The following is a 43372-nucleotide window of genomic DNA, read 5'->3' as shown; positions in this document are numbered from 1 at the left end:
CGGGGGGGGGGGGGGGGGGGGGGGGGTCGGGGGGGGGGGGGGGGGGGGGGCCCCCCCCCCCCCCCCCCCCCCCCCCCCCCCCCCCCCCCACCACTGCGACCGAACCGATACCGGCGCTTACCCACAGCAAGGTGTGAAGGTCGAGTTTCCTCGGCTGAGCGGAGGGAAGGGGTCCTTCACTACCTTCAGGGTAGGCAAGGAGGCCTTCACCGGCGACTCAGCGAACCTAGGGCGAGGGGGACTTTCCTTGCTCCTTTGGCAGCTTGGGATGGGCCGGGCGACGCTGTACCGGAAGATGGGCCAGTAGGGCATCAAGGCGCGGCAGTTCCGGTCCTAGAGCGCGGCGAGCCTGCCGAAGCCGTCCGCTCCGTGTCCGGCGTCGAGGGCTCGCTGTACTTCGGCGCGGGCGGCGGACAGTACGCCGTTGTCGAGGTTCTGCGCGCGGATCGCGTCGAGGATGTGGTCCATGGTCGCCGCGGTGGAGTCGAGGGTGCCGTGTTCGCCGGGGTAGTGGCCCGTGCCGACTTGTTCGGCGAGCAGGTCGATCATGTCCGGGAAGAAGCCGAGCAGTGCTTTCGCGTGTCCGGCGAGGTCGGCGGCGGCGATGTTTTCGGCTTTGGCGAGGGCGAACATGTGCACCACGCCGCTCATGGAGGTCCAGAGCATGTCCTGCAGGGAGGCGTCGAAAGCGGCGGCCTGGCCGGGGGAGTCGCCGACGTATCGCGCGTTCTCGCCGAGTGCGGCCAGGGTGGGCCGGTGTGTTTCGTAGAGGTCGGCGGGGCCGCTGAAGAACAGGGCCGCGTCCGGGCCGCCGATCGCGTCGGTGGTCGCCATGATGACGCCGTCGAGGTAGTCGATACCGTGTTCGGTGGCCCATTCCGTCATCGCCCGGGCCTGTTGTGGTGATCCGCCGGTGAGGTTCACCAGGGTGCGGCCTTTGAGCGCGTCGGTGTCGAGGATCGACTGTGCCACGGCGTAGTCCCGCACGCAGACGATCACGAGCGGGCTGGCCGTGATCGCGTCGGTGGCAGTGGCCGCGGTGGTGGCGGTGAGGCCGTTTTCCTTGCCAGGAGTGCGATTCCAGACGGTGGTCGAGTGGTCGGCGGCGGTGAACGCGGCGGCGAGGGCGTGTCCCATGGGGCCGAGTCCGAGGACGGTCACGGTGGTCATGGCGGCTAAGGTAAACCTTGACATTGACGTGAGAGTCAAGTCGGGAGATGCGGATGCGGATCGGGGAACTCGCGCGGCGGACGGGCGTCAGCGAGCGCGCGTTGCGGTATTACGAGGAACAGGGTCTGCTGATCCCACAGCGGCGGCCGAGCGGCTATCGCGTGTATGGCGAGGCCGACGTCGCGGCGGTGCGGAGGATCAGGATCCTGCTCGCCGCCGGGCTGAACACCGCGCAGATCCAGGAGATTTTGCCCTGCATCGTCGACGAGGACGGCTGGCTGACGCCTGACTGCCCGGAGCTAGTCGAGGCGTTGCGGCAGCAGCGGAACCGGATCGACGACGCGATCGGCGAGCTGGAGACCACTCGCGCGAACCTCGACACGATCATCGGTGCGGATCGGCGGGCGAGCTGACATGAGCATGGTCACGCGGGAATCGGTGCCGGGCGCGGTCCGGCTGTCCCGGGCGTTGCTGATCGCGGTGGCGGTGAGCCATCTGGTGGTTCCGCTGGTGCTGTGGGCGAACGAGAGCGCGCTGCGTGCGCAGATCGCGGAGCAGTACCCGGGTTTCGGCGAGGCCGAAGTCGCTCGCTCCGCTTCGGTGGCGATCGAGTCCGGCGCCGTGTTCCACGGGATCCTGCTGGTGCTGTGCGTGGTGCCGGCGTGGAAGCTCGCGACGGGGCGGACGTGGACACGGCGGCTGATCACGGCCACGCAGGTGCTTTCGCTGATGTTCAGCGTGTTTTCGTGGACGTCCTCGCCGATGTTCCACGTCGTCATCCCGGTCGTGGGTCTCGTCCAGGTCGTGCTGGTCGCGTTGCTCTGGGTGCCCCGGCCTGCCCGGGCCTTCTTCGCCTGACAACGTGAAAGGCGGCCGTGCCCCTCGGGACACGGCCGCCTTTCACGGGTGGTTCAGGCTCAGATGAGGCCGAGCTTCTTCACCGCGTCGCGCTCTTCGGCCAGCTCGTTGACCGAAGCGTCGATGCGGGCACGCGAGAAGTCGTCGATCTCCAGGCCCTGGACGATCTTGTACTCGCCGTTCGCGGCGGTGACCGGGAACGAGGAGATCAGGCCTTCCGGGACACCGTAGGAGCCGTCGGACACGACCGCCGCCGAGGTCCAGTCACCCTCGGGGGTGCCGTTGACCCAGGTGTGGACGTGGTCGATCGCCGCGGAGGCGGCCGACGCGGCGGAGGACAGGCCGCGGGCTTCGATGATCGCCGCGCCGCGCTTGGCGACGGTCGGGATGAAGTCGTCGGCGAGCCACTGCTGGTCGGTGAGGACCTCGGTCGCGGGCTTGCCGGACACCTCGGCGTGCGCGATCGACGGGTACTGGGTCGCGGAGTGGTTGCCCCAGATCGCGACCTTCTTCAGCTCGGTCACCGGTACGCCGAGCTTCTTCGACAGCTGCGCGAGGGCGCGGTTGTGGTCGAGGCGGGTCATCGCGGTGAAGCGGTCGGCCGGGACGTCGGGCGCGTGCGCCTGCGCGATGAGGGCGTTGGTGTTGGCCGGGTTGCCGACCACGAGGACCTTGATGTCGCTCGCCGCGCCGGCGTTGATGGCCTCACCCTGCGGCTTGAAGATGCCACCGTTGGCCTCGAGCAGGTCGCCGCGCTCCATGCCCTTGGCGCGGGGACGGGCGCCGACCAGCAGGGCGACGTTCGCGCCCTCGAAAGCCTGCTTCGGGTCGTCGAAGATGTCGATGCCCGCCAGCAGCGAGAACGCGCCGTCTTCGAGTTCCATCGCGGTGCCCTCAGCCGCCTTGACCGCCTGCGGGATCTCCAGGAGCCGCAGTTTCACCGGGGTGTCCGGGCCGAGCAGCTGACCGGACGCGATGCGGAAGAGCAGCGCGTAGCCGATCTGGCCGGCCGCACCGGTGACGGTGACGTTGACAGGGGCTTGGGTCATTGCGGTTCTCCAGCTTGAGGCGACATCGACTTTGTACCGCGATGCTAGTCCTGTCCCGAGTCGCCGTTCGGGTGCGTCCAGTCACTGTTTTCTTGATCGATGCCGCCACCGGCGACGTTCGCGGCGAGTCGCGACAGCAGCCCGGCCAGTGTGGTGATCTCTTCGTCGCTGAATCCGGCGCGGATCCGTTTGTCGTGTGCGATCGCCGCTTTCGCGAGGCGGTGGAAGACCGTTTCACCCTCTTCGGTGAGTTCGACGACATGGACCCGCCGGTTGTCCGGGTCACGCCGCCGGGTGATCAGGCCCGTGCTCTCCATGGCGTTCAGGTGGTGGGTGAGCGTGGCGCCCTGGATGCCGACCGCGGCCGCGAGTTCCCGCTGGTTCGCCACGCGCCGGGTCTTCAGCGTGATCAGGATCTGCCAGACGGGTTGTGAGCCGCCGTCGGCGGCCAGGGCCTGGTCGAAGGCGCGCCCGGCGGTCTTCGCGGTCTTGGCGAGGACGACGCCGATGGGGGCCGTGGTCGGTTTCTGCACGTCTCCCAGCATAGCGCATCAATCGAAGGGTTTGACATCGAATCGTTCGATATCTAACGTTGAGGACATCGAACGAGAGCGAGGAAACGTCATGGGCGGTACGGAGAACGAAATCCGCGACCTCGGGGCCCGCTGGGCCGACGCCGAGGTCCGCGGCGACACCGAAGCACTCGACGGGATGACCGCGGCCGACTTCACGCTGGTCGGGCCGCTGGGCTTCGTCCTCGGGAAGCCGCAGTGGCTGCAGCGCTACCGCGGCGGCGACCTGGTCACCGAGAAACTCGACTGGGCCGAGGTCGAAGTCCGCGACTACGGCGCGGCCGCCGTGTCCGTCGGCGTGCACGCGCAGGAGGGCACGCACCAGGGGAACCGGGTCGACGGCCGGTTCCGCGTCACCCACGTGTTCGTCCGCGACGACGACCGCTGGCTCATCGCCGGCATCCACCTGAGCCCGATCGGCGGGCCGCCGCCCTTCGCGCGCCCCGAAACCTCTCAGAAGGTGAACCCGTGAGAATCAGTGTCAGTGTCACCGACTTCTCCTGGCCTGGCGGGCAAGCCGGCCTGGTCGACAACCTCGTCGAGGTCGCCAAGGTGGCCGACTCGGGCGGCCTCGACACCCTCTGGGTGGCCGACCACCTCCTGCAGACGGCGCCGGGCAGCGACCCGGACTCGGAAATGCTGGAGGCGTACACGACCTTGGGCTTCCTGGCCTCCGCGACGTCGAGGATCAAACTCGGCACCATGGTCAGCGCCGCCACGTTCCGCGCGCCCGCCCTGCTCGTGAAAGCCGTCACCACACTGGACGTCCTCTCCCGGGGCCGCGCCTGGCTGGGGATCGGCGCGGGCTACCAGGAGGACGAGGCGCGCGCGATGGGACTCTCGCTGCCGCCGGTCGCCGAACGGTTCGAGCGGCTGGAGGAGACCCTCCTGATCGCCCGCCGGATGTGGGACGGCGACTCCTCCGCGTTCACCGGACGCCACTACCGGCTGGAGCGGCCGGTGAACAACCCCCTGCCGGTGCGGCGGCCGCGGGTGCTCATCGGGGGCACGGGGCCGAAACGGACCCTGCGGCTGGTCGCCGAGTACGCCGACGCGTGCAATCTCTTCGACGTCCCCGACGGTGGCAAGACCGTCCGCGGGCACCTGGACGTCCTCGCCCGGCACTGCGCCGACGTCGGGCGGCCCGTCGAGGAGATCGAGAAGACCATCGCCACCCGGCTGGCTCCGGGGGAGTCCTCGGAGGACTTCGCCCGCCGGTGCGCCGAGTTCGCGTCATGGGGGCTGGACCATGTGGTGGTGATCACCGCGGGCCCGTGGCGGCCGGACGCGGTGGCGGTGCTCGGCGAGGCCGCGAGCCTGGTCGCGGCCTGAACGGGTTCTGTCTCCCCGGAATCGTCAACAGCGAACCGCGAACACCATTTCCATATCGTGCGAACCGGGTGGTGTTTTCCGGGGATGGCGTCGTTCTCGCCGTCCCCGGAAAACGGTTACAGACCATAATATCAATTCATGAACCGATTGCCGGGACGGTTTCGTCCGATCGGCGGGCGGCATCGTGGAGATCGTTTCGCTAACATGAGTCCGCCCAGTTCCCCGCCCCCCGTGTGGAAGTTTTGGGAAGGACCCCATGCTCAATGCAGTGGTTGCCGCCGTATCACTATTATCATCGATAATAACACCGAATAGCTTGGCGTCGCCGCCGGGGCCGCCGCCCGACCGCGTTGTCATCGACGTGGTCACGGTCAACGGCTCCGGTTGCCCGCCGGGTTCCTCCGCGGTCGCCGTCGCCAGGGACAACACTTCCTTCACCGTGACCTACAGCGAATACACCGCGCAGGTCGGCGTCGGCTCGAGGCCGACCGACTTCCGGAAGAACTGCCAGCTGAACCTCAACATCCACGTGCCGCAGGGATTCACCTACGGTATCGCCAGCGCCGACTACCGAGGATTCGCCTCGCTCGAATCGGGTGCCAAGGCGCTGCAGCGGGCGAATTACTACTTCCAGGGAAATTCGCCGACGGCGCAGGTGAGCCACCCCATCAACGGGCCGCTTTCGGACAACTGGCAATTCCGTGACGAGGCCGAAGGCGGCGTCATCATCTACAAGCCGTGCGGCGAGGACCGGAATCTCAACGTGAACACGGAACTGAGGGTCGCCGCGGGTTCGTCGGATCCGAAGAAGACTACCAGTTTCATCACGATGGATTCCACCGACGGCGCGTTCAGGACCACCTATCACTTCTCGTGGAAGATCTGCCCGAGTTCCTGACATCGTCCCCAGGGTGACGGCCTGCTTCCCGGTCCGGAAGAAGGCCGTCCCTCCCATACCTGGTCAGGGCCTTGGCCGCCCTGTACGAGGACTTCTCCGCTCGTCGCCGCCCTGTCCGGCGGCGGCGAGTCTTCTGGACGACCCCATTTTCGGCGGTCACCCCGGTTTCCGGTGACCGAGTCCATTTTCCTCCGATCGGCGGGGGCCGGGGAAAGATCGTCTCGCTGACATCGAATCCTGCCCGGTTCCCGCCGTGTGGAAGCTTTGGGAAGGATCCCATGCTCAACGTGCTGGTTGCTGCCGTAACTCTTTTCTCCTCGGTCGTCACCCCGAGCGGATGGGTGCCGCCTCCGTTGCCCGCCGACAAGATAGTCATCGACGTCGTGACGGTCAACGGAACCGGATGCAGACCCGGTACAGCGGCTATTTCGGTATCGCCGGACAACACCGCGTTCACGGTTACCTACAGCGAATACACCGCCCAGGTCGGAGTCGGCGCCAAGCCGACCGATCTGCGCAAGAACTGTCAACTCAATCTCTATGTCCACGTGCCGCAGGGATTCACCTACGGTATCGCGGGCACCGACTACCGGGGATTCGCTTCCTTGGTCGCGGGTGCCAGCGGAGTGGAACGAGCCAACTACTACTTCCAGGGCAATTCCCCGACGTCCTACGTCTCCCATAGTCTCAAAGGCCCGCTGGAGGACAACTGGCAGTTCACCGACAACATCGAAGTCGGCGCCATCGTCTACAAACCCTGCGGTGAGGACCGCAACTTCAACATCAACACGGAATTGCGGGCCGCGGTCGGCACTTCCGATCCGAAGAAGACCACCAGCTTCGTCACCATGGACTCGACCGACGGCGCCATCAAGACCACCTACCACTTCTCGTGGAAGAACTGTCCCAAACCGTAGAACCGATCCCTGAGGCGGCGGCCTTCTTCGAACCTCGACGAAGAAGGCCGTCACCCTTTTCCGGAAGGCGCGGGATCCGTGGCCTCGACCCCGAAAGCGCGGCCCAGCGCGATCACCGTCTCGTCGAGATGTCCGAGACTGGTGAGCACCGAACGCGCCTGCGGATCGTCGATCCGGTCCGCCACCGGCGTGCCGTCGTCCCGGACCAGTGTCCCGTGCCCCGAACCGCCGGGATCGCCGATCGCCTTGCCCAGGATCGCGATGTTCCCCCGGATCCGCCCGGTGTAGAGCAGCAGCCGGTCCGCTTCGTTGACCAGGAGCCCGGCCTGCGACCGCGCCGCGACGTGCCGTGCGCGGAAGGCGATCGTCTCCACCGTCGTGAGCACATGCCAGCCGTAGTCACGGCGGCTGCTGAGGTTCACCGGATGGGTGAGCGGTTCGATCGTCGTGCGGACCTTGTCCACCGCCCTGTCCAGATCACGCGACTTCTCGATGACACTCACGTTCTCCGCGCCGGACAACAGGCCTGCGGCCTTCTCGACGAACTCGTCGAGCTCGTCCAGCAACGCCGAGACGTCGTCCAGCATCACCGCGCGGGTGCGCACCGGCATGATCACCACCGCCGCCAGCACTCCGGCCGCCGCGCCCACCGCGGTCTCCGCGACCCGGATCCACAGCACCTCGAGGCTGAACGTCCCCAGCAGGCTGTAGAGCAACCCGAGCATGCTGGTGACGAAGAACGCCATGATCACCTGCGACACCCGCGCCATGTAGACCATGCCGAACACGCACACCAGGATCAGCGCCAGCGTCGCCGGCACACTGCCCGACACGACCAGCGTCAGCACCAGCCCGCCCACGATCCCGATCAGCGTGCCGCCGAGCCGCCGGACGCCCTTGACGAACGTCGCCCCCGCGGTCGACGAGCCGATGAACACCACGAACACCGTCAGCACCGCCCAGTACCAGCGCTGGCTCGACACCAGCTCCCCGCCCAAGACGGCGAGCCCGCCGCCCACCACGGCCTGGATCGCACTGCGTGTCTGGTTGTCGTAGGCGAACGCCGCCGACTTCTCCTCGTCGGGATCCGCGGGATCGTCGGCGGTATCGGAGACGTCGTGCTCGGCGACCCGCTGTGCCCGCACGTCGGCCAACGCGAGTTCGGCGAGCGCGCGGCGGACGCCGTCACCGGGCGCGGCGTGCTCGTCGATCCGGCTGCCTTCCACCAGCATCTTGCTGAACTCTTCGGTCTCGCTGATCAGCGGCAGCTCGCGCGGGTCGCGTTCGATCAGCGACCGGAACCGCCGCATCCGCGCGATCAGATCGTCACGGACGTCCTCGTCGAGGTCCTCGGCACAGGTGCGCTGCACGGTGATCGTCAGCCACTGCACCGCCAGCTCGACCTCGATCGCCCGGCGGCGGAGCCGGTTCGCCGAGTCCGCGCCGGTCACCTCGGGCGCGGTGTCCTCGATGAGCAGCACCGACTCGTGCATGCGGGAGTTCGTCGTGCGGAGCCGTTTGCGGGTGCGCTCGCTGCCGCCCACCGCGAGATGGTCCTCGGCCGCGCGCACCACGGCGGCGAGCCTGGCCCGGAACGCCCGCCGGATCCGGAGGAACTCCGCGTCGGTATGCCGGCGCACCAGGACGAACCGGACCACCGCGTTGGCCGCGATACCGATGGTCAGCGCCAGCAGCAACACCGGGACCTGCTTCAGATGCGTCTGCAGGAACATCGCGAAGAAGAACAGGAAGAACGACAGCGAGCCCAGCGCGATCCCGCGTGAACCGAAACGCTGGGCGTAGACCGCGGCGAAGATCAACAGCACGAACACCACGCTGTCCAGCGGCGGCACCGCCGAACCCACACTGGCCGCGGTGAGCGACGCCGCGCCGAGCACCAATCCCAGCAGCAGCGTCACCGCCTGCTGCCCCGGGGTCGAGTCGTTGACGGTGAAAGCCGAGGTCATCGCGGCGATCGCGGCGACCAGCGTGATCGTGAGCGGCTGGTGGAACGGCAGGATGGCCAGCACCGCGACGACGATGCTGAGCACGGCCGAGAACGCGAGCCGGAGCCGGACCAGGCCGGGATCGGAGGCGACCAGACGGTCGGTCATGGCCTGGGTGATGCGGGAGATCATCGGGCGAGCAGCTCTCCTTGGGCGAGGGTGACCCGCCTGGCGGTGGACGAGGTGATGCGAAGACGGTATCGGGCGTGCCGCGCGGGCTCGGCGAGGGCGAAGGGCCGCGTCTGACGGCGCCACCGGAACGTCTCACCTTCCCGCTGGTCTAGCAGCACCCAGTCCTCCCCGTCTCCGGATCCCTCCAGCACCCACGAACGCGGGTCACCCCGGCGGCTTCCCGAGGTCAGGGTGTACATCACGACGTCGCGGGCAGTGTCCGCGACCGGGAAGTCGATGACAGGTTCGCGCTCGGAGAAGGTGACCTCGGTCTTGGTGGTGTCGTCGAACAGGGCACCGGAGCCCGCCGTGATGTCCGTGAGCGGGCCCGGGGCGGCGGGCTCGGCGGGGGAGCGGCCCCAGTCCGACGGCTGCTCGCCCATCGTGAACTCCAGCTCCGCCCCCTCGGCCAGCGCGGAATGCGCGAGGGTGCTGCTCTCGTGCGGCTGCCCGTCGATCGTCAGCCCCTGGACGTACACGGCGTCCTCCGTGTTGCCGGGCGCCTTGACGACCAGGTCCTTCCCGTTCTCCAGATGGACGGTCGCCTTCGTGAACAGCGGCGAGCCGATCGCGTACTCGGGGCTACCCATCGCCAGCGGGTAGAACCCGAGCGCGCCGAAGACGTACCAGGCGGACATCTCGCCGTTGTCCTCGTCGCCCGGATAACCCTGGCCGAGGTCGCCGCCGACGTAGAGCCGCCGCAGGACCTCCCGCACGATCCGCTGCGTCTTCGAAGGCGCGCCGACGTGGTTGTAGATCCACGGAATGTGGTGCGACGGCTGGTTGGAATGCCCGTACTGGCCCATCCGGACGTCGCGGGCCTCGGTCATCTCGTGGATCAGCCCGCCGTAGGACCCCGGTTTGCGGCCGGTCTCAGGGGTCGCGAAGAACGTGTCCAGTTTGGACTCCAGTGCCTCGGTGCCGCCGTGCAGCGCGGCGAGCCCGGCGCCGTCGTGGGGCACGGAGAAGGCGGTGTTCCAGGAGTTCGTCTCGGTGAAGTCGCCGCCCCACGCCTCGGGGTCGTAGCCCTCGGCGGCGAAGTGACGGCTGCCGTCGCGGTTGCGGCCCTGGAAGAACCCGATCAGGTGGTCGAAGTGGTTCGCGTACTGCTGCGAGCGCTGCCGGAAGTACGCGGCGTCGTCGCGGTGTCCGAGCGCCTCGGCGAGATTGGCCAGGCCGAAGTCGTTGACACAGCCCTCCAGCGCCCACGACAGGCCTTCGTGGACCGATGTCGGGGTGAACCCGAGGAAGATCGACTCGTGCAGGCCCTTCCGGCCGACGCTCTGCCCGCGCGGCGTCACGGTCGCGTTCTTCAGCGCCGCTTCGTAGGCGGCCTCGACGTCGAATCCGCGCACACCCTTCAGGTACGCGTCGGCGAACGCAACGTCGGAACTGGTGCCGGTCATGAGATTGGCGTAGCCGGGGGAGGACCAGCGCGAGATCCAGCCGCCTTCGCGGTACTGCTGGACGAACCCGTCGATCATCCGCCCGCACCGGCCCGGGGTCAGCAGGGCGTACGCGGGCCACGTGGTGCGATAGGTGTCCCAGAAGCCGTTGTTGACGTACATCTCGCCGTCTACGACCTTCGCGCCGGTCCTGGTTCGGGTACTCGGCCAAAGCCTGCGGATGACCGGGCTCGCGTGACGGACGCCCTTCGGCGTGTCCTCGTGCGCGGAGTTCGGATACAGGAAAAGGCGGTAGAGATTGGAGTAGAACGTGGTGCGCTGGTCCTCGGTCGCCCCCTCGATCTCGACGCGGTCCAGCACCTCCGCCCACCGCGCGCGGGCCTCGTCGCGGACCTGCTCGAAGCCCGTCCCGGCGGGGATCTCCAGGTCGAGGTTCCGTTTCGCCTGCGCGAGGCTGATCAGCGACGTCGCGATCCGCATCGTCACCTCGCCGGCGGCGAACTCCAGGAACCCGGTCACCGTGCGCCAGGCCGGGCGGCGGATCTTCGCGCCGCGTTCGGCCGGGACGTCGAACTCGGCGTGGACGAACATCCGCCGCGCCCCCGTCGACAACCTGCTGCGGACCCAAGTGTGGCCGCTGACCACACCTTTCGCCGCGTCGACGCGCAGCCCGCCTCGGTTGCGGGCGTTGTCGAACAGCAGCCAGCCGCGATCACCCGGGAAGGTGAACCGGAACAGCGCCGCGTGATCCGCCGGGGCGATGTCGGTGGTGATGCCGTCGGCGAACCGGACACCGTAGTGATGCGGCCGGTCGATCTCGTCGTCGTGGGAGAACGCGAGCGCGCGACGGGACCGGTCCGCTTCGACCGGGCCGATCCCCGGCATCACCTGGAAGGTGTGCCGGTCACCCATCCATGGGCTCGGCTGATGTGACAGCGCGAAAGCCTGCAGCGCCGGGCGGTTCTCGGCGTCGTTGTGCCGGTGGTAGCTGTAGAGCCAGTTGGTGACGCCCGCGTCGGTGACCGGGGTCCAGAAGTTGAAGCCGTGCGGGACCGCCGTCGCGGGGAAGTTGTTGCCCCGCGAGAACTTGTCGCTGGAATGCGTGCCGCGGGTGGTGCGGACGTGATCGACCGGCTCGCGGATCTCGACGGCGCGCTCGGTGATCCGGACGTCGTCCACCCAGCCCGCGCTCGCGCCGTCGGGCGGCTCGCTGACCAGGACGATCCGGGCGATCCGCCGTCCCGCGAACCCCTCCAGCCTGCGGCGAACCAGGTTCCACTGGTCCACGTACAGCGTCTTGTCCAGGCCCTGCCGCTCGGCGCTGAACCCGGCGGCCGTCCCGTCGGCGAACTCCACGTCCAAGGCCACGAAGGTGCTGCGATAGCTGGGCACCGCGTCGGTCTCGGCCTCGGGGAAGACCACATAGGACAGTTCCGTGTGGCCGGTGACCTCGATGTCCACTTCGAACACCGTCGCGCGCAGCGTGTTCTCGTAGCGGAGAGCGTGCGCGCCGGTGAACCCGACGCCCGCCTTCGCGGTCGGCGACGACCCCGGCCCGGTGCCGACGCGCAGAGCCGGATCCACCGGCTGCGGATCACCCGTTTCGAAGGAGGAGAAGAACCCGGTGATCGTCACCCGGTCACCGTAACTCGCACGCGTGAGCCCGGCTCGGTGTGCCGCGTCCAGAGGACTAAACGCGGGAAGCGAGGAACTCCTCGAAGGTGCCCACACCGGTCGCGTTCCCCGGGGCCAGGTTGCCGCCCGCCCGGAACGCCCGGAACGCCTTGCCCGGCAGCCACAGCGACACGATCGGCTTCCGGCGCCCCACCGACCGCTGATACGCCTGCGCCAGGTCACGGGCATCGCGCACCTCCGGTCCGCCGAGGTCCGGCACCCGTCCCGACGGCTCACCGGAAGCCAGCGCGACCAGCCGATCCGCGACGTCGCCGGTGCTGACCGGCTGGAACCGGAATCCGGACGGCATGAACGTCACCGGCAGCCGCCGTTGCGCCGCCGACGCCCGCGCGACGAGATCGTGGAACTGCGTCGCGCGCAGCACCGTCCACGGCAGACCGGACTCCTCGATCACCTTCTCCGAGGCCAGCTTCTCGTCGTAGTAGAAGAACAGGATCACGTCGATGCCGACGATCGAGATGTACACCAGATGCGGGCTGCCCGCGCGCCGCGCCGCCTCGACCAGGTTCCGCGTCACTTGCTCGTCCCCGCGCCCCAGCGTCGAGGCGCAATGGATGATCGCCGCGACACCGTCGACCGCGTCGGCGAGACCGTCACCGGTCTTCAGATCGCACCGCGCCCACTCGTGGACGGTATCCGACGGCCGCGATCGCCTGCTCATGATCCGGACCGGCCGGTCACCGGCCGCCAGCCGCCGCACCACCTCGCGGCCGAGGTCGCCGGTACCGCCGGTCACCAGAATCGGTTTCATCACCCAGGTCCTCCGTTCACGAGAGTTTCCACCCTCAAGAACCGGCGGGCCACCCGGAACGTGACAGCTGCCGTGAGAGGAACGCGAGCTTGTCCGGATTCCCGACGGCGCGGAGCCCGGCGATCCGGCCGTCCACCACCTCGAACCCGAGGACGCCGTACAAGGCCCCACCGGCCGTCGCGATCACCGCGGGACCGCCGTTGACCTCGCCGACCGCGATCGACACCTGCGCCGCGCCGGCGAACATCCCGGCGTAGAGGCGGGCGACCTTCGCCGCGCCGTGCACCGGACGCCGGGCCGCGGTGACCTTGCCGCCGCCGTCCGACCACGTCGTGACGTCGGCGGTCAGCAGGCTCTCCAGCGCGGGCAGATCGCCGTCCCGCGCCGCCGACAGGAAGCTCTCGACGAGCTTCTCGACTTCGATGAGCGACGGGTTCGAAACCCGTCGCTCATCCGACCGGTCCAACGCCTTTCGCGCCCGGCTGTGCAGCTGGCGCGAGTTGACCTCGGAGACGTCGAGGATCGCGGCGATCTCACGATGGCTGTAGGCGAAAGCCTCCTTCAGCACGAACACCGCCCGCTCGACCGGGCCGAGCTGTTCCAGCAGCACCAGCATCGCCAGCGACACCGAATCCCGCTGCTCCGCCGTCTCCAGCGGGCCTAGCACGTCTTCCGAGGTCAAGACCGGTTCCGGCAGCCACGGCCCGACATACCGCTCGCGCTGGACCCTGGCCGAGGTCAGCCGGTTCAGGCAGAGATTGGTGACCACTTTCGCCAGCCACGCCCGCGGCGACTCGATCGACCCGCGCTTGGCGCCCGCCCACTTCAGATAAGCGTCCTGAACGGCGTCCTCCGCCTCCGCGGCAGAACCGAGGAGGCGGTACGCGAGTCCGAACATGACGGGCCGCAGCCGCTCGAATTCCGTGGCGCCGTCCATCTTCCCCTACGAATCCCGCCGAATCCATCGTGGACAGTGCGGTGCCGAGGGTACCGCTCACCGGGATGGCCGTACCTGATCGGCGCTGACGTCCACAGTGACTGTATCGGTACGAAGAGAACGTCTGCGTCACCACCGAGAGAGGGGTCTGGAGTGACGTCACGTTCGTCGCGTTCGCGTGCCTCGTTGTGCGCCGTGACCGCAATGACAGTGTTAGCGCTGATCACAGCGCCCCAAGCCGGCGCGGCACCGGCACCGGGCGCCGTCCACACCACACCGGACAGATCCGGAAAGGACGTCGATGTCCGCGACACGGCGAGAACCGGCCCGCGTGCCCTCGGCGCGCAAGACCGGCTCTCGGCGTCCCGGGCGAACTCCGTCGCGAAGGCACGAGCGGAACTCGGGAACCAGGCCCTGCTCGATCTCGACGAGCTGACCGGCACCCCCCGCGTCCTGTCCCGCACCGACGGATTCCTCACCGGACCGAGCGCCAAGCCGCCTCGCGACATCGTGCTGAACTACCTGCGGGAGCAGGAAGGGCTCGTCGGCCTCAGCGCCGGTGACACCGCGAAACTGAACCTGCGCAAGGACTACGTCGACGTCGAAGGAACGCACCATCTGTCCTTCACCCAGGCTGTCGGCGGCGTCCCGGTCTTCGGCAACGGGTTGAAGGCGCACGTCACCAAGGACGGCAGGCTGATCCAGCTGGACGGCTCACCCGTGCGCGCTCTTCCCGAGTCACTCGGCGCGGGTGCCTTGGCCGCACCTGCCCCGGACGCCAAGCAGGTCGCGTTCCTCACCGCCGACGGGATCCGTCCAGCCTGGTACACGCTGGCCAAACCCGCCGCGGACAAGATGTTCCAGGAGGTGACCGACGCCGGAACCGGCAAGCTGCTCTACCGCAAGAACCTGGTGAACCACGCGAACGAAGCCGACGGCGCCAAAGGCCTCGCGTGGGAGGCGCAGCCCGGCCCGCAGAAGCAGGTCAACCTGACCCAGAAGGGCTGGCTGCCCGCCGACGCCAAGACCCTGGACGGCAACGTCGCGCACGTCGCCGCCGACGTCAACGGCGACCAGAAGTTCCAGCCCCAGGAAGAGATCGGGCCGAACTCCGACGGCACCTACCGGTACAAGTTCACCGACTTCAACGCCGCCGTCGGCCCGCCGTGCTCGACCGCGAGACCGTGCTCCTGGGATCCGAAGACACCGGGTTCGTGGGCGAAGAACAGGGAACAGAACGCCGTGCAGGCGCTGGCCTACGTCGGGAGCTTCCACGACCACCTGGCCTCCTTCCCGATCGGCTTCACCCGCGAGGCGGGCAACTTCGAGAAGGTCGACGGCGACGCCGTCCAGGTCCACACCCTGCTCGGCGCCCAGACGCCGGGCTACTACGACAACGCGTTCATGGGCACCCCACCGGACGGCCACGCGCCGACGATGGGGATGTTCCTGTTCCACGACCCCCGGGACCCCGGCGACCCGTTCCTCGCGGCGAACTCGGCCGACGACGCCACGATCATCCACCACGAATACGCTCACGGCCTGTCCAACCGGCTCGTCGTCGACGCGCAGGGCAACTCGACCCTGAACGCCTTCCAGTCCGGCGCGATGGGGGAGGCGTGGAGCGACTGGTACGCCTTCGACTACCTCGTCGGGCGTAACGCGATCAAGGACACCTCGGCGCCCGGCGAACTCCTCGGCGGCGACTACGTCAGCAACGGCGTGCCCCTCGCCCGCACCCAGCCGCTGGACTGCCCCGTCGGCGCCGGTGCGCCGCAGTGCCCCGGCACGCCAGGGGCGGGCCCCGGTGGTTACACCTACGGCGATCTCGGCCGGATCATCGGCGGCCCCGAGGTGCACGCCGACGGTGAGATCTGGGCGAGCACGCTGTGGGACGTCCGCTCCGCGCTCGGAGTGCCGCTGACGCGCGCACTGGTCACCCGCGCGATGGAACTCTCGCCCGCGTCACCGTCCTTCCTGGACATGCGGAACGCGATCCTGCAGGCCGACACGGTGATCAACGGCGGCCGCGCGCACGCCAAGCTGTGGAAGACCTTCGCCGCCCGCGGCATGGGCTACTTCGCCGCGGCGATCACCGGCGCCGACACCCAACCGGCCGAGGACTTCTCCACCCCGCCGCCCGCGGGAACCCCGACCGGGACCGTCACCGGCAAGGTCACCAACCACGAAGGCGGGGCCCCGATCGCGGGTGTCGCCATCCGGTTCGGCGGGCACGACTCCGGTTTCGGAGGCTCGCTGTCCGCGGTCACCGACGCCGCCGGCGTCTACACCATCCCCGGCGTGCTCCCGGGCACCTACCCGAAGGTCTACGCCTCCGGAGGCGGCGTGGACAGCGAGATCCGCGCGATCTCGGTGCGCTCGGGTACCACCAAGGCCGACTGGTCGCTGCGGTTCAACTGGGCCTCCGGCACCGCCGGTGCCGCGGTCACCGGGTTCAACGGCGTCGACTTCACCCCGTACGGCTGCGGTCCCGGCGACCTGGCGGCGACCTCGGTGCTCGGCGGTGGCGGCTGGTCGACCGACAAGGTCGTCCGCCCCGACGGCACGATCGAGACCCGGTTCGTGACGATGAAGCTGGGCAAACCGATCAACGTCACCGCCATCGAGATCGACCCGTCCAACGTCTGCGGCGACGACCCGCCCGCCGCGGCCAAGGACGTCACCGTCGAGACCTCGGTGGACGGCACGAACTGGGTGAAGGCGGGCAGCGGCGACTTCAAACCCGCCGACCTGAACAAGCTCACCGCGCTCCAGCTCGCTCCGGGCAGCGCGACCGGTGTGCTGTTCGTGCGCCTGACCGTCTCGTCCAACCAGCTGTCGTTCTACCCGGACAAGGCCTGCTCACCGCAGCCCAGCACGGCCGGGTGCCTGTACCTGGACGTGCAGAAACTGGCGGTGCGGGGCGTTCCCGCCTGACCGCTGGACCCACTGGACCGACGCGTCATCGCCGCTCTGGCTGCCTGAAGTACGTGAAGGCCCCCTTCATTGCGCTAGGCGCAATGAAGGGGGCCTTCACGTACTGGGGAAATCGCAGCCTGAATCCGGTAACCTGGCCCTGGCCTGAATCGTCGGCCGCACTCGCGTGATCAGAGGCCGCACTCACAAGTGCGGCTTCCAGTCACGTGAGTTCCGTCCCTGATCACGGGAGTCACGTCCCCGGTCACGCGTGGATACCGTATGATCGAGTCATCGGGGTAGAAACGTGCTCGCCCTAGGCGAGCACACGTATACGCGGCATCGAATGATCCGTCACTCCTTCACTTCGAAGGAGTCGACCTTTGCGTTCCCCTGTTCAGAGCCGTTCCCTGAAGGACGCGTGGCCCGCGCTGGCCGGGCTCTCGGCTGTGTTCCTGTTCGAGATGCTCGACAACTCGATCCTCAACGTCGCGTTGCCGACCATCGGCCGCGAGCTCTCCGCCTCGACGACCACCCTGCAATGGGTGACCGGTGCGTATTCCGTCATGTTCGGCGGGCTGATGCTGGCCTTCGGCGCGCTGGCCGACCGCGTGGGCCGCCGCAAGATCATGCTCACCGGACTCGTGCTTCTCGCCGTGGCGAGCCTGGCCACGGCGTTCGTCACCGTCGCGTGGCAGCTCATCGCCGTCCGGGCCGTCATGGGTGTCGCGGCGGCGATGACGACACCGGGCTCGCTCGCCCTCGCGTTCCGCCTGTTCGACGAAGACGTACTGCGCGTCCGCGCGACCACGCTGATCTCGACCGTGGGCCTGGTCGGGCTCGCGCTCGGCCCCACCGCCGGCGGGCTCGCGCTTTCCGTCGCGCCGTGGCAGGCACTGCTGCTGGTGAACGTGCCTGTCGCCGCGCTCGCGTTCTTCGGCATCCGGTCCGGGATCCCCGCCGACGATCCGGCCGACCTGCACCGCGACCCGATCGACGTCGCGGGTGCCGTCCTGGGCACCGCGACGATCGTCCTCGCGCTGCTCGCTCCGACGCTCTTCGTCGAAGAAGGCACCGCGTCGGCTCTGCCCTGGGGCGTCACCGCGGCCGCGCTCGCCGTCGGAACCTGCTTCGTCCTCCGTGAGAAGACGGCCCGGCACCCACTGCTGGACCTGAAACTCGTCGCACGGCCACTGGTGTCCAGCGGTCTGGCATTCAAAGCCGCGGCGGGACTGGCGACCGCCGGGCTCGGCTACCTCGTGACCCTGCACCTCCAGTTCGGTCTCGGCTGGTCGCCCGCCGAAGCGGCGATCGGGATGCTGCCCCAGGTCGTCGTCCTGATCGCCGGCGGTGCGCTCATCTCCCCGCTGATCACCCGCATCGGCCTCGCCAAGGCCGCCTGGCTCAGCGCCGTCGCGGTCGTGTGCGGGCTCGCCGTCTACACCGCTTTCGGCGGGCTCGGCTACCTCTGGATCGCCGTCGCCCTCGCCCTCGTCGCGGTGGGTATGCGTGTGGTCGGTGTCGTGGCGGGCACCAACGTGATGCGCGGCCTGCCGTCGAACCGGACCACCATCGGCGCCGCGCTCGTCGACACCGCCAGCGAGGTCACCACCGGGATCGGTATCGCGCTCAGCGGCACCATCCTGGCGCTGGTCTTCCCCAGCGCGCTGACGGCGGCCCGGAACTCGGCAGACTTCCTGAAAGCGACCACCTACGCGGGTCTCGCGCTCACGCTGTTGTCCGCGGTCCTCGTCGGCTTCGGCATCCTGCGCGGACGTCGTCCCGAATAGACGTGAAGGCCCCCTTCACAGCGCCAGGCGCAATGAAGGGGGCCTTCACGTACTTACCGGAGGACTACAGCTTCGCGCACTGCCCGGCGGACGGGCCGCGGACGGTGTTCCGCAGGTCGTAGTCCGTCGGAGCGGGGGAGTTGGCCGCGCACGCCAGAGGTCCGCCGATCGTGCTGGAAGCCAGCACCGGCCCCTTGTTGCCCGTCAACGCCACCGGTCCGCCGATCTCGGTCAGTTCGATCGAGACCGGTCCGGTCGCCCCGGTGATCGCCACCGGACCGTTCACCTTCGTCCGGTCCAGCACGATCTGCGCCGCGCCCGTCGCCGTCAGCGGACCGGAGATCGACCCGCCGCGCACGATCAGGCTCGCGCCCGCCGCCACCGAAACCGGACCCGACACCGTCGCAGCGTCCACACAGGTCACCCCGCTCTGCACGCTCAGCGGGCCCTTGCGCTCGCCGGTGACGGTCTGCGTGCACGCCGCGTCGGGCTTGCCCAGCACCTCGAACTCCGACAGCGACGCCTCCCCGCCCGTGGTCGCGGTGACCTCGAGCCGGTAGTAGGCGTAATGCGCGGGGTTCGCGATCTTGAACGGCTTGGTCTGCTGACGCCATTGGAAGGCCTGGTCGGTCCGCTGATCCGCGACCGCCCACGTCTTCCCGTCGTAGGAACCCTTCAGCACCCAGCTCTTCGCGTCGCCCGCACCCTTGCCCGAAGTCAGCGTGTAGAACGAGCCCGCTTCCTTCGTCGAGGGCACCTGGTACTGGATCGGAGCCTTGACCTTCGCCTCGGTCCGCGACGTGTTGTCGAAGAACGCCGCGTCCGCGCCGGAGACCGGCTTGGTCAGGTCGTGCGCCGGCGTCGGCACCGCGTCACCCTTGGTGATCGACTTCGGCGCGTCGTCCCGGCCGGTACCCCACGACGACGGGTTCGGGCCCATGTCGAAGTCGAGCGTCCCGCCGTTCGCGATCGCCGAATGCGCCAGCGACGTCGACGTCTGCGCCTTGCCGTTGACCTTCAGGCCCTGCACGTAGACGTTCTTCGCGCTGTTCTTCGGCGCGTTGACCACGATCTTCTTGCCGCCGGGCAGGTTCACGGTCGCCTTGGTGAACAGCGGCGAGCCGATCGCGTAGTCCGAACTGCCGACCTGCAACGGGTAGAAGCCCAGCATGCCGAACAGCCACCAGGCCGACTGCTCGCCGTTGTCCTCGTCGCCGCCGTAGCCCTGGCCGAGCTCACTGCCGACGTACAACCTGGACAGCGCCTCGCGGACCTTCGCCTGCGTCTTCGACGGCTGACCGGCGTAGTCGTACATGTAGAGCGTGTGGTGCGCGGCCTGGTTGGAGTGGGCGTACATGCCCATCCGGACGTCCCGCGCCTCGGTCATCTCGTGGATGATCCCGCCGTAGCTGCCGAACTTCAGCCCCGTCTCGGGGGTGGCGAAGAATTCGTCCAATTTGGACGCCAGTCCTGCCTTGCCGCCGAACAGGTTCGCCAGGCCCTGGCCGTCCTGCGGGACGGAGAACCGCATGCCGTACGCGTTGGTCTCGGTGTAGTCGATACCCCACACCTCCGGGTCGAACTTGTCCTTGGCGCGGGTGAACTTGCCCGCCGCGTCACGACCCTGGAAGAAGCCGACACTCGGGTCGAACACGTTCACGTACTGCGTGGCCCGCTCGGTGAAGTACCCGTAGTTGTCCAGGTACTCCTGCTTGCGCGGGTCGTTCGCCGGAGCCTCGTCGTAGAGCTTCTTCGACATGTTCGCGATGGCGTTGTCGTTGACATAGCCCTCGATCGCCCACGAGAAACCGTGGTCCGCGGTGTTCGGCGCGTACCCGAGGAACGTGCCCTCGTCGATGCCCTTGCGGCCGACAGCGCCGTTCGGCGGGGTCACCGTGGCGTTCTTGACCGCCGAGTCGTAGGCCGACTGGACGTCGAATCCCTTGACCCCCTTGAGATACGCGTCCGCGAAGGCGGCGTCCGAACTGGTCCCGGTCATCAGGTCCGCGTAACCGGGGGAGGACCAGCGCGAGATCCAGCCGCCGTCGCGGTACTGCTGCACGAAACCGTCGACCAGCTTGCCGGTCGTGTCCGGGCTGAGCAGCGAATACGCCGACCACACCGTGCGATAGGTGTCCCAGAACCCGTTGTTGACATAGAACTCGCCGTCGACCAGCTTCGCCCCGGTCTGCGTTGGCGTGTCCTGGCCCGCCTTCGGCGACACCGGGCTCGCGTACTTCTTCACCGGCTTCTCGACCGTGCCGACATTCTCGAAGCCCGAGTTCGGGTACAGGAACAGGCGGTACAGGTTGGAGTACAGCGTGATCAGCTGATCCTTCGACGCGCCCTCGACCTCGACGACCTTGAGCTTCTCGTCCCAGGCCTTCGCCGCGGTCTCGCTCACCGACTCGACCGACGCGTTCGGGGCGAGTTCCTGCTCCATGTTCTTCTTCGCCTGATCGACGCTGATCAGCGAGGTCGCGATCCGCATGTTCACGGTCTTGTCGGCGCCCGCGTCGAACTTCAGGTAGCCGAGGACGTTGTCCCGCTTCTGGTCACCCGAACCGGTCGACAGCTTCGAACCGCTGGTCACCGGCTTGTCGAAGGTGGCGTAGACGAACATCCGCGACGCACCGGCGGACAGCCCGCTCTTCACGTCGCTGTAACCGGTGATCGCCCGGCCCGCCGGGTCGAGAGTGAGCCCGCCGTTGTTGTTGACGTTGTCGAAGATCAGGTTCGAATCCGCACCGGGGAACTTGAACCGGTACAGCGCCGCGTGATCGGTCGGCGCGACCTCGGTCTTGATCCCGTTCTCGAAGTCGACGCCGTAGTAGTGCGCCCGCGCCGTCTCGTTCGAGTGCTTGAACGGCAGCTTCCGCGCCTCACGATCCGGGTTCGGCACACCGGTGGCGGTCGAGGGCAGGAACTGGAAGGTCTGCCTGTCGGCCATCCACGGACTCGGCGCGTGGCTCGCGGAGAACGCCTGCAGCGCCGGGAGGTTCTGCTCGTTGTTGCGCGAGTGGTAGGAGTACATCCAGCTCAACGTGCCCGCGTCGGTCGTCGGGATCCAGAAGTTGAACCCGTGCGGAACCGCGGTCGCGGGCATGTTGTTGCCGCGCGAGAACGACCCGTTCGACAGCGAACCGCGCGTGGTCAGCACGTTGTCGGACGGGCGCAGGCTCGCCGGCGGCGTCGGGGTCGCCGAGACCTTGATGTCGTCAAGCCAGCCCTGCAGCGAACCCGGGCCGGACGGGTTGTCGTAGCCGACCAGGATCCTGTCGACCGTCTTGCCCTTCGCGACCACACCGATCTGCGAGCGCACCAGGTTCCACTGGTTGGTGTAGAGCACCTTGCTCGCGCCCTGGCCCTGCGGCGAAAGCCCGAAACCGTACTGGTCGACAGCGCCGAGCTGGCTCAGATAGGTGCCGTCGGTGAACGCCAGGTCCACCGCGACGTTCGTGCTCGGGTACTTCAGGTCGCCGCGGATGAACTCCGGCTGCACCTTGTACGACAGCTCCGAGGTCGCCGCCACCGGGATGTCGACGTCGAAGATCTTGTTGTACGACCAGCCGTGCCCCTGCGCCTTCTGGCTGCCGGAGTAGCGGAACGCCCGCGTGCCGGTGAACCCGACCCGGTTCTTGTTCGTGTAGCCGCCCGTCGGGCCGCTGTCGGCGAAGCTGCGCATGTTCGGCAGCGCCGGCGGCGCCGGGTCCTCATTGGCCAGCAGCAGCTCCGAGAGCTGCATGATGTCGCCGCCGTTGTTCTTCGTGACGTTGAGCCGGAAGAACTTGTAGGCCGCGCTCGCGGCGGGAAGCCGGTACTCCTTGGACTGGAACCGGTCGGAGAACTTCTGCCCGGTCTGCTTGTCCAGGTCCGTCCAGGCCTGACCGTCGGCGGAGCCCTGCAGAGTCCAGTCCTGCGGGTCGCGGTTGTCGAAGTCGTTCGCCGAGGACAGCGCGTACCGCGTGATCGACGTCGGCTCCGACAGCGCGACCTGCGCCCAGCCGGTCGGGGTCCAGGCGAGCCACTTGGTGTCGGTCGAGCCGTCGACCAGGTTCGACGCCCCCTCGTTCGGGGTGTTCTCGCTGTTGGCGGAGGTCTCGGTGACCTTGCCGCGGATGTCACCGGGGATGGTGGTGGCGTTCGCGCCGTCGACGCCGAAGGCCTTCGGCTTGCCTGACGGGTCGACGTCGACGGTGTCGCTCCACGTCGGCTGCGGTTCACCTTGCTCGAAAGACGAGTGGAAGTCCGGTGGGACGGCCTCGGCCGCGGCGGCACCGGACGCCGGGAGGGCGACCAGGCCGGATGCCACGACCGTGGCGCTCAGGAGGCTGCAGACCAGAGGTCTGACGCTTCGGGGCATCGTTGCACCAATGCTTTCTCGCGGGGGCATGCTGGGCGCCGCACAGGCGGGGGACCGGTGGCGCCAAGAGAGAAGAACTCGGGTGTGACATCGATGTCAAGACACCCGGACAAACCTGACCCGAACTGGACAACCCGGATGCCCTTGCGAGCGCTCCCGAAACGTGGTGGACAACCTCCGGGGGCCGGGCCAGGGTGAATGAATCCGACTGAAAGTCGATCAGGGAAACTGGGGTGGGGAAATGCGGCGGTTGTCCATGCTCGGCGTGGCGGCGCTCATCACGGCAGGCTCGATACTCACGGCACCGGCGGCCACCGCCGGTGAAACGACCTTCCGCCCGGTGCGCACCTGCGCCGACCTGGTGCGGACCTACGATCTTCCCAGCGCTGTCACGCATGTCGAGACCGCGACCGTGGTGCCGGCGACGGCGACCGAACCGGAGAACTGCGACGTCCACGGCTACGTCGAACCGGCGGTGCGGTTCCAGCTGCGGCTGCCGACCAAGACCTACGCGGGCCGCTATCTGCAGTTCGGCTGCGGCGGGTTCTGCGGCGCCGTCACCCCTCCGCCGTTCACCGACTGCGGCTTGCCGCACGGTGGCGACGTCGCTGTCGCGGCCACCGACGACGGCCACGTCGGCACGACCCCGCTCGTCTTCGACGACGGAAAGTGGGCCGCGAACGACCAGGCCGCCCGCGACGACTTCGCCTTCCGGGCGCCGCACGTCGTGTCGAAGGCGTCCAAACGGCTCATCACGGCGTTCTATGGCGCTCCGCCGAGGAATTCCTACTTCAGCGGCTGTTCCGACGGCGGCCGCGAGGCACTCCTGCTGGCGCAGCGCTACCCGCACGACTTCGACGGTATCGTCGCCGGCGCACCCGCCGGCTACTGGGACCCGCTGCTCGGCGTCTACCAGACCTGGCTCGCCAAGGTGAACACCGGCGCCGACGGCAAACCCATCCTGACCGGGGACAAACTCCCGGCACTGCACGCCGCCGCACTGTCCTCTTGCGACAAGGCGGACGGACTGGGTGACGGCGCCATCGACGACCCGCGCACCTGCCGCTTCGACCCGGCCACCATCGCCTGCCCGACAGGCACCGACAACCTGGGCTGCCTCACCGCGGCCCAGGTCGAAGCCACGAAGAAGATCTACGCGCCGCCGACCGACGAACGCGGCCGCAAGCTCTACCCGGGCGGCCAGACCGTCGGCTCCGAACTGTCCTGGTACGGCTGGACCATCCCGGCACCCGAGTTCGGCGGCGTCCCGTTCGCGCGGGCACTCGCCGACAACTACCTGAAGTACATGGCTTACCCGATCGGCACACCGCATTCGTCGGTCGACAAGTTCGCCTTCACCGCAAGGGAATTCGACAAGCTGACCCCGGAAGGCATCCGCTCCAACGCGATGTCGACCGACCTGCGCGAATTCCGGCGCGCGGGCGGGAAACTCGTGATCTGGCACGGCTGGGCCGACCAGGCGATCCCCGCCGCGGGCACGCTCGACTACTACCAGCGGCTCACCCGCGCCAACGGCGGCTATGCCGCGACGCAGGATTGGGCGCGGCTGTTCATGGTGCCCGGGATGTACCACTGCGGCACCGGCGACAAGCTGACCGAGTACGACCCGCTGAAGGAACTGGTCTCCTGGGTCGAGCGCGGCACCGCACCGGACAAGACCATCGCCACCGGCCGTGACGCCGACGGCAAGGTCTTCCGCACCCGGCCGGTGTTCCCGTACCCGCTGCAGGCCAAGTACGACGGCACCGGCAGCGTCGACGACGCCGCGAACTTCGTGCCCGTTCCGCCTTCGCGGCCTTCGCAGGATCTCGTGAGCTGGGCCGGAAACGACCTGTACGGCAAGGCAGGTCCGGTCGCTCCGTAGCGCGCTTCGGCTGCGGCCAAGGTGTCATGAAAGGGTCGTTCAGGACGAAAAGTGTCCTGAACGACCCTTTCATGACACCCGAAGGCGCCCCGTGGGCTACGAGAGAACGCCGTCCAGTAGTTGGACCCGCCGATCCGCGATCCGGTGCACGTCGTCGTCGTGCGTCGCCACGATGACCGCGGCGCCCTCCTCGGCGCAGCGCCGCAGCAACCGGAGCACCCGCGGCGTGCTCCCGGCGTCCAGGTGGGCCGTCGGTTCGTCGGTGAGCAGGACCCGGGGCCGCCCACTGACCGCCCTGGCGAGCGCGACCCGCTGCTGCTGCCCGAACGAGACTTCGAGCGGATAGCGGTCGCCGAGGTCACCGATCCCGAGTTCCTCCAGCAGTTCCGAAACCCGCGCGTGGATGTCCTTCGCGCTCGGCTTGGGGATGTCGGACCGGAGCCGCAACGGCAGCGCCACGTTCTCCGCGATCGTGAGTTCGTTCGCGAGGCCGAGTGCCTGCGGCAGGACGGCGCAGGTGTGCCACGCCGGCGCGCCCGCGATCGGGACGCCGTCCAGGAGGACGCTGCCGGAATCGGGTGAGTCGAAACCGCACAGCAGCGCCAGCAGCGCGCTCTTGCCGGAGCCGGACCGGCCGGACACGGTGACCAGTTCTCCCGCGGCCACGCGCAGTTCGAGCCCGCGCAGGACTTCGACGTCCCCGCTGGGATGGGGGAACCGGCGGCGCAGCCCGACGGCCTCGAGGGCGGGTTCCGCCATCACGGCACGACCTCCCGTTCTTCGACTTTTTCAAGCCTGCCTTTGTGCATCCGCGCGACACGGTTGCCGAGTTCGATGAGCCGGTCGTCGTGCGAGGCGACGATGACGGCGAAATCCTGGCCCGCCAGGTACTTCAGCGTGTCGAGCACCAGATCGGCCGAACCTTCGTCCAATTGGGACGTCGGCTCGTCGGCGAGGACGACGGTCGAGCGGCGGGCCAGGGTGCAGCCGAACGCGAGGCGCTGCTGCTGCCCGCCCGAAAGCGCGGAGATCCGCCAGGAACCGGTCCCGCCCAGACCCAGCTGATCGAGGATGTCGTCGGGCAGGCACTCCGTCCCGGCCGACTCCGCCGCCGCACGGAGATTGTCGGCGACGCTCAGATACGCGAGCAGGTTGTCGGTCGGGTTCTGGAACACCAGGCCGAGGTGGTTCCGCCGCAGCGCCCGCCGGTCGCGATGCCGCAGCTTGCCGGTTTCCGTTCCCTGGAAGGCGATCGTGCCCCGGACGGGCTGCTCGAACAGGCCGAGCGTCCGCAACAGGGTGGACTTGCCGGAACCGGACGGCCCCGCCAGCACGGTGATCCCGCGTGCGGGGATGTCGATGGTGACGTCGTCGACGCCGGTGACTGTGCCGGCCGGTGTCTGGTAGTCGACGCCGATCCCGCTCAGCCGGAAGATGGGTTTCTCAGGCACGGATCAGCTCCGCGGTCCGGGCGGTGCGCACCGAGCGCATCGCGATCCAGCCTGCCAGCGCCACGACGAGCACGCCGACGGCCAGTACGGTCAGGGCGAGCGGGGTCGGGTCGGGCAAGGCCGACCGCGGCGCGAGGAACGTCGCCGGGTCGAAGCGCGGCACCGAAAGACCCGCGACCGAAATGCCGCAGACGACGCCGATGACCACCGCGAGTCCGCTGAGCGCGCCCAGTTCCATCAGATGGCTCGCCAGCAGCGCGCGCGGCCGCATCCCCATCCGCAGCACCAAGGCGCCCGCCAGCGCGTTCTGCCGACGGCGGACTTCGACCGCGACCAGCAGCGAAAGCACCGCCACCACGCCGAGCACGGCACCGAGCAGCGCCATGAACGAGAACGTCCAGGACACGACGTAGAACGGAAGCGCGTCGAGCGCGGACTCACGGGTGACACGGTTGACCGCCGTGACCACCCCCACCGAGGCCAGCGCCTCGGTCACCTGGGTCATCGACGACCCGGACAGCACACTCCACTTGGGCACGGCGGTCAGCTGCGCGGCGCTGAGCGAGTCGCGGGAGATCACGTACCCGGCCTTGGTGCCGATGATCGGGAACATCGGCAACTCGCCGATCGCCCTCGCCTCGGGAAGACCGGCCGCCAGCGTCGATTTCGCGGCGTTCCCGACCCGGATCGCCGGGATACCGGGGCCGGCGCCCGACAGGCCGCTCAGCAACCTGTCGACCTCGTCGCCGTCGAGCGGGCCGAGCGTGGTGCCGCGCCGGAAGGTGTGCGGATCCACGACCAGCACGACATTGCCGGTGCCGGTCAGCTCACCGACGATCGTGGTGTTCCCGGTGATCCCGGCGGGGAGCGTGACCTTCCCGGTGCCGACGATGCTTTCGGTGTCGACCCTGGTCTCGCCCCCGACGAAGATGGCCGACTTCGTCTGCAGCGCCTCTTCCTGGCCGCGGGCGATGCCGATGCCGGTCGCCAGGGTCCCGATCGCCAGGGTGCCGATCACGAGGACACCGGTCACCGGCGCGCGGGCGCTGGCGAGTCGCCGGATCGCCAGCTGCAGCGCCGGCCGGGACCACAGCCGCGCACGATGCGAGGCGAGCAAACCGAGCCAGGCCAGCCGCGCGGCGAGGAGACCGACGGTGAGCACGACGAACACCGGATAGGTGAGTGCGAGCGGATCGACCTGGGGGAGTGGGTTGCCGATCCGGGAAGCCTTGCCGTAGTCGACGAGCCGGGTCCAGCCGAGCAGAGCGACGCCGGCGGTCAGCAACTCCCACGGGAAGATCGCCAGCAGCTTCGTTCCCTTGCGTCGTCCGGCCTTGACCCTGCCGAGTTCGAACTCCCGGTGAGTGCGGACGGCGATCACGCCGGCCAGCAGCGCGAGCGAAACGAGCAGGATCGTGGCCGCGACGAGCGACCCCGCCAGCAGCGCCCCGTCGCCCAGCTCACCCGGTGGCCCGTAGACCCCCAGTAACAGTCGAGCGAGCACAGCGCCCGCCGCGCCACCGGCGACGATGGGCAGCCCGAGTTCGGCCACGGCGAGCAGCCCGAGCGCTCCCGGCGCGCTCCCGCGGGCGGAGAGCAGCCGCAACTGAGGGTGCCGACGCTGGTACCACTGCAACGCGACGGTGCCGATCCCGGCGCAGCCGACCAGGATGCTGATGGCCGCGAGCGGCAGGATCGAGATCAGGACATTCGATTCGGCCTGGTTGCTGATCTCCACCGAACGCTCGAACGGCAGCGATCCGATGATCGCGTCTCCGAGACCACGGGCGCCCAGATCCGCTTTGACGTCGGCGATGAGCGCCTTCGACCGTTCGAGCAGATCCTCGGCCTCGCTGATGGACTTGGGAGGAGTCTCGTAGAACGACATGTGCAGCGCGGCGAGCTTCGGGACACCCAAGTCGCGGACCGCGTCGTCGAACGTCTTGCCGTCGGTGGCGAACATGACCGAGTCGAGCGGGTCGTTGGCGAGCCTGCTGACGACGGCGTTCCGCTGCTGCGAGCACCACCAGCGCGGCGCCGGGTCGGAAAGGTCGCGGTACAGCCCGGTCACCGGAGGGAGCGGGGCGCCCTGGAACTTCGGGATGACCCCGCTTTTGATCCCCTCCGCCTTGGCCACGACGGTGCCGAGCAAAAGCCCGCCGGCACCCGCCGTCCCGTCGGCCAGTTCGACGTGGCCCGGAACCGCCTGGTCCCGGTGGGCGACGGTGACCTTGTAGTAGGGGACGCCGTTGAACTCGGTGCCGAGGAGGTACGGCGTATAGCGGGAGGTGACCGGTGCGCCGAAACCGTGCGCCGGAGCGTTCCGGCGCACCGAGTCGATGACCTGCGGAGCGACCTCGGTGGGAACGTTGTCCTTGCTGAAGACCGGCCCGTAGTAGTCCGGGCACGCGAGGCCGGACTGGTATTCGACAGCCGCGCCGCCCGCGGCCGAGGCCTGCAGGATGGCGGCGGTGCCGAGAAAACAGGCGAGCAACGCCGTCACCGCGGCGATGATCAAAGTCAGAGGGCTGCTCAGTGCCGCCCGCGGAGCCGCTCGCCACGGCATTGTCACCCTGGGCCCGCCGGAAGCCCCCCACCTCACCCGCATGGATACGCACGCTACCGGTCAGGGCGGCTCGGCGACAGAAATAAATCACCCTTTGTTGTCGACGTGAAGTAAAGGCTTGGTCCATTGTGGTGACGCGGGTACCCGGTCATTGACTGTCGGTCACCAATTGATCGATCCGCGCCGCCGCGCCCGCCACGCTCTCCTCGGAGAATGCGTTTTCTCCGAGCGCCTCGACGATGCCGCCGGTGATCCTGTCGACGTCGGCGCGTTCGGCCTTCGGCAGGGGAGCGCCCGCCGATTCCCGGGAGGCCGCCGCGGCGCCCAGCAGCCGCGCGGCCAGGCGATACGAGCCGGCGGCCGCTTCCGCTCCGGCCAGGCCCTCCAGGCCGAGGGCGATCGCGCGGGGATCCTCGCCGTGACGTGCAATCGCCAAGCCGTCCAGGTGGAGCCGCTTCGCCTTGGCCGCGTCCCCGCGCTGCTCGGCGATGAACCCGAGTTCGGCGAGGATCAGCGTGCTGCCCGCTTCGGACTCCACCCGGCGATGCCAGTCCAGAATGGACAGCAGCCGCCGCTCCGCCTCCTCGAACAGGCCCTGGCGTCGTGCGCCGAGCGCGAGCCCGGTTTCGGCGTAGACCTCGCCGGGTTTGAAGCTGTGCTCGACGGCCAACGTCCTGGCCCGCTCATGGAACTCTTTCGCGCCTTCGAAGTCGCCGGTGAGCAGCGCCGTCCGACCGAGCCAGGACAGTTTGTAGGCCACCTCCGGCCACAGCTCCAGCTCCTCCGCGCGGCGAAGGCTTTCCCGGTGGACTCGGGCGGCGTGCTCGTAGTCCCCGGCGATCGAAGCCAGCATTCCGAGGACGAACGACGCCTGCAGCCAGCCCCAGCGCTCGCCCAGCCCGTCGAAGATCGCGGCGCTCTGGGCGGCGATCCGGCCGCCGCCGGTGAGATCGCCGCCGGCGATCAGGTGACTCGCCCTGTCGCTCAGCGCGGCGGCGGCACTCCAGTCGTCGCCGATTTCGCGGGCGGTTTCCAGCGCGCCGAGTGTGAGCTTCTCCGCTCGGCACAGGTCGCCGATCGTGGACCACGCGTACCCGAGGAACCACAGCATCCGGGCCCGCGCCACGGGATCGGTGATGCCCCATAAGGCTTCCTCCGCCGCGCCCTCGGTGCAGGTGCCGTCGAGCACGGCGATACCGGCGCACCAGCCGAGGGCCTGCGCGTGCTCGTCTCCGGTGGTGATCTCGGTGTCGAGCACGAGGTTCAGCGAGCGCCGGGCCTCGGTGAGCCGCCCGCGGAGGAACCAGAACCAGGTCGTCGCGTTCACCAGCCGCAGCGCGAGCCGGTGCTCGCCTTGGCGCAACAGTGTTTCCAGCGCGCGCCTGGTGTTGGCGCCTTCGGCGTCGAGCCTGTCGAGCCAGCGCCGCTGCTCCTTGCCGCGCAACCCGGCGTCGCCGCGTTCGGCGAGTTCGACGTGGAAACGGGCGTGCCTCAGGTGCAGGTCTTCGAGTTCGCCAGCCTGTTCGGCGTGTTCGAGGGCGTACGCCGAAACGGACTCCAGCAGCCGGAACCGCGACTCGCCGTACCTGCCCGGCTTGCTGACCACCAGCGACCGGTCGATGAGCCGGGACAGCAGGTCCAAGACGTCGGCCGAGGCGATCCCGCCGCCCGCGCAGACCGACTCGGCCGCGTCCAGCCCGCAGCCCTCGGCGTGGACGGCGAGCCTGCGCAGCACGATCTGCTCGGGCTCGCTGAGCAGGCTCCAACTCCAGTCGATCATCGCGCGGAGGGTCAGCTGACGTCGTGGTCCGCCCCGCCTGCCCGCGGACAGGAGGCCGAACCTGTCGTCGAGGCGGGCGAGGAGTTCGTGCACGCCGAGCGTCCGAACCCGGGTGGCGGCGAGTTCGAGCGCGAGCGGGATGCCGTCGAGCGTGCGGCAGATCCGGGCGACCACGGCCGCGTTCTCGGCGTCCAGCGCGAACCCTGGAGCAGCCGCCGCGGCCCGGGCGGCGAACAGCCGGACCGCGCTCGATTCCCGTACGGCGGCGAAATCCGCCTGCTCGGGAAGTTCGAGCGGCGGAACCGCCCAGACCTGCTCACCGGGCAGGCCGAGCGCCTCCTGGCTGGTGGCGAGCACACGCAGACGAGGCGCCGCCGCGAGCAGCCGCTCCACCAGCGCCGCTACCGGTTCGACGACCTGCTCACAGTTGTCCAGGACGAGCAGGATCTCCTTGTCGCGCAAGGCATCTGCCAGCGACCGCGTCAGCGTCTTGGCCGAAGTGGCCTCCTCGCGGAGATCCAGCACGGCCGTCAGGACGACGGCGACCAGATCCTCCGGCGGGCACGTCGGGCACTCGACGTTGTCCAGGCCCGCCAGCTCGACCAGCCAAGGGCCGTCCGCCATCGCGAGCTTCGACGCGGCCTCGATGGCGAGCCTGGTCTTGCCCACCCCGCCGGGGCCGGTGAGGGTGACCAACCGCGCGTCGGTGACCAGCGCTCCGACCTCCTTGACCGCCGTCGTGCGGCCGATCAGCTCGGTCAGCGACTCCGGCAGGTTGCCGCGCACCGGCTCGGCGGCGCGGACGGGTTCGAGATCCGGGCTCCGGGTGAGCACAGCCTGGTGGAGGGCCGCGAGCTCCGGCCCCGGCTCGAGACCGGACTCGTCACGGAGGAGGGCCCGCAGCTCGGCGTAGGTTTCGAGCGCTTCACTGTGCCGCCCGGCGGCGTACAACGCACGCATGAGCAGGCCGCGGAGCCGCTCCCTGAGCGGATGCCGGGAGACCAGACCGGCCAGTTCTCCGGTGAGGACGCCGTGTTCGCCGAGAGCCAGCCGGGCTTCGGCGCGCTCCTCCTCGGCGAGCAGCCTTTCCTCCTCCAGCCGCTGCGCGGCGGCCACGGCGAAGGGTTCGTCCTCGAATCCGGCATACGCGGGCCCTCGCCACAACGCCAGCGCGTCCGCCAGCAGTGCGGCGCGAGCGCGCGGATCGACTATGACCCGGGCACGGGAGGTGAGCGCGCGGAACCGGTGGACGTCCAGATCACCGGGCTCGACGGCGAGGACGTACCCGGCGGGTTGATGCGTCACGATCTCCCGTGCGCCCGGCTCGGCCCGCTCGAGGGCGCGCCGCAGCTGGGAGACCTTGGTCTGCAGGGTGTTCCCCGGGTTGCCCGGCGGATGCTCGCCCCACAGATCGTCCGTCAGCGACGCCACCGACGCGGCCCTGCCCTCCCGGCTCAGCAGCCCGGCCAGCAGGAGACGGACCTTCGCCTCGGGCACGACGACGGGCTCGCCCGCGGTCGTCCACGCGGCGAGTGGTCCCAGCAGTCCGAAACGCACGAAACCGACGTTAGCGCGGACCACCGACAAGATCGTGCGCACCGTGCGTGACGCCGTGCGCGGACCCGCAGCGATCCGTGCGCGGGCGGCGTCACGGTGGTCCCATGAGCGAACACGGCAAGACCCCGGTGACGGTACTGGGGCTGGGCGCGATGGGAACCGCGCTCGTGGAGGCACTACTGGCCGCGGGGCATCCGGTCACCGTGTGGAACCGGACCGCGAGCCGCGCCGAGAGCGTGGCGGCAAAGGGAGCCACGGTCGCGGCGACCGTGTCCGAGGCTCTCGCGGCGAACGAGATCGTGATCGCCTGCCTGCTCGACTACGACTCGGTGCACGAGGTCCTGGACCCGGTCGCGGCCGGGCTCGCGGGACGGCAGCTGATCAACCTGACCAACGGCACCCCCGGCCAGGCACGCGAAATGGGCGCCTGGGCCGAGGAATCGGGTGCGGAGTACCTGGACGGCGGCATCATGGCCGTCCCGCCGATGATCGGCACCCCCGCGTCGTTCATCTTCTACAGCGGCTCGGGCACCGTCCTGGGCCGTGCCCGGACGGCACTCGACACCTTCGGCGGCGTCAACTACCTCGGCGCGGACCCCGGGCTGGCGCCACTGCACGACCTCGCGCTGCTCAGCGGGATGTACGGGCACTTCATCGGCGTCATCCAGGCCTACGCCCTGGTCGGCTCGGCCGGGGTCAAGGCAAGGGAGTTCGCTCCGCTGCTTCGCGGCTGGATGGATGCCATGAGCGGCTTCCTGGAGCGCGCGGCCGAGCAGATCGACGACGGCGACTACGTGACCGACGTCGTGTCGAACATCGGGATGCAGGCCGCAGGCTACCCGAACCTCGCGAAAGCCGCGGCGGAACAAGGCGTCAGCGCCGAACTGCTCGCCCCGCTGCAGCCGCTGATGGACAAGCGGGTCGCGGCCGGGTACGGCGCCGAAGACCTGATCGGCGTCATCGAACTCCTCAAGAAGTAAGGAAAATACAATGATCACACTGATCGGGCTCGGCCCGATGGGACAGGCCATGGTCCGGGTACTCCTGGAGAACGGCCACGGAGTGACCGTCTGGAACCGCACCGCCGCCCGCGCGGACGGTGTTGTCGCCGCTGGTGCCGTGCGCGCCGAGACTCCGGCGGACGCGGTGTCGGCTTCGGACCTGGTGCTGCTGAGCCTCACCGACTACGCGGCGATGTACGACATCCTCGGCAAGGCCGAGGAAACGTTGGCGGGCAAGGTGATCGTCAACCTCAGCTCGGACACCCCGGAGAAGACCCGCGAAGCCGCCGAATGGGTCGAGGCCCGCGGCGCGAAGTTCATCGCCGGCGGCGTGATGGTGCCGGCCGAGCTGGTGGGCAAGGACGAGGCGTACGTCTTCTACAGCGGTCCTGCCGACGTGTTCGAGAAGCACCGCGACACCCTGGCGCTGATCGGGCGCGCGGACTTCCTCGGCGAGGACGTCCGGCTGGCGCAGCTGTTCTACCAGGCGCAGCTGGACATCTTCCTGAACTCGCTCTCGGCGTTCATGCACGCGAGCGCGCTGGTGCGTTCGGCCGGGGTCCCGTTGGAGAAGTTCGTCCCGTATGCCAAGGACAACTACGCGATGATGGGCTTCTACCTGGAAGCCGCGGTCGAGCAGATCGAGAAGGGCGACCACCCCGGAGACGAGGCCGACGTGATCATGATGGGCGCGAGCGCCGACCACATCGTGCAGGCGAGCCGGGACGCCGGGATCGACGTGGCCCTGCCGGAGGCGGTCAAGTCGCACTACGACCGGGCGATCGCCGCGGGACACGGGCGCAGCTCGTGGACCAGCCTCTTCGAGATCATCAAGGCGGACCGCAAGTAGGCGACCGGCCTCGTGAGTGGCTGGGACGGTTCTAACCGTCTTTACCACTCACGAGGCCCTGGTCTTGGCGCGATTCGGCGAAGTAGCGAGGGTTGCGAAAGTGGCTTTCGCAACCATTCGCCCACGGCCCCTACGAACCCGAAGCGCCGCATTCAGCCGACCAAATGCGACGGGTGACTTGTGAGTGTCAAGGCTGGTTCTAACCCTCACCACTCACGACACCCAGTATCTCCAGGAAGGCCTTCGCCGCCGGAGTGACCGTGAAGCGGTTCCAGACGAGGTGTTCGATCCGCGCGGGCGCGTCCGTCACCGGCACGGTGACCACGCCGGTCAGGTTCGGCACGTACTTCGACGGTAGCAGCGCCACCCCCAGGCCCTGGTGGATGAGCCGCGCCATGAAGTCGGCGGCCGTCACCTCGAAGGCCACCTCCCGGGACACCTTCGCCGCGGCGAAGGCCTGATCCGTCTGGGCTCGTCCCGCCGACCCGACAGGGAAGTCCACGAACACCTCCGACGAGAGTCGCTTTAAGTCCACTGAGGACTCCCCGGCGAGTGGATGACCGGGCGCGACGACGGCGATCAGATCGTCACGCCCCAGTTCACGGGTACCGACGCCCTCCGGCCGGTCGGACACCGGCAGGCCGAGGAACGCGACCTCGATCGCACCGTCCTTGACCTGCTCCACCAGCAGTCCGCTCGCCCCGACCCGCAGCCCGATCCGGACGTGCGGATACCGGTGGCGGAACGTCTGCAGCGCGGCCGGGACGTCGATCGCCGCGACGGTCGGGATGACACCGACGGTGAGCCGCCCGCGGATCTCGCCGACGGCCGCGGCGACCTCCGAACCCGCCCGTTCGGCGGCGTCGAGGCACTGGCGGGCCGCGGGCAGGAAGGCCTCGCCCGCGGCGGTGAGCCGCACCCGCCGGCTCGTGCGGTCGAACAGCCGGGCGCCGAGTTCCCGTTCCAGCCGCGCGATCTGGTGACTCAGCGCCGACTGCACGACGAGACACCGTTCCGCGGCGCGCGTGAAGCTGTTCGTCTCCGCCACCGCCACGACGTACCGCATCTGCTGAAGCTCCATGGATCCATCTTGAATCACGATGGATCAAGTGACAAACATGTGTTGGACTCATCGATCCTCGGCGCCGAAGCTGAGAAGCGTGAAAACACTGACGACCACACCACTCGCCGCCGGGCTCACCGGCACCGCGATGACCGCGTTCGCTCCCGTGGTCTGGGGAACGACCTATGTGGTCACCACCGAACTCCTCCCGCCGGGACACCCGCTGTTCGCCGGGCTCATGCGCGCCCTGCCCGCGGGCCTGATCGCACTGGCCATCACCCGCACCCTCCCGCGCGGGACCTGGTGGCTGAAGGCCGCCGCGCTCGGCGTCCTCAACATCGGGATGTTCTTCCCGCTGCTGTTCCTCGCCGCCGAGCGGCTGCCCGGCGGGGTCGCCGCCACCCTCGGCGCCGCCCAGCCGCTCCTGGTCGCGATCCTCGCCGTGGCCGTGCTGCGGCAGAGCCCGTCCGCGTGGCGGTTCGCCTGGGGGATCGTCGGGATCGTGGGGGTCGGGCTGGTCGTGATCGGACCCGCGGCCGGTTTCGACCTCGTCGGCGTCCTCGCCGGACTCGGGGGCGCCGCGACCATGGCACTCGGCGTCACGCTCACCAAACGGTGGGGACGCCCGGCCGACGTCGGGCCGACGGCGTTCGCCTCGTGGCAGCTCACCGCGGGCGGACTGTTCCTGCTGCCGGTGACCTTCCTGTTCGAAGGCGCGCCGCCCGCGATCGACCTGAACGCGGGACTCGGCTACCTCTGGCTCGGCCTGATCGGTGGCCTGCTCGCGTACGTCCTGTGGTTCCGCGGAATCACGTCCCTGCCGGTCACCTCGGTCGCCGTCCTCGGCCTGCTCTCGCCGATGGTCGCCGCGATACTCGGCGCCGTGCTGCTCGGCCAGTCGCTCGGCTTGATCCAGCTCGCCGGTTTCGCCCTCGCCCTGGCCTCGATCGTCGCGGGCCAGATCACCCCGAAGGCCAAGAAGGAAAGTGTCGTCCGATGAAGATCGCCGTTGTCGGAGCGTCGGGCATGACAGGCTCCCGTGTCGTCACCGAGGCCGTCGCCCGCGGCCACCACGTCACCGCCGTCTTCCGCCGCACCCCACCGGAATCGCCGCATCCGGACGTCGACATCGTGCGCGGCGACGTCACCGACATCGGCCGGATGAGCGCCGTCTTCGGGGGAGTCGACGCCGTCGTGGGCGCGACAAGACCGGCGCCCGGCGCGGAAGACACCGTCGCCGCCACCGTCACGGCCCTGCTCGACGCCGCGGCCGGCACGCGCGTCCTGGTCGTCGGTGGTGCCGGGCCGTTGCGCTCGCCGTCCGGCGGGCTCGTCATCGACGACCCGGCGTTCGTGCCGACGGCGTGGCGGACCATCGCCTCGGCCAGCACGGCACAGCTCCAGGCCTGCGAGGCGCACGCGGGCGACTGGGTGTACCTCAGCCCGGCCGCGATGCTCGAACCCGGCGTCCGGACCGGCGCCTACCGGCGGGGGACGACGACCATCCTTGCCGCGGACGACGGATCGTCCCGGATCTCGGCGGAGGACCTCGCCGTCGCCATCGTGGACGAACTCGAGAATCCGGGCCGGGACAGGCACTTCACCGTCGGATACTGAACCCGTACCGGACGCCGGTGCGGTTCTCGGAGATCTCCCACAGCCGTCGGGCGGTGTGCGGGTCGGTGGCGTCGCGGGCGGGCCGGAGCAGCACCGGGTCGCCGAACATCCCGGTGCGGCCGCCCGGCCCGAAGAACTGGCCGCCTTCGACCGCCGGCGCGGTCGCCGCGTGCAGCTGGCTCGACGCGCCCCGCTCGGCGGGCTGCGCCACCAGCGCGTTGCCGATCCGCAGCAGCAGCCCGCCGATCCCGCCCGCGCTGGAGGACGGCAGGTTCGTCGAAGCGAAGCCGGGATGTGCCACCACACTCGCCACCGGCATCTCGTCCGCGCGGAGCAGGCGGTCCAGCTCGAGTCCGAAAAGGACGTTGGCGAGCTTGGACTGCCGGTAGGCCTTGAGCGGCCGGTACGACCGCTCGCCGTCAAGATCGTCGAAGTCGATGATCCCGTGGCGGTACGCCTCCGAGCTGACAGTCACCACCCGGGCGCCGGTACCGCGCCGCAGCAGCGGCAGCAGCCGTCCCGTGAGCGCGAAATGGCCGAGGTGGTTGACCCCGAAGTGCGACTCGAAGCCTTGCGCCGTCAAGGAACGCGACGCCATCCCGATCCCGGCGTTGTTGACCAGCAGGTCGATCGGCGCATCGCGACGGAGGAGCTTGTCGGCGAACTCCCGCACGGACTCGAGATCCGCCAGGTCCAGCCGCAGCACCTCGAGTTCGCCGGTGGCCTCGGCACGCAGCCGATCGCGAGCCGCCAGGACCCTGCGCTCGTCGCGCGAAGCCATGACGACGGAAACGCCGCGAGCCGCCAGCGCCCGGCAGGTCTCGTACCCGAGTCCGCTGTTGGCGCCCGTGACGACCGCCGTCAGGCCCGTCATCGCAGCCGCCAAAAAGGTTCGGGAGGGTCGCCCGGTGAGGGTGTCTCCGGGCTTCGTTCGGCTTCGATCTGGATCTCGATGTTGGTCTTGTGCGCGATCGGATCCCAGATCTCCTCGATCGGCGCCAGCAAGGATTGGCTCACGCCGCGGCTGCGGGCTCGTACTGCGTACCAAGCGAACCCGGCCAGGAAGAGGGGAAGGCTGAGAAACGCCGCCACGGGTGCCAAGAACTCCATGCCCAGGACGATACAGTAACGTCGTGTTTCTGGAAACGTACTGTTACTGAATGGTGGGGTCACGGAATGGGCGGGCGATGATCAGGCTGACGCGGGCCGAGCAGCAGCAACGCACCCACGACCACCTGCTCGACGCCGGGCGTCAGGTCTTCCTGCGGCGCGGTTTCCTGGCGGCGACGGTCGAGGAGATCGCGGCCGACGCCGGTTACACCCGTGGTGCCGTCTACAAGCACTTCGGCGGCAAGGAAGGGTTGTGGCTCGCGATCATCGGGGCCGACGCGGACGGTCATCTCCAGGATTTGCGGGAAGCTCTCGCCCGGGCCACCAGCCGTGAAGAGGTGATCGCCGCACTGAATCCCGCCGACGTGGCGGACAAGGACGCGGCGAAGTGGAGCGCGGCGGCCGCGGAAGTGCTCGCCGCGACGGCGCAGCAGCCGGAAACCGCCGCCCTGATCGCCGCCATCCAGCGACGTCACGACGACGAGGTGGCGGCCCTGCTCGCCGAGCACTCCCGGCGTCTGGGCCTCGAACCCGCGATGCCGCTGGATCAGGCCGTCGTCATGCTGGGCGCCTTGGGGATCGGGCTCGCCCTGCGTCAGACGGTCGCCCCCGCGCCGGATCCCGCCGCCATCCTCACCCACGTGCTGGAAACCGTGTTCCCGCCCGAGGCAACGTAAGGGACTGGACGGACGTACTCCCGGTGTAGATCAGGGGGAGGGTTCGATGCACACGTATCCGTTGCAAGAAGGCGAAGAAGTGTTGTGGACCGGAGCGCCACTGCGCCCGCGAAAATGGTTTCCGGAATACACGCAGATGATCGAGGTGGTCGGGGCGATCGTCGTCCTCTCCGCCCTTTGGGGCAGTAGGCCGACCTGGGCCCTGTTCGTCGGCCTGTTCGCCGGCTTCCTGGCCTTTCTCTATCAGCGTATGACCGACCGGCGATCGAGGGAACTCGCCCTCTCGTACCTGGTCACCACCCAGCGGATCATCTTCGTCACGAACTGGCAGGCCGGTGCGGAATTCCGGTGGGTCTGGTTCCAGTATCTCCAGCACTCGCCTTCGGTGAAGGTGAACGAGACGGGCGTCGGCACGGTCACCTACGGCAGTGCCTGGGGCCGCTCGCGGGTCAGGGCCAACGAACTTCGCGGCGCGTGGGCGCCGCCGGTACTGGAACTGCGGGCGATCCCCGACGCCCGGCGTGTGGCGGATCTCATCGAGCAGGCGCGAAACCGGCTGATCGCCACCTACACTCGGTCGCCGTGATCCATTCCTTCACCACCGCCGATCTCGTCGACGAACACGGCGACCGGTTACGCGTCTGCGACACCCAGTTCCGCCAGTTCGGTGGGCACCGGAAATTCTCGGGCCCGATCCGGACGGTCTCCTGTCACGAGGACAACGGCCTGGTCAAGAAGCTGCTGGCCACCCCAGGCGAAGGCGGCGTCCTGGTGGTCGACGGCGGCGGTTCCCTGCACAGCGCGCTCACCGGCGACATGATCGCGAAATCCGCCGTCGACAACGGCTGGGCGGGTGTGGTCGTCCACGGCGCGGTACGCGACAGCGCCGAGCTCGCCGGACTCCCGCTCGGCGTGAAGGCGCTCGGCACCAACCCGCGCAAGAGTTCCAAGGCGGGCGTCGGCGCTGTCGACGTCCCGGTCGGTTTCGGGGGCGTGACCTTCACTCCCGGCGACACGCTCTACTCCGATGACGACGGTGTCGTGATCCTTCCCGCGACCACCGCCTGAACCGGCTCAGACGACGATGACCCGGCGCCCGCGGGTGTGCCCGGCGTGGCTGTCGGCGTGCGCCGCCGCGGCGTCGGTGAGTGAATAGGACTTCTCGACCGGGATGTGCAGCTTTCCCCGCGAGATGAGGTCGACGGCCTCGGCCAGCGCGTCCGGCACGCTCCCGGCGACGCCGGAGAACCGGACGCCGAACTCGGGGGCGCCGAGATCGGCGATGGAGATCACCTTGTCCGGGTCCCCGGTCAGCTCGACCAGTTCGCCGATCACGCCTGACCCCGCCAGGTCGAGAGCCACGTCGACCTGGCCGAGCTGCCGGACCCGTTCCACCCAGCCCTCGCCGTAGGTCGTGGCGATCGCGCCCAGACCGCGCAAGTAGTCCTGGTTCGAGGCGCCCGCCGTGCCGATCACCGTGATGCCGCGTTCGCGGGCGATCTGCAGTACCGCCGATCCGACTCCGCCGGACGCGCCGCTGACCAGCAGCGTCCGGCCGGGCCGCGCGCCGACTTCGCGGATGAGGCGCAGCGCGGTCTCGACCACGGAGGGGTAGCCGGCCGCCTCCTCGAACGTCAGCCCCTCGGGCATCCGGGCCCAGGCCGTCAGCAACGCGAACTCGGCATAGGTGTTCGAACCCTCACCGAACACCCGATCGCCGACCTCGACATCGGTGACGCCCTCGCCGACCTCGTCCACCACTCCGGCGGCGTCGATGCCCACGCCGGACGGCAGCGCGGTCGGATGGGCGCCCAGGACCTGGCCTTCGCGGACCCGCCAGTCGACGGGGTTCACTCCCGCCGCGCTCACCGCGATGCGCACCTGACCAGGCCCCGCGTGAGGGTCTTCGGCGTCGACCAGCCGCAGGACTTCCGGACCGCCGAACTCGGTGAAGATCACTTGTTTCATACGATCCACCGTAGCACTAACGGTTAGCGTTTTGGAACTGTTGTTGTTTTGCATCTGCTAGCGTCTCCGCATGACCGTGCCGACCGGGCGTCGCGAGCGGAAGAAGGCCGCGACCCGCCAGAAGATCGCCGACACCGCCCTGCGGCTCTTCCTGGAACGCGGGTACGACGAGGTGGGCATCCGTGAGGTGGCCGCGGAGGCCGACGTCGCCGTCACCACGCTCTTCTCCCACTTCGCTTCGAAAGAAGCCTTGGTGTTCGGGCAGGACGCGGACTTCGAGCAAGGTCTCACGCGGGCGGTCGCCGAAAGGGCTCCGCACGAGCCGCTCATCCCCGCGCTGCGTCGTGAGATCCACGCGATGGTGCGGCATTGCACGGCGGACGGCGTCGCCCCGATCTGGCGCATGATCGACGGATCGCCCGTGCTGCGGGAGTACGAAGACTCGATGAGACTGCGCCACGCGGAGTCGCTGGCGGCGGCCATCGCCGCCGATCCCGGACTGCCGCAGTCGGCGATGGCCTGCCGAACGATCGCGAGGTTTGTGATCGACGCCTATTCGCTGGGCCGGGAGGCGGCCGATCCGGAGGCCGCGGTGGACGAGATCTTCGGGATGATCGAGGCGGCCTGGGACGCTGCCCAGCAGCAAGCCGTCAGTTCTTCGGGCTGAGGCAGAGTTCCCTGGCCGACCCCGGCTCGAGGTCGTAGACGACCGGGTTGCCGTGCTCGTGGCCGGTCACGACCTTGCAGTCCGCGGCGACTTCGGACCGAAGGTGCGCGATCACCGTGTAATTGGCCGCCTCGTCCGAACAGCGGACCCGGACGGCGCTGCTGCTGAACTCGCTGTCGCTCTTGGCGTTCTCGTCGACCGAGAGGCAATCCCCGGGCTGCGCGGCGAACACGCCGGAATCGGTTTCGGTGCCGCCACCGGTGGCGAGTGCCACGGTCACCGCGATCCCGCCGACACTGACGATGAGAGCGGCGGCCGCGACACCGAAGATCAGGCTCGTCTTCGGGACCTTCTTCGGCGGCGTGACGGGGTGTTGCTGCCAGATCGGTGGCTGCTGCGAAGAGGTCACGTCACCAGGCTCGGCGATGTCGATGAAATTCCGATGACACCGGTCACTTGCGGGCGACGAGCCGTTCCACCAGCCCGAGTTTGAACCGCTCCCGGCGTTCCACGGTCAAGCCGAGGTCGCCGATCTTGTCGAGCGGGCGCCGGAGGAAGTGCTCGCCGGCCATCGGCACGGTGACCTTTTCGGTGAGCCATTGCAGGCCGCGGACCACGCGCGACGAACTCGCGATGTGGTCGAGCAGAATGAGTCTGCCGCCAGGCCGCAGCACCCGCGCCATCTCCCGCAACGCCTTGCCGTCGTCGGGGATGGCGCAGAGTCCGAGGGTGCAGACCACGGTGTCGAACGAACCGTTGTCGAAGGACAGGTCGTGGGCGTCGGCCTGCCGCAGCGTCACCGGGTGGCCGAGGCGTTCGGCGCGGCCGCGGGCGATGGCGAGCATGCCGTCACTGAGGTCGATACCGGTGAGCGTGACGCTGTCGGGATAGAGCGGCAGGTTCAGTCCGGTGCCGACGGCGACCTCGAGGACGTCGCCGGTGGCCTGACCGCAGGCCCACGCCCGGGAATCGCCGAAGAGCTTCCGGTCGAGGAACTGCATCTCCCGGTCGTAGTTCTGGGATTTGCCGTCCCAGTACCGGTTCCATCGCGCTGTCCGGGTCATGGTGTTCCTTTCAGCAGCAGTGCTCGCCGCGCCAGGCCTCGCGGCCCTCCTTGATCGCGACGGCGGCGATGACGAGCGCGACCAGCGGATCCGCCCAGTACCAGCCGAAGAGGCTGTTGAGCAGCAACCCGACGAGCAGCACACCGGAAAGGTAGGTGCAGAGCAAGGTCTGCTTCGAATCGGCGACAGCGCTCGCGGAGCCGAGTTCCCGTCCGGCGCGACGCTGGGCGTGGGACAGGAAAGGCATCACCAGCAAGGAGAGCGCCGCCAGCACGATGCCGACGGTGGAGTGTTCGGCGGGGTCGGCGCCGAACAGGGTGCGTACCGATTCGACGGAGACATAGGCGGCCAGTGCGAAGAAGGACACCGCGATGACCCTGAGCGCGGTGCGCTCACGGGCTTCGGGGTCCTTGCCGGAGAACTGCCAGGCCACAGCCGTGGCCGACGCGACTTCGATGACCGAGTCGAGGCCGAAGCCGATCAGCGCGGTCGAGGAGGCGATGGTGCCCGCGGAGATGGCGACGACCGCTTCGATGACGTTGTAGGTGATCGTCGCGGAGACCAGGAGCCGGACCCGGCGCGACAGCACGGCGCGGCGATCCGGGTCCATCGTGGACTTCGGGGCGCAGCAGCCGTCCGCGCAGGAACTGCTCTCCACGCTCATCGGAGCACCTTGAGTTCGGCATCGTCCACACAGGGCTCGGCGGTGTCGACGGCGAGCACGACCTGAACCAGTTCCCGCAGCGCGCGGGCCAGATGCGCGTCTGCCAGCGCGTAGCGGACCTGCCTGCCTTCGTAGGTGGCGACGACCAATCCGCAGCCCCGCAGGCAGGCAAGGTGATTGGACACATTGGAGCGGCTCAGGCCGAGCTGCCCGGCCAGCTGACCGGGGTAGCTCACTCCGTCGAGCAGAGCGACCAAGATCCGGCACCGGTTCGGGTCGGCGAGGGCACGACCCAGCCGGGCGAGCGCGGCACCTTGGGTCTCACATGTCAGCACGGACAGGACAGTACAGCCGTCGCTGACATATCAGCAAGGGCTGGACATTGAGCCGAGCGCATCGAGGGGGAGCGGTCGCCTGGGGTCACTGACACGACGGAGTGTCCCGGCGCGACCCTCCGTTCGGTAGCGGTTTGTCAAGCCATCGTCGAACAAGGACGCCGAGGTGACCCGAAAGGACGTTGCCCGGCCACTCCAACGGCCGCACGGCAGGCACCCCGAGGAGTTCTCGGCCGGTTCCGCATAACACCTCAGCACAATCGCTGGACCGACAGTGTGCGGGTAT

The 43372-nt window shown here is 69.0% G+C and carries 37 protein-coding genes; 17 read left to right on the top strand and 20 right to left on the bottom strand.

What is annotated here, in order from left to right; all coding sequences use genetic code 11:
- Nucleotides 1-333: 333 nt before the first annotated feature.
- Nucleotides 334-1170 carry an NAD(P)-dependent oxidoreductase gene (locus tag ACZ6YV_RS21295; protein WP_465511261.1) on the bottom strand — a complete coding sequence of 279 codons (837 nt, stop codon included), beginning with the start codon at nt 1168-1170 and terminating at the stop codon, nt 334-336.
- 53 nt (nt 1171-1223) lie between these two features.
- Here ACZ6YV_RS21295 and ACZ6YV_RS21290 point away from each other — a divergent pair, with 53 nt between their 5' ends.
- Together ACZ6YV_RS21290 and ACZ6YV_RS21285 are read left to right on the top strand one after the other, a co-directional pair.
- Nucleotides 1224-1583, top strand: a complete 360-nt coding sequence (locus ACZ6YV_RS21290) for a MerR family transcriptional regulator (protein WP_465511260.1) — start codon at nt 1224-1226, stop codon at nt 1581-1583.
- Nucleotide 1584: 1 nt separating this feature from the next.
- On the top strand, nt 1585-2028 hold the full coding sequence (locus ACZ6YV_RS21285; RefSeq protein ID WP_465511259.1) for a hypothetical protein: 444 nt from the start codon (nt 1585-1587) through the stop codon (nt 2026-2028).
- A 59-nt stretch (nt 2029-2087) separates the two neighbouring features.
- Here the strand turns inward: ACZ6YV_RS21285 and ACZ6YV_RS21280 are convergent, their stop codons facing one another.
- Nucleotides 2088-3077 carry a malate dehydrogenase gene (locus tag ACZ6YV_RS21280; RefSeq protein ID WP_465511258.1) on the bottom strand — a complete coding sequence of 330 codons (990 nt, stop codon included), beginning with the start codon at nt 3075-3077 and terminating at the stop codon, nt 2088-2090.
- A 44-nt stretch (nt 3078-3121) separates the two neighbouring features.
- Nucleotides 3122-3610 (bottom strand): MarR family winged helix-turn-helix transcriptional regulator, encoded by a 489-nt coding sequence (locus ACZ6YV_RS21275; RefSeq protein ID WP_465511257.1) that lies wholly within the window; start codon nt 3608-3610, stop codon nt 3122-3124.
- Between the two features lie 91 nt (nt 3611-3701).
- Here ACZ6YV_RS21275 and ACZ6YV_RS21270 point away from each other — a divergent pair, with 91 nt between their 5' ends.
- The 4 genes from ACZ6YV_RS21270 to ACZ6YV_RS21255 all read left to right on the top strand — a co-directional run bounded on the left by ACZ6YV_RS21270 (nt 3702) and on the right by ACZ6YV_RS21255 (nt 6796).
- Nucleotides 3702-4121 (top strand): nuclear transport factor 2 family protein, encoded by a 420-nt coding sequence (locus ACZ6YV_RS21270; protein WP_465511256.1) that lies wholly within the window; start codon nt 3702-3704, stop codon nt 4119-4121.
- Nucleotides 4118-4981, top strand: coding sequence for an LLM class F420-dependent oxidoreductase (locus ACZ6YV_RS21265; protein WP_465511255.1), 864 nt, complete (start codon nt 4118-4120; stop codon nt 4979-4981). The genes ACZ6YV_RS21270 and ACZ6YV_RS21265 overlap by 4 nt, the downstream gene beginning before the upstream one ends.
- 256 nt (nt 4982-5237) lie before the next feature.
- Nucleotides 5238-5879, top strand: coding sequence for a DUF4360 domain-containing protein (locus ACZ6YV_RS21260; RefSeq protein ID WP_465511254.1), 642 nt, complete (start codon nt 5238-5240; stop codon nt 5877-5879).
- Between the two features lie 278 nt (nt 5880-6157).
- Complete coding sequence (locus ACZ6YV_RS21255) at nt 6158-6796, top strand: DUF4360 domain-containing protein (RefSeq protein WP_465511253.1); 639 nt, start codon at nt 6158-6160, stop codon at nt 6794-6796.
- 50 nt (nt 6797-6846) lie between these two features.
- Here the strand turns inward: ACZ6YV_RS21255 and ACZ6YV_RS21250 are convergent, their stop codons facing one another.
- Genes ACZ6YV_RS21250 through ACZ6YV_RS21235 form a run of 4 tightly spaced genes read right to left on the bottom strand, consistent with a single transcriptional unit; the run spans nt 6847 to nt 13762 of the window.
- Nucleotides 6847-8934, bottom strand: a complete 2088-nt coding sequence (locus tag ACZ6YV_RS21250; RefSeq protein WP_465511252.1) for an FUSC family protein — start codon at nt 8932-8934, stop codon at nt 6847-6849.
- Nucleotides 8931-12014 carry a GH92 family glycosyl hydrolase gene (locus tag ACZ6YV_RS21245; RefSeq protein WP_465511251.1) on the bottom strand — a complete coding sequence of 1028 codons (3084 nt, stop codon included), beginning with the start codon at nt 12012-12014 and terminating at the stop codon, nt 8931-8933. The genes ACZ6YV_RS21250 and ACZ6YV_RS21245 overlap by 4 nt, the downstream gene beginning before the upstream one ends.
- A gap of 55 nt (nt 12015-12069) precedes the next feature.
- Nucleotides 12070-12828 (bottom strand): SDR family oxidoreductase, encoded by a 759-nt coding sequence (locus ACZ6YV_RS21240; protein WP_465511250.1) that lies wholly within the window; start codon nt 12826-12828, stop codon nt 12070-12072.
- A gap of 31 nt (nt 12829-12859) precedes the next feature.
- Nucleotides 12860-13762 carry an RNA polymerase sigma-70 factor gene (locus ACZ6YV_RS21235; RefSeq protein ID WP_465511249.1) on the bottom strand — a complete coding sequence of 301 codons (903 nt, stop codon included), beginning with the start codon at nt 13760-13762 and terminating at the stop codon, nt 12860-12862.
- 204 nt (nt 13763-13966) lie between these two features.
- On the opposite strand from ACZ6YV_RS21235, the gene ACZ6YV_RS21230 reads away from it, so the two are divergent.
- Both ACZ6YV_RS21230 and ACZ6YV_RS21225 read left to right on the top strand, forming a co-directional pair.
- Complete coding sequence (locus ACZ6YV_RS21230) at nt 13967-16699, top strand: M36 family metallopeptidase (RefSeq protein WP_465511248.1); 2733 nt, start codon at nt 13967-13969, stop codon at nt 16697-16699.
- 362 nt (nt 16700-17061) lie between these two features.
- On the top strand, nt 17062-18468 hold the full coding sequence (locus tag ACZ6YV_RS21225) for an MFS transporter (RefSeq protein ID WP_465511247.1): 1407 nt from the start codon (nt 17062-17064) through the stop codon (nt 18466-18468).
- Nucleotides 18469-18532: 64 nt separating this feature from the next.
- On the opposite strand, the gene ACZ6YV_RS21220 is transcribed toward ACZ6YV_RS21225, so the two are convergent.
- Complete coding sequence (locus ACZ6YV_RS21220) at nt 18533-22831, bottom strand: GH92 family glycosyl hydrolase (protein WP_465511246.1); 4299 nt, start codon at nt 22829-22831, stop codon at nt 18533-18535.
- Nucleotides 22832-23072: 241 nt separating this feature from the next.
- Between ACZ6YV_RS21220 and ACZ6YV_RS21215 the strand changes: the two genes are divergently transcribed.
- A complete protein-coding gene (locus ACZ6YV_RS21215) occupies nt 23073-24716 on the top strand; it encodes a tannase/feruloyl esterase family alpha/beta hydrolase (protein WP_465511245.1) in 1644 nt (547 codons plus the stop codon).
- 96 nt (nt 24717-24812) lie between these two features.
- On the opposite strand, the gene ACZ6YV_RS21210 is transcribed toward ACZ6YV_RS21215, so the two are convergent.
- The 4 genes from ACZ6YV_RS21210 to ACZ6YV_RS21195 all read right to left on the bottom strand — a co-directional run bounded on the left by ACZ6YV_RS21210 (nt 24813) and on the right by ACZ6YV_RS21195 (nt 32070).
- Nucleotides 24813-25475: an ABC transporter ATP-binding protein gene (locus ACZ6YV_RS21210; protein WP_465511244.1), complete on the bottom strand. Its 663-nt coding sequence runs from the start codon at nt 25473-25475 to the stop codon at nt 24813-24815.
- The gene (locus ACZ6YV_RS21205; protein ID WP_465511243.1) at nt 25475-26167 is read right to left on the bottom strand and encodes an ABC transporter ATP-binding protein; all 693 of its coding nucleotides are present in this window, start codon (nt 26165-26167) and stop codon (nt 25475-25477) included. Before ACZ6YV_RS21205 ends, ACZ6YV_RS21210 begins: the two co-directional genes overlap by 1 nt.
- Nucleotides 26160-28733, bottom strand: coding sequence for an FtsX-like permease family protein (locus ACZ6YV_RS21200; RefSeq protein ID WP_465511242.1), 2574 nt, complete (start codon nt 28731-28733; stop codon nt 26160-26162). The genes ACZ6YV_RS21205 and ACZ6YV_RS21200 overlap by 8 nt, the downstream gene beginning before the upstream one ends.
- Before the next feature lie 148 nt (nt 28734-28881).
- Nucleotides 28882-32070 carry an AfsR/SARP family transcriptional regulator gene (locus ACZ6YV_RS21195; RefSeq protein ID WP_465511241.1) on the bottom strand — a complete coding sequence of 1063 codons (3189 nt, stop codon included), beginning with the start codon at nt 32068-32070 and terminating at the stop codon, nt 28882-28884.
- A gap of 104 nt (nt 32071-32174) precedes the next feature.
- On the opposite strand from ACZ6YV_RS21195, the gene ACZ6YV_RS21190 reads away from it, so the two are divergent.
- Together ACZ6YV_RS21190 and ACZ6YV_RS21185 are read left to right on the top strand one after the other, a co-directional pair.
- Nucleotides 32175-33050, top strand: a complete 876-nt coding sequence (locus tag ACZ6YV_RS21190) for an NAD(P)-dependent oxidoreductase (RefSeq protein WP_465511240.1) — start codon at nt 32175-32177, stop codon at nt 33048-33050.
- 10 nt (nt 33051-33060) lie between these two features.
- Nucleotides 33061-33921 carry an NAD(P)-dependent oxidoreductase gene (locus ACZ6YV_RS21185; RefSeq protein ID WP_465511239.1) on the top strand — a complete coding sequence of 287 codons (861 nt, stop codon included), beginning with the start codon at nt 33061-33063 and terminating at the stop codon, nt 33919-33921.
- Between the two features lie 199 nt (nt 33922-34120).
- Here ACZ6YV_RS21185 and ACZ6YV_RS21180 read toward each other — a convergent pair whose 3' ends face one another.
- Complete coding sequence (locus ACZ6YV_RS21180; RefSeq protein ID WP_465511238.1) at nt 34121-35002, bottom strand: LysR family transcriptional regulator; 882 nt, start codon at nt 35000-35002, stop codon at nt 34121-34123.
- Nucleotides 35003-35081: 79 nt separating this feature from the next.
- Between ACZ6YV_RS21180 and ACZ6YV_RS21175 the strand changes: the two genes are divergently transcribed.
- Together ACZ6YV_RS21175 and ACZ6YV_RS21170 are read left to right on the top strand one after the other, a co-directional pair.
- The gene (locus ACZ6YV_RS21175) at nt 35082-35984 is read left to right on the top strand and encodes an EamA family transporter (protein ID WP_465511237.1); all 903 of its coding nucleotides are present in this window, start codon (nt 35082-35084) and stop codon (nt 35982-35984) included.
- On the top strand, nt 35981-36601 hold the full coding sequence (locus ACZ6YV_RS21170; protein WP_465511236.1) for an NAD(P)-dependent oxidoreductase: 621 nt from the start codon (nt 35981-35983) through the stop codon (nt 36599-36601). The genes ACZ6YV_RS21175 and ACZ6YV_RS21170 overlap by 4 nt, the downstream gene beginning before the upstream one ends.
- On the opposite strand, the gene ACZ6YV_RS21165 is transcribed toward ACZ6YV_RS21170, so the two are convergent.
- Together ACZ6YV_RS21165 and ACZ6YV_RS21160 are read right to left on the bottom strand one after the other, a co-directional pair.
- Complete coding sequence (locus tag ACZ6YV_RS21165) at nt 36585-37475, bottom strand: oxidoreductase (RefSeq protein ID WP_465511235.1); 891 nt, start codon at nt 37473-37475, stop codon at nt 36585-36587. The genes ACZ6YV_RS21170 and ACZ6YV_RS21165 overlap by 17 nt on opposite strands.
- Nucleotides 37472-37711 carry a hypothetical protein gene (locus tag ACZ6YV_RS21160; protein ID WP_465511234.1) on the bottom strand — a complete coding sequence of 80 codons (240 nt, stop codon included), beginning with the start codon at nt 37709-37711 and terminating at the stop codon, nt 37472-37474. The genes ACZ6YV_RS21165 and ACZ6YV_RS21160 overlap by 4 nt, the downstream gene beginning before the upstream one ends.
- 77 nt (nt 37712-37788) lie before the next feature.
- Between ACZ6YV_RS21160 and ACZ6YV_RS21155 the strand changes: the two genes are divergently transcribed.
- From ACZ6YV_RS21155 to rraA, 3 genes are read left to right on the top strand one after another with little or no spacing between them, the layout of a single operon-like run.
- Nucleotides 37789-38388, top strand: a complete 600-nt coding sequence (locus ACZ6YV_RS21155; protein WP_465511233.1) for a TetR/AcrR family transcriptional regulator — start codon at nt 37789-37791, stop codon at nt 38386-38388.
- A gap of 46 nt (nt 38389-38434) precedes the next feature.
- Complete coding sequence (locus tag ACZ6YV_RS21150; protein WP_465511232.1) at nt 38435-38974, top strand: hypothetical protein; 540 nt, start codon at nt 38435-38437, stop codon at nt 38972-38974.
- On the top strand, nt 38971-39456 hold the full coding sequence (rraA, locus tag ACZ6YV_RS21145; protein ID WP_465511231.1) for a ribonuclease E activity regulator RraA: 486 nt from the start codon (nt 38971-38973) through the stop codon (nt 39454-39456). The genes ACZ6YV_RS21150 and rraA overlap by 4 nt, the downstream gene beginning before the upstream one ends.
- Nucleotides 39457-39462: 6 nt before the next feature.
- Here the strand turns inward: rraA and ACZ6YV_RS21140 are convergent, their stop codons facing one another.
- On the bottom strand, nt 39463-40356 hold the full coding sequence (locus ACZ6YV_RS21140; protein ID WP_465511230.1) for an NADP-dependent oxidoreductase: 894 nt from the start codon (nt 40354-40356) through the stop codon (nt 39463-39465).
- Between the two features lie 70 nt (nt 40357-40426).
- Here ACZ6YV_RS21140 and ACZ6YV_RS21135 point away from each other — a divergent pair, with 70 nt between their 5' ends.
- Nucleotides 40427-41023, top strand: a complete 597-nt coding sequence (locus tag ACZ6YV_RS21135; protein WP_465511229.1) for a TetR/AcrR family transcriptional regulator — start codon at nt 40427-40429, stop codon at nt 41021-41023.
- Here the strand turns inward: ACZ6YV_RS21135 and ACZ6YV_RS21130 are convergent.
- From ACZ6YV_RS21130 to cmtR, 4 genes are read right to left on the bottom strand one after another with little or no spacing between them, the layout of a single operon-like run.
- Nucleotides 41007-41432: an LppU/SCO3897 family protein gene (locus tag ACZ6YV_RS21130; RefSeq protein ID WP_465511228.1), complete on the bottom strand. Its 426-nt coding sequence runs from the start codon at nt 41430-41432 to the stop codon at nt 41007-41009. The two genes, ACZ6YV_RS21135 and ACZ6YV_RS21130, sit on opposite strands and share 17 nt — an antisense overlap.
- Nucleotides 41433-41475: 43 nt before the next feature.
- Complete coding sequence (locus tag ACZ6YV_RS21125; protein WP_465511227.1) at nt 41476-42087, bottom strand: class I SAM-dependent methyltransferase; 612 nt, start codon at nt 42085-42087, stop codon at nt 41476-41478.
- 10 nt (nt 42088-42097) lie between these two features.
- A complete protein-coding gene (locus tag ACZ6YV_RS21120) occupies nt 42098-42751 on the bottom strand; it encodes a cation efflux transmembrane domain-containing protein (protein ID WP_465511226.1) in 654 nt (217 codons plus the stop codon).
- Complete coding sequence (gene cmtR, locus ACZ6YV_RS21115; RefSeq protein WP_465511225.1) at nt 42748-43086, bottom strand: Cd(II)/Pb(II)-sensing metalloregulatory transcriptional regulator CmtR; 339 nt, start codon at nt 43084-43086, stop codon at nt 42748-42750. Before cmtR ends, ACZ6YV_RS21120 begins: the two co-directional genes overlap by 4 nt.
- Between the last annotated feature and the right edge of the window lie 286 nt (nt 43087-43372).

This window comes from Amycolatopsis sp. NPDC102522 (genome assembly GCF_055584485.1).
The sequence above is the reverse complement of the archived record's forward strand: the minus strand, read 5'-3'. Positions and strand labels throughout refer to the sequence as shown.

Excerpts from the sequence above, each read along its gene's own strand:
- ACZ6YV_RS21295 (WP_465511261.1), bottom strand. The coding sequence starts at position 1,170 with ATGACCACCGTGACCGTCCTCGGACTCGGCCCCATGGGACACGCCCTC.
- ACZ6YV_RS21290 (WP_465511260.1), top strand. The coding sequence starts at position 1,224 with ATGCGGATCGGGGAACTCGCGCGGCGGACGGGCGTCAGCGAGCGCGCG.
- ACZ6YV_RS21285 (WP_465511259.1), top strand. The coding sequence starts at position 1,585 with ATGAGCATGGTCACGCGGGAATCGGTGCCGGGCGCGGTCCGGCTGTCC.
- ACZ6YV_RS21280 (WP_465511258.1), bottom strand. The coding sequence starts at position 3,077 with ATGACCCAAGCCCCTGTCAACGTCACCGTCACCGGTGCGGCCGGCCAG.
- ACZ6YV_RS21270 (WP_465511256.1), top strand. The coding sequence starts at position 3,702 with ATGGGCGGTACGGAGAACGAAATCCGCGACCTCGGGGCCCGCTGGGCC.
- ACZ6YV_RS21260 (WP_465511254.1), top strand. The coding sequence starts at position 5,238 with ATGCTCAATGCAGTGGTTGCCGCCGTATCACTATTATCATCGATAATA.
- ACZ6YV_RS21255 (WP_465511253.1), top strand. The coding sequence starts at position 6,158 with ATGCTCAACGTGCTGGTTGCTGCCGTAACTCTTTTCTCCTCGGTCGTC.
- ACZ6YV_RS21250 (WP_465511252.1), bottom strand. The coding sequence starts at position 8,934 with ATGATCTCCCGCATCACCCAGGCCATGACCGACCGTCTGGTCGCCTCC.
- ACZ6YV_RS21235 (WP_465511249.1), bottom strand. The coding sequence starts at position 13,762 with ATGGACGGCGCCACGGAATTCGAGCGGCTGCGGCCCGTCATGTTCGGA.
- ACZ6YV_RS21230 (WP_465511248.1), top strand. The coding sequence starts at position 13,967 with ATGACAGTGTTAGCGCTGATCACAGCGCCCCAAGCCGGCGCGGCACCG.
- ACZ6YV_RS21220 (WP_465511246.1), bottom strand. The coding sequence starts at position 22,831 with ATGCCCCGAAGCGTCAGACCTCTGGTCTGCAGCCTCCTGAGCGCCACG.
- ACZ6YV_RS21215 (WP_465511245.1), top strand. The coding sequence starts at position 23,073 with ATGCGGCGGTTGTCCATGCTCGGCGTGGCGGCGCTCATCACGGCAGGC.
- ACZ6YV_RS21210 (WP_465511244.1), bottom strand. The coding sequence starts at position 25,475 with ATGGCGGAACCCGCCCTCGAGGCCGTCGGGCTGCGCCGCCGGTTCCCC.
- ACZ6YV_RS21200 (WP_465511242.1), bottom strand. The coding sequence starts at position 28,733 with ATGCCGTGGCGAGCGGCTCCGCGGGCGGCACTGAGCAGCCCTCTGACT.
- ACZ6YV_RS21190 (WP_465511240.1), top strand. The coding sequence starts at position 32,175 with ATGAGCGAACACGGCAAGACCCCGGTGACGGTACTGGGGCTGGGCGCG.
- ACZ6YV_RS21185 (WP_465511239.1), top strand. The coding sequence starts at position 33,061 with ATGATCACACTGATCGGGCTCGGCCCGATGGGACAGGCCATGGTCCGG.
- ACZ6YV_RS21180 (WP_465511238.1), bottom strand. The coding sequence starts at position 35,002 with ATGGAGCTTCAGCAGATGCGGTACGTCGTGGCGGTGGCGGAGACGAAC.
- ACZ6YV_RS21170 (WP_465511236.1), top strand. The coding sequence starts at position 35,981 with ATGAAGATCGCCGTTGTCGGAGCGTCGGGCATGACAGGCTCCCGTGTC.
- ACZ6YV_RS21165 (WP_465511235.1), bottom strand. The coding sequence starts at position 37,475 with ATGACGGGCCTGACGGCGGTCGTCACGGGCGCCAACAGCGGACTCGGG.
- ACZ6YV_RS21160 (WP_465511234.1), bottom strand. The coding sequence starts at position 37,711 with ATGGAGTTCTTGGCACCCGTGGCGGCGTTTCTCAGCCTTCCCCTCTTC.
- ACZ6YV_RS21155 (WP_465511233.1), top strand. The coding sequence starts at position 37,789 with ATGATCAGGCTGACGCGGGCCGAGCAGCAGCAACGCACCCACGACCAC.
- ACZ6YV_RS21150 (WP_465511232.1), top strand. The coding sequence starts at position 38,435 with ATGCACACGTATCCGTTGCAAGAAGGCGAAGAAGTGTTGTGGACCGGA.
- ACZ6YV_RS21140 (WP_465511230.1), bottom strand. The coding sequence starts at position 40,356 with ATGAAACAAGTGATCTTCACCGAGTTCGGCGGTCCGGAAGTCCTGCGG.
- ACZ6YV_RS21135 (WP_465511229.1), top strand. The coding sequence starts at position 40,427 with ATGACCGTGCCGACCGGGCGTCGCGAGCGGAAGAAGGCCGCGACCCGC.
- ACZ6YV_RS21125 (WP_465511227.1), bottom strand. The coding sequence starts at position 42,087 with ATGACCCGGACAGCGCGATGGAACCGGTACTGGGACGGCAAATCCCAG.
- ACZ6YV_RS21120 (WP_465511226.1), bottom strand. The coding sequence starts at position 42,751 with ATGAGCGTGGAGAGCAGTTCCTGCGCGGACGGCTGCTGCGCCCCGAAG.